We start from the raw sequence: 45,000 nt of genomic DNA, 5'->3' as shown, positions 1-45,000 counted from the left end.
GATTACTAGCGATTCCAACTTCATGGGCTCGAGTTGCAGAGCCCAATCCGAACTGAGACGGCTTTTTGAGATTTGCGAAGGGTTGCCCCTTAGCTTCCCACTGTCACCGCCATTGTAGCACGTGTGTAGCCCAGCCCGTAAGGGCCATGAGGACTTGACGTCATCCCCACCTTCCTCGCGGCTTATCACCGGCAGTCTCCTTAGAGTGCTCAACTAAATGGTAGCAACTAAGGACGGGGGTTGCGCTCGTTGCGGGACTTAACCCAACATCTCACGACACGAGCTGACGACAGCCATGCAGCACCTGTGTTTCGGGCTCCGAAGAGAAGGTCACATCTCTGCGACCGGTCCCAAACATGTCAAGGGCTGGTAAGGTTCTGCGCGTTGCGTCGAATTAAACCACATGCTCCACCGCTTGTGCGGGCCCCCGTCAATTCCTTTGAGTTTTAATCTTGCGACCGTACTCCCCAGGCGGAATGCTTAAAGCGTTAGCTGCGCCACTGGTGAGTAAACCCACCAACGGCTGGCATTCATCGTTTACGGCGTGGACTACCAGGGTATCTAATCCTGTTTGCTCCCCACGCTTTCGTGCCTCAGCGTCAGTATCGGGCCAGTGAGCCGCCTTCGCCACTGGTGTTCTTGCGAATATCTACGAATTTCACCTCTACACTCGCAGTTCCACTCACCTCTCCCGAACTCAAGATCTTCAGTATCAAAGGCAGTTCTGGAGTTGAGCTCCAGGATTTCACCCCTGACTTAAAGACCCGCCTACGCACCCTTTACGCCCAGTGATTCCGAGCAACGCTAGCCCCCTTCGTATTACCGCGGCTGCTGGCACGAAGTTAGCCGGGGCTTATTCTTGCGGTACCGTCATTATCTTCCCGCACAAAAGAGCTTTACAACCCTAGGGCCTTCATCACTCACGCGGCATGGCTGGATCAGGGTTGCCCCCATTGTCCAATATTCCCCACTGCTGCCTCCCGTAGGAGTTTGGGCCGTGTCTCAGTCCCAATGTGGCTGATCATCCTCTCAGACCAGCTACTGATCGTCGCCTTGGTGGGCCATTACCCCACCAACTAGCTAATCAGACGCGGGCCGATCTTTCGGCGATAAATCTTTCCCCGTAAGGGCTTATCCGGTATTAGCACAAGTTTCCCTGTGTTGTTCCGAACCAAAAGGTACGTTCCCACGCGTTACTCACCCGTCTGCCGCTGACGTATTGCTACGCCCGCTCGACTTGCATGTGTTAAGCCTGCCGCCAGCGTTCGCTCTGAGCCAGGATCAAACTCTCAAGTTGAACTTGAAGCTTTGAACCGGCTGATCACAACGTTTGACGAGGTCCCACCAATCGATCTCCACGCTTCACAGCGCGAAAACCATGGTGTTACCTTTGAAACATTGTCCGCCGAAGTCTTCTCGTCCGATCCCAGAACCAAAAGCCGAAGCCCTCAATCCCGAGACCCGCAAGGACTCCGCCGTCCACGTTTCTCTTTCTTCATCTTCACTTGTCAAACAGCCCGGGACCTCAGTCCCACCCTCGGATGGAGGGGTCGCCCAACCTTTTCCGACGTCGATGAGCAACCGGGTTCTACCGGTTGTGCATCGCTCAGCAGAAGTGAGGAGCAATATTGGCGCGAATGCTCGCCTCGGTGTGTCCCGAAGCGGCGCCGCGCTCAGTGACCGTGCTTATAGGGGGGTCCGATCGGGGTGTCAACGCCCAATGTCAACAAATCGTCGCATCGAATCATTTTTTCCGGGACGGCCAGAGAACCCAGACTTCTTGCGGACTTCGTGCCCCACTTGGGCCACAATCCTGCGACGATTTGTTAAGCATCGACCTGGGTTGATTTGGGTCCAGCGGGGACCGCCATCGATTCAAGGATGATCCAGATCAAGGAAGTGGCGAGCCCTTCGCCTGACTCATACGGCCGAGACGACATCGAGAGATCCTGAAGAACAATAGCGGTTCGCGGATTCCGGCTTTCGGGCCAGAGAGTCTCGAACCGTCAGAAGCGCGCCATCATTCCGAGCCGTTTGTCTTGGACGTTAAGCCGACCGGCAGCTGAGTGATTTCGGCGCTGACTTTGAACTTGGGGGACGAAGGTTGAACCATCGGACGTCACGCGGAGGGTATGGACGCGAGGTCGGCATGATCGATCTCGGTCATGAGCCGCCGCTATCGGTCGATGGCTCCGAGGCCGCGGTGATCGATCGCCGCCGCGTCTCCGTGCAATGGTTCTCCGGTACGATTCTGACTGGTCTATGCGGCGCAGCCCTGATCGGCGGCGCCGTTTTTGCGTCGCTCGACGGCGAAATGACCTTCGCTCGCATGCCGGAGCGGATGGAGAGCGCGCTGCGCGGCGCCTTCGGCGCCAATGACCGCGTTGCCACCCTGCGCAAGAGCGATCGCCTGCCGCCGCCGAGCGAAGCGGCGGCCGCGCGCAATGTGGTGCGCATCTCGACCGTGACCCGCGCCGGATCGCGCGAGCTGATCCGGGTCCGTCCCTATGTCCGGATCTCGGGCAACCTGTCGATGACGACGAGCGATCTTTCCGCCAAGATCCCGCCGTTCAACGCCCAGCGCCTGCTGAGCGACACCGACAACGACAAGACCGGGTCCGGCGAGGATCCGAACAATCCGGAGGCCGTCGAGCCCGACGCCGAAGTCTCGTTCGTGACCAAGGATCTCGCCGCGGTGCTCCCCAAGGCGAAGATCGCGACCTCGGTGGCGCTCGACGAAATCGTCATGCGGGTTCGCGATGCGGCGAACTGGCGCGGCAACAATGGCGGCGTCCGCTACGCCTCGCTCGCCAATGCCGCCGCTGACGCGGCCGGTGCACAGGCCGTCCAAGGCGGCGACCTGAAACTGTCCTACGCCAATGACGGCACCTCGCCAGATCCTTACGCCGGCTTCGAGACCCGGGTGGTGCCGGAAAATGTCACCTTGCTCCCCAAGACCAAGGACCAGATCACCGGCGGCAATCCGCTCGGCGAGCGTGTCCACCTGGTCAAGAAGGGCGATACCGTCACCTCGATCCTGCGCGACCAGGGCGCGACGCCCGACGAGGCCAGGGCGATTGCCGCCCAGCTCGGCCCACGCGGCCGTGACGGCGGGCTGAAGGAAGGTGAGAAGCTCCGTATCCTGATGGCGCCGTCCGGCCCTGCCCCCGGCGCCCGGCTGCAGCCGTTCCGGGTCATCATCGCCAACGACACCATGATCGAGGCGGTGGCCGCGCTGTCGGACCTCGGACGATACGTCGCCGTGGACGCGCAGAGCATGAACACGGTCACCGAGACCGCCGACAACACCAATGACGAGGAGGATGACGGCACCGGTGTCCGCCTCTATCAGAGCATCTACGAGACGGCGATGCGCAACAAGGTGCCCACGCCGGTCATCGAGGACATGGTCCGGATCTATTCCTACGACGTCGACTTCCAGCGCAAGGTGCAGCCGGGCGATTCGTTCGACGTCTTCTATGCCGGCGACGATGACGACAAGCCCGGCAACAACGACAAGACCGAGGTGCTGTTCGCTGCGCTGACGGTCGGCGGCGAGACCAAGAAATACTACCGGTTCCAGACCCCCGACGACAGCGTCGTCGACTATTACGACGAGACCGGGAAGAGCGCGAAGAAGTTCCTGGTGCGCAAGCCGGTCAACAACGCGATCATGCGCTCCGGCTTCGGCGGCCGCCGCCATCCGATCCTCGGCTATGTGAAGATGCACACCGGCGTCGACTGGGCCACCGCCTACGGCACCCCGATCTTCGCCTCCGGCAACGGCGTCCTGGAAAAGGTCGGCACCGAAGGCGGCTACGGCAAGTACATCCGCATCAAGCACAACAACGGCTACGAGACGGCCTATGGCCACTTGTCGGCGTTTGCCAAGGGCATGGAGCCCGGCAAGCGCGTGCGCCAGGGCCAGGTCGTCGGTTTCGTCGGCTCGACCGGCATGTCGACCGGCCCGCACGTCCACTATGAGATCCTGGTCAACGGCCGCTTCGTCGACCCGATGCGCGTGAAGCTGCCGCGCGGCCGGTCGCTCGAAGGCCAGATCATGGCCAGCTTCGAGAAGGAGCGCGATCGCGTCGACCAGATGATGACCAGCCGCGGCGCCGGTGCCTCGCGCATCTCCGACGCCGGCCCGATCCAGGTCAGCCGCTAAAAGCCCGGCCTCGCCGGGCTGGCCCGTTCAACCCAAGGAAGTCTTTTTGCCGACGCAAGCGGCCCGCGCTGATCGCTCAGCGCGGGCCGCTTCCGTTTCAGTTCGGCGAAACGCCGCTCAGTTCAGCTTGCGCTTCGGGATCGGCGCCTCGAACGTCGCGATCTCGGCGGTGCGATGCGCCTTGCCGTTGAAGGTCAGCACATTGCCTTCCGAGGAGATGGCGACCTTGTCGCCGTCCTTGATGTCGCCGGCGAGGATCATCTCGGCGAGCGGATCCTGCACGCTACGCTGGATCACCCGCTTCAACGGCCGTGCGCCATAAGCCGGATCCCAGCCCTTGGCGGCGAGCCAGTCGCGCGCATCGCCATCCAGGGACAAGGTGATCTTGCGCTCCTCCAGCAGCTTCTGGAGCCGTGTGAACTGGATCTCGACGATCCGCCCCATCTCGCTCTTCTGCAAGCGGTGGAACAGGATGATCTCGTCGACGCGGTTGAGGAACTCGGGCCGGAAATGCCCGCGCACCGTGCCCATCACCAGCTCGCGCACCTCCGACGTATCCTCGCCCTCCGGCTGATTGACCAGGAACTCGGAGCCGAGATTGCTGGTCATGATGATCAGCGTGTTGCGGAAGTCGACGGTACGGCCCTGCCCGTCGGTCAGGCGGCCGTCGTCGAGCACCTGCAGCAGCACGTTGAAGACATCCGGATGCGCCTTCTCGATCTCGTCGAACAAGACGACCTGGTACGGCCGGCGCCGGACGGCCTCTGTCAGCGCTCCGCCCTCGTCATAGCCGACATAGCCGGGAGGCGCGCCGATCAGCCGCGACACCGAGTGCTTCTCCATGTACTCGGACATGTCGAGCCGGACCATCGCGGTCTCGTCGTTGAACAGATACTCGGCGAGCGCCTTGGTCAGCTCGGTCTTGCCGACACCGGTGGGGCCCAAGAACATGAACGAGCCCATCGGTCGGTTCGGGTCCTGCAGGCCGGCGCGCGAGCGCCGCACGGCGGTCGCGACCGCATGCACGGCCTCGAACTGGCCGACGACGCGCTTGCCGAGAGAATCCTCCATGCGCAGGAGCTTGTCCTTCTCGCCCTCGAGCATCTTGTCCACCGGCACGCCGGTCCAGCGCGAGACCACCTGCGCGATGTGGTTGGCGGTGACCGCCTCCTCCATCATCTCGCCGGCATTCTCCTTGGCCTCGATGTCGGCCAGCTGCTTCTCCAGCTCCGGGATGCGGCCATAGGCCAGCTCGCCCGCTTTTTGATACTCGCCGCGGCGCTGCGCGTTGGCGAGCTCGATGCGCAGGCCGTCCAGCTCGCTCTTGAGCTTCTGCGCGTTCGACAGCTTGTCCTTCTCCGCGCTCCAGCGTGCAGTCAGGCCAGCCGACTTCTCCGAGAGGTCGGCGAGCTCCTTTTCCAAGGTCAGCAGCCGGCTCTTGGACCCCGGATCGGTCTCCTTCTTCAGCGCTTCCTGCTCGATCTTGAGCCGGATGATCTCGCGATCCATCGAATCCAGCTCTTCCGGCTTGGAATCGACCTGCATCTTCAGCCGCGCGCCCGCCTCGTCCATCAGGTCGATGGCCTTGTCAGGCAGGAAGCGGTCGGTGATGTAGCGGTTCGACAGCGTCGCCGAGGCCACCAGCGCGGAATCGGTGATGCGCACGCCGTGATGCTGCTCGTATTTGTCCTTCAGGCCGCGCAGGATCGAAATGGTGTCCTCGACCGTCGGCTCGGTGACGTAGACCGGCTGGAAGCGCCGCGCCAGCGCGGCGTCCTTCTCGACGTGCTTCTGATACTCGTCGAGCGTGGTCGCGCCGATGCAGTGCAGCTCGCCGCGCGCCAGCGCGGGCTTCAACAGGTTCGACGCATCCATCGCGCCGTCGGCCTTGCCGGCGCCGATCAGGGTATGCATCTCGTCGATGAACAGCACGAAGGTGCCTTCGGCTGACGTGACCTCCTGCAGCACGGCCTTCAGCCGCTCCTCGAACTCGCCGCGATATTTCGCGCCCGCGATCAGGGAGCCGAGATCGAGCGACAACAGCCGCTTGTCCTTCAGGCTCTCCGGCACGTCGCCATTGACGATGCGCAGCGCGAGGCCCTCGACGATCGCGGTCTTGCCGACGCCGGGCTCGCCGATCAGTACGGGATTGTTCTTGGTGCGCCGGGACAGAACTTGAATCGTACGGCGGATCTCCTCGTCGCGGCCGATCACCGGATCGAGCTTGCCGTCGCGCGCCGCCTGGGTCAGGTCGCGGGCATATTTCTTCAGCGCATCATACGCATTCTCGGCGGTCGCCGAGTCGGCGGTGCGGCCCTTGCGCAGGGATTCGATCGCCGCGTTGAGGTTCTGCGCGGTGACGCCGCCCTTGGCGAGGATGCCGCCTGCTTCGCTGTTCTTCTCCAGCGTCAGCCCGAGCAGCAGCCGCTCGACCGTGACAAAACTATCGCCGGCCTTCTCGGCCGCCTTCTCCGCCGCGTCGAAGGCGCGCGCCAGCTCGGGCGACAGATAGACCTGTCCGGCGCCGCTGCCCGACACCTTCGGCAGCTTGCCCAGCGCATCCTCGGTCGCTTTCAGGATCGCGCGCGAATTGCCGCCGGCGCGGTCGATGAGACCGCCCGCAAGTCCCTCGCCGTCGTCGAGCAGGACTTTCAGCAGATGCAGCGGCGAGAATTGCTGATGGCCGTCGCGCACGGCCAGCGATTGCGCCGATTGGATGAAGCCCCGGGCGCGCTCGGTATATTTTTCGATATTCATGATATTTCCCTCAGCCTGCTGTGACGCCCCGAAGGCACGATTTCAGCATCTTCATTGGGTTTCGGACCGCGCACGTTGACGTCCATCAACGCCGCACCCCTGACGTCGCCGGCTTGCGCCCGGCTTGAGCTGAAATGTGGGAAGGCGGGCCAAAAACGGAAGAGGCCGTTTCACAAATTCGTGTGCCCTGGCCGCGGCCATGGGAATCTCCTATGAGGCGGCATGAGCCAGACCCGTCCCGCGCGCATCGCCGGCCTGTACCGCTATCCGGTCAAGGGCCTTACCCCGGAACCATTGCAGACGGCACCTTTGCGGATCGGCCAGACCTTGCCGGCCGACCGCCGCTACGCCTTGGAGAACGGCCCCAGCGGGTTCGATCCGGACGCTCCGGTCTGGCGGCCGAAGACGGCGTATCTCATGCTGATGCGCAACGAGCGCCTCGCCGGCTTCAAGACCGTGTTCGACGACGCGACGAATATCCTCACCATCCGCAAGGACGACGCCGTCGTCGTGCAAGGCGATCTCGAGAGCCCCGAAGGCCGCGCGGCGATCGAGCGCTTCTTCGCAGGCGAGTTCGCCGACGAGCTGCGCGGGCCACCAAAGCTGCTGTCGGGCGGCGGCTACAGTTTCACGGACCTGGCGCGCAAGGTGGTCTCGATCATCAACCTCGCCTCCATCGCGGAGATCGAGACTTTGGTCGGCGCTCCCGTGCACCCGCTGCGCTTCCGCGCCAACGTCTACGTCACCGGCTGGCAGGCCTGGCACGAGACCTCGCTCATGGGCGAGACGCTGCGCATCGGCTCGGCGCGGCTCAAGGTCGTGAAGACCACCACCCGCTGCGCCGCGGTCAACGTCGACCCGGACACGGCCGCCCGCGACCTCGACATCCCGCCCGCGCTGATGACCCGGCGCGGCAACAATGAATGCGGCATCTATGCCGAGGTGATCGAAGCCGGTGATATCGCCGTTGGCGACGAACTCGCCGTGGAGCAGCCGCGGCTGGTGTAGTTCGAGCGCTGGCCGCATCGGCGACGCGCCCCCTCTCCCGCGTGCGGGGGAGGGCCGGGGTGGGGGCGCCCCACCCGAAAATCTTCGTGTGGAGAGACTTCCCCCACCCGCATCGCATCTTCGATGCGATGCGACCTCCCCCGCAAGCGGGGGAGGCGCACACCGAGCGAGCCTCGACGGCTCGATTCATCAGTTCGAGATTGGTCAGTTCGGCATCACATACGCATACACCCGGCCGCGCGACACCGCGGTCTCGCGCACGCGGTTGCCGTTGTTGCCGGAGATGACGATCGGGTTGCCCTGGGCATCGACGCCCGAGACCACGCCGACATGTCCGCCGCCACGGCGGCTCATGACCGCGATCGCGCCGACCTGCGGGCCGGAGACGCGCTGGCCATAGCTCGCGAACGAGCGCGCCATGTCGGAGCCGGTGCCGCGATGGCCGGTCCGCTCCAGCACCATGTTCATGAAACGGGCGCACCACAGGCTGCGCCGGCCGGTCGGGTTGCCGCTGCCGATGAAGCTGCGCGCCGCGGAGACGACGCTGCTGCCGCCGCCGAAGCCGCCGGACGACGCCATGCCGTCGGACGCCGTGCCCGGCATCATGACGCTGGCCTGCGCGTCGGCAATGCCGCTCACCTCCACCCGCGCCACGCCGCGCTCCCAGCGCGACAGCCGGGCGACGGAGCGCCGGTGGTGATGATGCCTTGCGTAGTGATGGCCGCCGTGGCTGCGGTGGGCATGATGCCCGGAGCCGTGATGCGGACGGGCCGAAGCCGGTGTTGCGGTGACGGCGACGACTGCCGAGCACATGGTCAGCGCAACGATGTGAAGCGACCGGCGAAGGGTAGACACAACCATACTCAATCCTTCTGTTACTTCCCCCAGTACCTGACTTGGCACCCCCTGGTCCCTCAGCGCGGCCCCTCTGCAAGCCGCCAGCGGCGGTCCGTAAAATGTTGCGGTGTGACGAAACCATGACCATCGACGGCGAAAGGCTGGCGACGGGAGGGTGATTCCGAGTCTATGTCGCGGCGAAAACAAGGCGCTGGCCCGACCATTGTCGCGTGTCGCGCGACTCGTCATCATGCAGCACGTGACACGGGAGGAGCTGACGATGCCCCACGCAACGGCGAAAGACGGCGTTCGCCTCTATTTCGAAGAGGTCGGCGCCGGCACGCCGCTCATCTTCCTGCACGAGTTCGCCGCCGACCACACCAATTGGGAGCCACAGCTGCGCTACTTCGCGCGGCGCCACCGCTGCATCGCCTACGCCGCGCGCGGCTACACGCCCTCGGACGTGCCGGCCGCGCCCGACGTCTACAGCTACGTGCACTTCTACACCGACGCGCTGGCGGTGCTGGACCATCTCGGCATCGCCAGCGCCCACTTCGTCGGCCTGTCGATGGGCTCCTATTCCTCGCTGCAGGTGGCGCTGAACGCGCCGGGGCGCATCCGCTCGATGGTGCTGGCCGGGGTCGGCTCAGGCTCCAGCCTTGAGCAACTCGACGCCTTCCGCGCCCAGTGCCGCGCGACCGCCGAGCAGTTCGAGACCCTGGGCTCAGCCGAGACCGCCAGGGTGACGCGCGAGGCGCCCGGCCGCATTCCCTTCCTGGTCAAGGACCCGCGCGGCCACGCCGACTTCTACGCCGCCCTCGCCCGCCACGACGCAACAGGCTCGGCCAACACCATGCGCGGTTTCCAGGGTGGCCGGCCCTCGATCTTTACAATGACCGACGCCATCCGCGGCGTGCCGACGCCGGCCCTCATCATCTGCGGCGACGAGGACGACGCCTGCATCGCGCCGAGCCTGTTCCTCAAGCAGCACCTGCCGGCATCGGGGCTGACGTTCTTCCCGAAGTCCGGCCATGTGTTGAATCTGGAGGAGCCGGCGCTGTTCAACGCGTCGGTCGAGCGCTTCATCGCGCTGGTCGAGGCCGGGCGATGGGGGCCGCGGGATCCGCGGTCGAAGGCGGGATAGTTGCGCAGCCGAAGCGTTGCCGCTTTGCTCGACACGCGCAGCGGACCAGGCTGCTTCGAGCCGGCTTTGCCCATTCCAGCGACGATCACTTCCAACATGCATCGGACTCTGCCAGCCTGCGCCGGCATGACAGCTGAGGCTATTGCCACCTCCTCCGTCATCGCGAGCGCCAGCGAAGCGATCCAGGGCTACGCAGACAAGCTACCGTCGTGGCCCTGGATTGCTTCGTCGCTTGCGCTCCTCGCAATGACGGCCTGTTCGAGCAAGCCCTGCCAATGTCGCGACGGACTCGCCTACTCGCCGATGATCTTGATCAGCACGCGCTTGCGCCGACCGCCGTCGAACTCGCCGTAGAAGATCTGTTCCCACGGACCGAAGTCCAGCCTGCCTTGCGTGATCGCGACCACGACCTCGCGGCCCATGATCTGGCGCTTCATGTGGGCGTCGGCATTGTCCTCGCCGGTCCGGTTGTGGCGATAGCCCGCCACCGGCTCGTGCGGCGCCAGCTTCTCCAGCCATTGCTCGTAGTCGAAATGCAGCCCGCTCTCGTCGTCATTGATGAAGACCGACGCGGTGATATGCATGGCGTTGACCAGCACGAGTCCCTCGCGCACCCCGCTCTCCTTCAGCGCCGCCTCGACATCATCCGTGATGTTGATGAAGGCGCGACGGCCCGGTGTCTGGAACCAAAGTTCCTTGCGGAACGATCTCATCGGAACAATCCCGTGCTTCATCACCATGACCAGAGGATACCGCAACGCGCGTGTCCGTCCTCGAGTGTGCCGTAGCTCACAGCGTGCGGTTCCGGCTGCGCGCAGACTGGACCCGATGGAGTGCATACTGCAAGCCCAGCCGGCCCGGTGTCGCTTCGTCATACAATCCAAGATTGAACCGAACGTTGCTCGGACAGACTTAACTGCATTGCCGATCTCATTTCGACGATGACAACGACAGCGTGGCGGCTCGCCCTTCGGCGACGACTGTGCAGACCTGATCCGGCTGCAGCCGCTCATTCTCATCGCACGAGAAGCTCGACTTCTGCAGGCTGACGCCGATCGCAGCGAGTCGCCATTCAGAGGAGAGAGACAATGAGTCTGCTGCGTATCAATCTCTTTGGCGGTCTTGAAATCAAACGCGTCTCCGGCGAGCAGGTCGTCATCCCAAGCCGCAAGGCTGCAACACTCCTGGGCTATCTCGCCCTTACCTCTCCGCACGGCATTTCACGCAGCAAGCTTGCCGCACTCCTGTGGGAAGGCCGCTTCGGCGACAACGCGCGCGCAAACCTTCGCCAGGCCCTGTTGACGCTGCGCCGGGTGCTGCCGCAATGCGCCGACGTCATTTCGGCGGAACGGGACGACATCCGCATCCATCCGAACGCCGTTAGCACCGACGTGCAGGAGTTCGAGCTGCTGCTGCAGCTCGGCGATCTGGAAACCATGGCGCGCGCCGCCGCGCTATTCCGGGGCGAGTTGCTCGACGGCATCAGCTCGACGTCCTGCGCGTTCGAGGCATGGCTCTCCGCCGAGCGTCAACGACTGAAGACGCGAGCGATACGGGCCATCGCGGGCCTGCTGGACGTCGGCGGCCCCGAACATGTGGAGATCGCCAAGACATTCTCGCTGCGCGTGCTGGCCGCCGATCCGCTGCAGGAGGACGTCCACCGCACCCTGATGCGCTGCTACGCACAGCAGGGTCGCCGTGCCGACGCCCTGCGTCAATATGACTTCTGCCGCACCGTGCTGCGCAAGCAGGTCGGTGCCACGCCGGAGAGCGAAACCGAAACCCTGCAGCGCGAAATCAGGCGCATGCTTCGCGTCTGACGATCCGCGCGACCCTTGCTCCATGCGTGCCTCACATGATCGATTTTGACGGCACTTTCACGCCCCGCTTGACACTTGCATCACGGCCACACGCGCAACATCGCCCTCGATCGACGTCGCGCAGCAACTACTCCTGATGAGGTCAAGCGGCGCGTCGCTCAGAGGTCAGATAACGAGCGAGGAGGCTCAACATGAGTGGCATGCAGCAATCGACTGAGGACTTTGGTCAACTGAATCCCGAAGGGATCTTCGGCTCCGTTCTCGGCAGGTTCGCCGGACAAGCGATCGGACGCCTGATCGGCGGCAAGACCGGCCGGGACTTCGGCGGCGCCATCGGCGGAATCGCGGGCGGGTTCGCGCCGTTCTCCGTCGGCCCCGGCACCGAGCAGCCGTCGGAGATGGAGTTGCAGGGCTTCTGGAGCGTGCTCAAGAAGATCGGACAGGGCGCCCAGACCGGCCTCAACGTCGGCCACAACCTCGGCATCTTCAGCGTCGGTCCGCAAGCCGCCACCGCCGCGGCGCAGCCGACCGACATGGAGCTGCAGGGCTTCTGGAGCGTGCTCAAGAAGATCGGTCAGGGCGTCCAGACCGGCATCAATGTCGGCCACAACCTCGGCATCTTCAGCACCGGTCCGCAAGCCGCCACCGCCGCGGCGCAGCCGACCGACATGGAACTGCAGGGCTTCTGGAGCGTGCTCAAGAAGATCGGTCAGGGCGTCCAGACCGGCCTCGATGTCGGCCACAACCTCGGCATCTTCAGCACCGGTCCGCAAGCCGCGACGGCGGCGCAGCCCACCGACATGGAGCTGCAGAGCTTCTGGAGCGTGCTCAAGAAGATCGGCCAGGGCGTCCAGACCGGCCTCGACGTCGGCCACAATCTCGGCATCTTCAGCGCCGGCCAGCCGGGCCAGCAGGCGGCGGCCGCGCAGCCGACCGACATGGAGCTGCAGAGCTTCTGGAGCGTGCTCAAGAAGATCGGCCAGGGCGTCCAGACCGGCCTCGACGTCGGCCACAATCTCGGCATCTTCAGCGCCGGCCAGCCGGGCCAGCAGGCGGCGGCCGCGCAGCCGACCGACATGGAGCTGCAGAGCTTCTGGAGCGTGCTCAAGAAGATCGGCCAGGGCGTCCAGACCGGCCTCGACGTCGGCCACAATCTCGGCATCTTCAGCGCCGGCCAGCCGGGCCAGCAGGCCGCGGCGCAGCCGACCGACATGGAGCTGCAGGGCTTCTGGAGCGTGCTCAAGAAGATCGGACAGGGCGCGCAGACCGGCCTCAACATCGGGCACACGCTCGGCATCTTCAGCACCGGCCAGCCCGCCGGCACGATGCACTAGGACGACCGATTGGAAGCAACGACCCGCGACATCGCAACGCGGGTCCAAGAGAGTGAAGCGGTGGGCGCACGAAAAGTCCGCCCACCGCCGACCTGACATGGAGGGAACGACGCATGGCGGATCCGAACTCAGAACAGGAATTCATCGTGCAAGGCGAGCCGGTCAAGTCCGGCCAGCTCGCTGATCACTTGAGCCGCGAGCCCAGCGTGAAACGCGTCGGTCAGGTCGCACCTGACGTCGTCATCCTGTCGATGACGAAGAGCCAGGCCGATCGCCTCCGATCGACTTTCAGCACGATCGTGGTGGAGCCGAACGCTCCGCTGAAACCCTTTGGCGCCGGCTGACTTCAGCGGCGCCTCCCGACGATGTCACGAGCGAGGATGAAGGAGCCCGCAAATGGCCGCACGAAGCAAGCCTGAAATCTCGGATCAGAAGGATGCGGCCGGCTCGGCCGTCAACGGCACCGGAGCACAACCCGGAGCGGCGCAGCCGTCAGCCGAGGCCGCGGCCGCACCGCAGGCCGCAGCACGGGTGACCGCCGCATCAGCCCCAGCCGCACAAGGGACCAGCCGCAGCGACGGCGGCACGGCGGCGCCAGCGACGGGTCAACCCGGCGCAACGATCTCGCAACGGCGGGCGCAGTACATTCTGGCACCGCGCCAGCAGATGGGGCTTGGGACCTTCAGCGCCGACTTCATCGTCCAGCAACTGACAAACAGCCCCGACATCGACGTGGTGAAGACAATTCAGCCGCCGCGCCTGCTCGGATTTCAGAGCGCCGACCCAGGACAAGCACCGCTCGGCCCGATGGTGCTGGCCCGAATGGCGCCCGACAAGGCCGAATTGCTGAAGGCCCAGGCCGGAGCACGGCTCGCGGTCGAGCGCGATGCGCCGCTTACCTACATGCTCGATCCGACCGTCCCCCAGGTGCCGGCGCCGCACCAGCTTCCCAATCCCGGCGTTCTCATTCCCTTGGCCGACGGGTTCTCGACGACGATCGAAGTGGTCGGCGAGAGCGGCCCGCTGCCGGAGGTGGAAGTGTACGTGTTCGGCAGCGTGTGGCCGGTTCAGGGCGTCACCGACGCCAGCGGCCGCGTCACGCTCAAGATTCAGGGCGAGACGCCCGACACCATCCGCTCGATCCTGATCAAGCCGCGGGTCGATTACTGGACCTTCTGGCTCGATCGTCCGCAACTGACCCCCGACAGCGTGAACCGCATCGCCGCGAAGACGCTCGGCGCCTATCTGCGCGGATTTCCCGGCCAGCAATTGCTGGGTTGGGGCCAGCGCGCGATGGGCCTCGATCGCCTGCCCCTCGCCTATAACGGCGCGGGAGTGAAGATTGCGGTGATCGATTCCGGCGCCGCGCCGACGCATCGCAATCTGCACAGCGTCACGATCGGCAAGAGCATCGTCGGCAATGATCCCGCGAGTTGGACCGTCGATACCATCGGTCACGGCTCGCATTGCGCCGGGATCATCGCCGGCGGACCGATCGGCTCCGGCGGAGGCATTCGCGGCTTCGCTCCGGCGGCCGAAATCCATGTCTGCCGGATCTTCCCGGGCGGCCGGTTCAGCGATCTCGTCTCGGCGCTCGACTACTGCATGGAGAATGGCATCGACGTCGCCAACATGAGTCTGGGCGGCGGCGAGCCGTCGCAGATCATCGAGGAGCGGATCTTGCGGGCCAAGCAGATGGGCCTCGCCTGTATCGTCGCCGCGGGAAACTCGTCGGGGCCGGTCCAGTTTCCGGGCTCGACGCCGCATTGCCTGGCGGTCGCCGCGATGGGCAAATGGGGCGAGTTTCCCGAGGACAGCTTCCACGCCCAGCAGGGGTTGGACGGCTTCCGGAGCGCCGACGGATATTTTCCGGCGAAGTTCAGTTGCTTCGGGCCGGAGATCGACGTCTGCGCGCCGGGCGTCGGCATCGTGTCCTCGCTGCCGGCGGATGGCTTCGGGGCCTGGGACGGCACCTCGATGGCGACGCCGCACGTCACCGGTCTCGCCGCGCTCGTGCTGGCGCATCATCCCGACTTCAAGGGCCAGTTCGCGACACGCGACGCGCGGCGTGTCGAGCGGCTGTTCCAGATCCTGAAGGAGACATCGACGCCGCTGCAGTTCGGCGATCCCAACCGTTCGGGAGCCGGACTGCCGAACGCGATGCGCGCACTCGGCCTGGAAGCGGGCGTGGCCTCCGCGCCCACGGCCGATCCCTCGCTCGACGTTCTCCGTCGCCTGCTGGGACTGGCGCGCGGCGAGGCGCAGAGCGGCGCGACGTCTCCGACGCTGGTGCCGCAGGCGCCCAATGGCAAGCTCAACGGAGCCGGTTCGGTTGCCAGGGGCCCGGCAACGACGACCAGCGAGTGGTCCAGCCCGGCGGTCGGTGATCCCAGTCCGGCGCAGATCCGCGACATCATGCACAAGGTCGGCTTGCTGTAGATCACGGGGCAAGCCGCAGGAACGGCATCAGACGTTGCACGACGGGCAGTTTGCGCATGAGCCTCATGCACGGACTGCCCGTCGTGTTAGTTTGTCGCACGATCGCGGCTTGCGTCGTCGGCCAAATCAAGCGTAGATTTCCGCCCGTCCCGCCTCACTGCAAGAGGGGCGTATCGCGGTCGTCACAAACGCTGAGGTGGGATGCGGTGGGCGTGTCGGATTGCGCGTGGGGCTTCCTCGCGCGGACGAGCAATTCCGGCACGCACGGTCAAGTCGCGCGGTCCTGATACCCCGATGCTGGTATCCAGCGCGATGCGCGCAAGCGCATTGCGCGACACGGTGGCCAAAAAGCCCGGCGCACCGAGGAGAATGCGAAGCAGCCGTTCAACCATCGCGCAGGGAAGGCCGGGTGTTCCGGCTCGTACCTGTGGTTCCTGCCGCCTGCATTTTTTCCGCAGGCGGGCCATGGGTGCGGCCAGCATCCGGCCTTCCCTGCGCCTCTTCGCTATCGGAGGCGATGCATGACGCATAGCTCGGGCGCAGATGCGCCGCGGGGATGCGCAGCCTTGTCTCAACCGCCATCGGCTCTTTGAAAAGTGAAATCCCGCCACCCTAAGCTCGTCATGGCCGGGCTTGTCCCGGCCATCCACGTCCGTCCTCGTGCGCGCCTCAAGCTGTGATCCTATCGTAGAGATCATCCCAGCTGGGATTGCTCGCAAGGATCAGTCCAACCTTCCAGGCGCGCGACCAATGCTTGATGTTGTGCTCCCGTTGGATCGCGCTCTGAATGTCGTCGAAGACTTTAAAGTACACCAATCGCTTCAAGCGATACCGCCTGGTGAAGCCATCAACCAAGCCGGATCGATGCTGAAAGACACGGCGCACGAGATCGCTGGTCACGCCGACATAGAGCGCACCGTTGGGACGATTAGTCATGAAGTACACGTAGCCGCCCGCCATCTCGCCATACTGCAAGACGTGGATGGCCGGGACAAGCCCGGCCATGACGGCGGAGAGAGCGGGCCGCAAACTTCAACGAGGCCCCGGGGCTGCGGTCGCCCCCCGTCCCCCTACCGCCCCTTCTCCGCCCTGCTCAGAAGAAACACCCCCTGCTCGCCGAACATGTTCCAGAACCACCAGGGCATGGCGACACGCAAGGGGCGGCCGTAACTATCAAGTGCGACGGCGCGCTCCATCTTGACGCCGATCTCGTCGCAGAGCTGCACGAAGTCCTTGATGGTGCAGAAATGGATGTTCGGCGTGTCGTACCAGGTGAAAGGCAGATTGTCGGTGCGCGGCATGTGGCCGCCGACCAGCAGCTGCAGCCGCAGCCGCCAGAAGCCGAAATTCGGGAAGGTGACGATGGCACGGCGGCCGATGCGCAGGAGATTTTCCAGCACCGTCTTGGGCCGCCGCGTCGCTTGCAGGGTCTGCGACAGGACCACGTAGTCGAACGCATCGTCGGGATAATCGACGAGATCGGTGTCAGCATCGCCCTGCACCACCGCGAGGCCCTTGGCGACACAATGGTTGACGCCCTCGCGCGACAGCTCGATGCCGCGGCCGTCGATGCCGCGGCTCTCGAGCAGCTGCAGCAGGTCACCGTCGCCGCAGCCGATGTCGAGCACCTTGGAGCCGCTCTCGACCATGCCGGCGATCAGGAGATGATCGGGCCGATAGGCCAGCACCTCGCCGCCGGAGAATCCATTCAGCGGCAGCACACCCTGCATGCTCATGTCTCAGCCTCCCGTCGCGACCTTGAGGCCGCGCGCCTTGCCGGCGGAATCGAGAAAAGCGCTGGCGATCTCGAAGAACTCGGGGACGTCGAGCAGGAACGCGTCGTGCCCCCTGTCGGTCTCGATCTCGGCGAACGACACCCGCGCGCTGGACGCGTTGAGCGCATGAACCAGCGCCCGCGATTCCGAAGTCGGAAACAGCCAGTCGCTGGTGAAGGACACCACGCAGAAGCGCGTCTTGATGCCGCGGAACGCCGCCGCCAGCACGCCATCGTGGTCGCCGGCGATGTCGAAATAGTCCATCGCGCGCGTCAAATAGAGATAGGAGTTGGCATCGAAGCGCTCGACGAAGGACGAGCCCTGATAGCGCAGATAGCTCTCGACCTGGAAATCGGCGTCGAACGAGAACGTCGGCAACTCGCGGTCCTGCATGCGGCGGCCGAACTTGCGATGCAGCGCCGCGTCCGACAGATAGGTGATATGCGCGGCCATCCGTGCCACCGCGAGGCCGCGATGCGGATGAACGCCCTTGTCGCCGTAGCGGCCGTGGTCCCAGTCGGGATCGGCCATGACGGCCTGGCGGCCGAGCTCGTGGAAGGCGATGTTCTGCGCCGAATGCCGCGTCGCGCAGGCGATCGCGAGCGTGGCGAACACGCGCTGCGGATAGGCCACCGTCCATTGCAGCGCCTGCATGCCGCCCATCGAGCCGCCGACCACGGCGAACAGCGTGTCGATGCCGAGATGGTCGATCAGCATCGCCTGGGCGCGCACCATGTCGGGGATGGTGATGATCGGGAAATCGAGCCCCCAGACCTTGCCGGTCGCAGGGTTCAGCGAGGCCGGTCCGGTCGAGCCCATGCAGCCGCCAATCACGTTGGAGCAGATGATGAAATAGCGGCTCGGGTCGAGCGGGCGGCCGGGGCCGACCAGCGTCTCCCACCAGCCCGGCTTGCCGGTGACCGGATGACGGTTGGCGACGTGCTGGTCGCCGGTCAGCGCGTGGCAGACCAGGACCGCGTTCGATCTGTCGGCGTTGAGCTCGCCATAGGTCTGGTAGGCGATCTGGAACGGCGACAGGTCGACGCCGCAATCGAGCCTGAGCGGCTTGTCGGCACCGAACTGCGCGACCAGCGAGCTCGGATGATCGACCTCGTGCGAGCGCTCTTCGGGCGCAATCGTGCGCAGCGCGGAGGTGGGTTTCGGCGTCAGGCCTGTCATGTCTCTCACCCCGGCCATCCGGCAAGGGCTCCCGAACCACGTGACACATCAGGCCATGAAAAACCCGGCCTGAACTGGGGTTCGGCCGGGATCGATAACGTCCCCGGCCTGTTTAGCGAGTTTTTTAACGTGGCTGCAAGCCGGCCGGCTCAAATGACCACGGAACAGGCAGAAACTAGTCCCGCGGGCGCTCCTCGTCAAGGCAAGCTCGGGTTGACCGCCGATCGGGCGCCCCATGGCTGCAGGTCAGCCAAGCCTAGGCAGCACGAGGTAAACTTGCTGTTGCGCACGTCCCCCGCATCGGAGAGAACGGCATCCGTTCCAGTCCGCCGCGCGTTGACCCGCGGCCTGCGAAGAGTGACCCTGCCCATGTCGACCCCGCCGCCAGCCCCTCCCTCGCTCGCCGATTTGCGCAAGGAGATCGACGCGATCGACGAGCAGGTCCATCAGCTGCTGATGAACAGGGCCGACATCATCGACCGGCTGATCAAGGTCAAGAAGACCCAGGAGGTCGGCTCGGCGTTCCGCCCGGCGCGAGAGGCCGACATGATGCGGCGCCTGGTGCAGCGCCATCGCGGCATCCTGCCGCTCGACACCGTCGAGGGCATCTGGCGCGTGATCGTCTCGACGTTCACTTACGTGCAGGCGCCGTTCTCGGTTCACGCCGACGTGTCGGTCGGCGAATCCGCGATGCGCGATTCCGCCAGGTTCCATTTCGGCTTCGTGGTGCCTTATGTCGCCCATTTCAGCGCCCAGGCCGCCGTCGAAGCCGTGGCGCGCTCGAAGGGCGATCTCGCGCTGGTGTCGACGACCTCGGGGCATACGCCGTGGTGGATCACGCTGGAGCCCGCGGGCGCGCCGAAGATCATCGCGCGGATGCCGTTCATCGAGCGCGCCGACCATCCAGCGGCGCTGCCGGTGTTCGCGATCTCGCGCGTCGCGGACGACGCGCTGGTGCTGGAGGTCGAGACCTGGAGCATCCGCGTCTCCGGCTGGAATGCGCAGGTGTCCCGCGCGCTGTCGCCGCTCGCCGACGTCATCGCGGTGCCCGATACCGCCTTCGACGGCGCCGCGCTGTTGGTGTCGATCGAGTCGCCGTCGAACCTCGACAAGATCAAGGCTGCCCTGATCGCGGCGGGCGCCTCGGTCCGCTCGACGGCCCTCGTCGGCGGCCATGCGAAACGCTATACGGTTCCCAGCTGAGACGCCCCGCGCCAGTGATGATTTTCCGGAGTTGACGATGAACCGCCCCGTGCCGAATCCCGGCATCCTCGACATTGCGCCCTACACGCCGGGCAAGAGCCCGAAGCCCGAGCCGGGCCGCAAGGTGTTCAAGCTGTCGGCGAACGAGACTCCGTTCGGTCCTTCACCCAAGGCGATCGACGCCTTCAAGAGCGCGGCCACGCATCTGGAGGATTATCCGGAAGGCACCTCGCGGGTGCTGCGCGAGGCGATCGGCCGCACCTATGGCCTCGATCCCGGCCGCATCGTCTGCGGCGCCGGCTCCGACGAGATCCTGAATCTGCTGGCACACACCTTTCTCGGGCAAGGCGACGAGGCGATCTCCACCGCGCACGGCTTCCTGGTCTATCCGATCGCGACCATGGCCTGCGGCGCCAGGAACGTGGTTGCCGCGGAGACCGAGTATCGCACCGACGTCGACGCGATCCTGGCCGCGGTGACGCCGCGCACCAAGCTCGTGTGGCTCGCCAATCCGAACAACCCGACCGGCACCTACATCCCGTTCGACGAGGTCAAGCGGCTGCGCGCCGGCCTTCCCTCGCATGTCGTGCTGGTGCTCGACGCCGCCTATGCCGACTACGTCTCGCGCAACGATTATGAGTTCGGGATCGAGCTGGTCGCCACGACCGAGAACACCGTCGTCACCCACACCTTTTCCAAGATCCACGGCCTCGCAGCGCTCCGCGTCGGCTGGATGCTCGGCCCGGCGCACATCGTCGATGCCATCAACCGCATCCGCGGGCCGTTCAACGTCTCCTCGCCCGCGATGCTCGCTGCGGTCGCCGCGATCGAGGACACCGCGCATCAGCAGATGTCGAAGGCACACACCGAGACCTGGCGCAACTGGCTCACTGAGGAGATCGGCAGGCTCGGGCTGAAGGTGACGCCGAGCGTCACCAACTTCATCCTGATCCACTTCCCGACCGAGAAGGGCCGCACCGCGGTCGAGGCCGACGAATTCCTGACACGGCGCGGCCTCGTGCTGCGCGCGCTCGCCAACTACAAGTTGCCGAATGCGCTGCGCATGACGATCGGCACCGAGGAGGCCAATCGTCTGGTCGTCGAGGCTCTCAGCGAATTCATGAGGACGAAGTGAGCGTCGCGGGACGGTTCGAACGCATCGCGCTGATCGGCTTCGGCCTGATCGGCGGCTCGATCGCGCGCGCGGCGCGGCTGCAAGGCATGGCCGGCGAAATCGTCACCACGGCGCGTTCGGACAAGACCCGCGCCCGCGTGACCGAGCTCGGCATCGTCGACCGCGTCGTTGCGAGCAATGCCGAGGCGGTCAAGGATGCCGACCTCGTCATCCTCTGCATTCCCGTCGGCGCGTGCGGTCCCGTGGCCGAAGAGATCGCGCCGCATCTGAAGCCCGGCGCCATCGTCTCCGACGTCGGCTCCGTGAAGGGCGCCATCGTTCGCGACATGGCGCCGCACCTGCCGGCGCATGTTCATTTCGTACCGGCGCATCCGGTCGCCGGCACCGAGAATTCGGGACCGGACTCCGGCTTCGCCGAGCTGTTCATCAACCGCTGGTGCATCCTGACGCCGCCCGACGGTGTAGATGCCAACGCGATCGATCGTCTGCGCGCGTTCTGGGCCGCGCTTGGCGCCAAGGTCGAGATCATGACGCCGGATCATCATGACCGTGTGCTCGCGATCACCAGCCACCTGCCGCATCTGATCGCATACACCATCGTCGGCACCGCCGACGAGCTGGCGCAGGTGACCGAGTCCGAGGTGATCAAGTTCTCCGCCGGCGGCTTTCGCGATTTCACCCGCATCGCCGCCTCCGACCCGACGATGTGGCGCGACATCTTCCTGAGCAACAAGGATGCCGTGCTCGACATGCTCGGCACCTTCACCGAGGACCTCTCCAAGCTGACGCGGGCGATCCGCCGCGGCGACGGCGATGCGCTGTTCGATCACTTCACCCGCACCCGCGCGATCCGCCGCGGCATCGTCGATATCGGCCAGGATTCGGCGGCGCCGGACTTCGGCCGGCCGCTGCCGCAGTTGAAGAAGCCCTGAAGGCTTCAGAACAGCGGCGGGACGCGGGCGACCTTGAACGGACCGAGCACGACGACGCCATCGGAGAAGCGCAACGGGAAGGTCCGCGCCTTGCGCCCTTCGAGGGTGGCCTCCTTGCCGAGCGCATTGATACCGAGCGCGACGCCGACATTGGCGTTCTGCTTGACAACCTTGCCGAGGCCGGGAATCGCGCGGTCGAGCGCACCGAGCAGGTTGTTGACGTCCTGCGACTTCACACCGGGCGCCACGCGATCGAGCGTCCCCTGCGGCACGCCGTTTTCGAGCATCTTGTCGAGACCGAGCGCCGGGATGACCTTTTCGATCCCCGCGACCGTCATCTGCACTTCGCCATCGATCCCGCCATTGGCGGTCAAGCTCAGCGTGCCCGCGGCGACCGCGAGCAATTCGCCCTGCTGGATGCGCGACTGGACGATCTCGACATGACCGCCCGCCGCCTGGATCTCGCGAAACCGCTCCGGCCAGGGTTTGGGCCTGAAGTCCTTGAGACCCGTGACGCGGGCCTGGACGTCGGTATTGAACGGTTCGGCAAGCAGAGGATGGCTGCCTTGGATGCTGCCGTTCGCGATCTGCAACGCAGTCTCCAGCACCGGATGGTCGGACGGCGAGCCCTCGGCAACACGGCCGTGCAATTCGGCATGATCGGCGCGCGCGGCGGGCACGGCAGTGTTGCCCTCGATGCGGTCGATGGTCGGTTGTTCGAACACGAGGTCGGCGCGCTGCGGCGGCCCTGGCAGACCGCGGACACTGGCCTCACCGACGCGCCAGTTCACGGAGAACGAGGCCGGTCCGCGACCGTCGGCGATCATAGCAGGTCCCTTGAACTCCGCGATGACCCGCTTCGGGTCCCACACCTGTGCGACGACGAGAATCTCGTCGAGCTTGGCGTTCATCAAGGGCGTGCCGGCGGCCTGCGAAAACAGGGCTACGTTCGGATCCGTACAGCGGACCTCGAGCCGGAACGGAAAGCCGGCGACCGAGCGGTTCGCGCAATCGAAGACGCGGCCGGACTTCGCTTCGCGCGCACGCCAGGCGTCGGCCTGGACATCCACTTGCGAAGCGGCGAAGAACCAGAATGCGCTCCACGCGACGGCGGCGATCAGGAGCAGGACGGGAGCTATGAAAAGCCCCCAGCGAGAGCGCCTGCGCGGCGGTTGCGGCAAACGAGACATGCAGGACACCCTTTGGGCAGCAATTTTGGCAATTCGGCGATCACGGATTGTGTATCTAGATTAACAATTCGCGAGCACCACACTTAGGGCTCCGCATTGATGTCCGCAATGACCCTCTCCGAACGCGACCTTCCCCACGGCGACCTCTGGGTCTTCGGCTACGGCTCGCTGATGTGGCGACCCGGATTCGCCTTTCTCGAGCAGGTGCCGGCGCGGTTGATCGGCGAGCATCGCGCGCTCTGTGTGTATTCGTTCGTCCACCGCGGAACGCCGGAGAAGCCCGGTCTCGTGCTCGGTCTCGATCGCGGCGGCGCGTGTCGCGGCATTGCGTTTCGGGTGGCAGCAGACAAGCGCGACGAGACCATCGCCTATTTGCGGGCGCGTGAGCAGGTGACCTCGGTGTATCGCGAAGTGACGCGCTCGGTATGGCTGGAGAACGACGCCCGCGAGCGGGTGAGCGCGCTGGTCTACGTGGTCGATCGCGGCCATGTGCAATATGCCGGCCGGTTGTCGCCGCAGGAACAGTTGCGCCATGTGCGTCAGGGTCACGGCCAGTCCGGCGCCAATCGCGACTACGTGATCTCGACTGTGAAGGCGATCGAGGCGCAGGGCCTTCGCGACACGCAGTTGCATCGGCTCGCAACGATGCTGCGCGATGACGGCTACTCGCTGCATCCTGCGCCGGAAGGTGCGCCGCCATAGCACGCGTCAAGCTTTCACCGCCGCCGCTATGCGGCCGAACAGCCGGGCCTGCTCGGCCTGCCCTGCGGCGACCAGCCGATTGGTGGCCTCCTCGATCACGCTTTGGATCCGCTGCATGAATTCATCGCGTGGCAGGCCCGGCGGCAGCGGATCAAGAAACTCCACCACAAGCGTGCCCGGATAGCGCAGGAATGTGCGACGCGGCCAGAACAGCCCTGAGTTCAGCGCCACCGGCAGGCACGGCACGCCGCAATCCGTATAGATCAAGCCGACCCCGCCCTTGTAGTCCGGCGGTGCGCCCGCCGGGCGCCGCGTGCCTTCCGGAAAAATCACAAACTGACGGCCGTGCTTCACCTCCTCCGCCGCCCGCCGCATCACCTGCTTCAACGCGCGGGCGCCGGAGCTGCGGTCGATCGCGATCATGTCCGCCTTGACCAGATATTGTCCGAACAAGGGAATCCGCAGCAGCTCGCGTTTGAGAACGAAGAACGGCGCATCGAAGAAATGCAGCAGCGAGATCGTCTCCCACATCGACTGATGCTTGGCGGCGACGATAAGCGGCCCCTTCGGGATCTTTTCGACGCCGCGATATTCGACGCGAATGTTGCAGACGACGCGCATCAACACGATGTTGCTCTGCGCCCACCAATTGGCGACGCGCAGCAGCGCCTTGCGGGGCATCGCCAGGGTCGGCAACGCAATCAGCGCCCAGAGCACGAAGTTCGGGTAGAATAGGATGTTGAACAGCAGCGAACGCAGGAAGATCGAGACCATCAGAAACCCAGTTCAATTGGCTTGCGCCGTCGTCGGTCGGCGCGCCACCGAGCCGGTTGGCGGATCGACCTCGGGCGCGAGATCGAGGCCGAGATCGGCCAGCCGCAGCCGCATCTCGGCGGCGACAAATTTGGCATATTCGGACAGCAGAAGTCGCAGCGTCGGCGCGCTGGTCCACCACGGCTCGTCACGCCATTTCTCGCCGACGACGGCGTACGGAATGAGATCCATGCTCGGCATCGCATGCGACAGTTCGACGATGGCCCGCGGCATGTGATAGTTCGACGTCACCACGATCAGCGACTTGAAGCCGCGCTCGCTGGCCCACCGCCGCGTCTGCGCGGCGTTGCTGCGGGTGTTGATCGCCGAATAATCCAGATCGACGCAGCAGTTGATGAATGATCGCGCCTCGGGCAGCGACCTGGTGATGTTGCTGGCCTCGTTGGTCGGGTGCACGCCGGAGATCAGCAGCCGCCGGCCATAGCCTCCCGCCAGGAGTTCCACCGCGTCCGACACGCGCGACGAGCCGCCGGTCAGGACCACGATTCCGTCCGCCTTGCGCTCGGGCTGGATCTCGGCACCGCGCAATTGCGAGAGGAAGCCGACGAAACCGACCGCCGCGACGAAGAAGCCGAGCCCGAGCGTCGCCACGGCACCCGCGAGCGTCCGCCACACCGCCACGGTGAACGGCAGCTTTCGCCTGCTATGGTCGGTCTCCGGCTCCATGCAACGCCTGGCTTGTCCTTGCCTGCCTGCGCGCGGCGCCATGCCGTCGCGCGATCCCGTCGTTCAAGTCCGGGAACGCAGGCAGGTTTCGCCGGCCTCCCGATCACGTTCGCTCGCCGCCGATCCTGGCGCGCGACCTCCGCCGTGTTCGTGACCCAGCTCACCCCGTCCTGCCTCACCCCGGCGCAGACGATTTTAGGCGGTTTTCGGGCCAAGTGAAATCCGCAACGAGATGGCTGGGGATAGAAGCCGCCATCAGTCGATGCTCGCCAGCGTCGTGAACAGGGTCCGGCGTGCGGCCCAGCCGGTCACCGCGGCGATCACGATGGCCTGCAGCGCGATCGCGACATAGCCGAGCGGGCGCAGCGAGAACGTCCCGAGCAATGCCGCAAACTGATCGCCGACGGGGGTGCCGGAGAACCAGTTGGCGATCGACTCCGAGAACCCGAATCCGAGCATCGCAAGGCCGCCGCCGATCACGCCCCCCTCCAGTCCGAGCTGCAAAAAGTGCCGCAGGAAGTGATTGGCGATGTAGCGGTCACCGGCGCCGACGAAATGCAGCACCTCGACGATCGGCCGGTTCGCGGCCATCGCGCCGCGGGTCGCGAACGACACCGAGATGATGGTGGCCGCGATCACCAGCACGAGAATGCCGAAGCCTGCAAACAGGGTAGCACCGGTCATCGAGCGCATGCGCTCGATCCAGGCGCGGTGGTCATCCACGCTGGCGGTCGGCGCAACCTGGGTCACGCGGGCGCGCAGGGCGTTGAGATCGAAGCTGGTGCCGGGCTGGACGCGTGCGATGATGACGCGGGGCACCGGAAGCTCATCGAACGACAAGCCGCTGCCGAGCCACGGCTCCAGCAGCTTGCTCGATTCCTCCTTCGTGAATGGCCGGACCTCCACGATTCCGGACTGCGCCCGCATCGCCTCCGTCACCAGGGCAATGTCGCGCTCGAGATCCCGGCCGGTCTTGGGGCGAACCTGAACCGTGATCTCGCTCGCCACCTCCGACTGCCATTCGGCCGCGGACTCGCTGACCAGCAGCACGCCGCCGGTCGTGATCGAGGCCAGGAAGGTCATGATCGCCACCACGGCGACCAGCGCACGGCCCGCGATCGAGGCGCGCGGCACGATCGGCGACACGATGCGGGCCTGCGCCGGCAGTTGCGGGCGGTCGTCGCCGAGATCGACCAGGAGGCCGCGATCGTCTACGCTACTCATAGATGTGCAATCGTCCCTGATGCAGCACCAGCCGGCGGGCCTCGTATTGGTCCATCAGCGTGATGTCATGGGTTGCGATGATCACCGCCGTGCCCGAGCGGTTCAGTTCGATGAACAGCCGCAGCAGGCGGCGGCCGAGCGTCGGATCGACGTTGCCGGTCGGCTCGTCCGCGAGCAGCAGCTGCGGCCGCGAGATCACGGCGCGCGCGATCGCCGCGCGCTGCTTCTCACCACCCGACAGGATCGGCGGCAGCGCATCCATGCGCTCGCCGAGGCCGACCCATTTCAGGAGGTCGATGACCTCCTTGCGATAGCTTGACTCGTCGCGACCCATGACGCGAAACGGCAACGCCACGTTCTCATAGGTCGTCATGTGGTCGAGCAGCCGGAAGTCCTGCAGCACGATGCCGATGCGCTTGCGCAGATCGGCGATCTCTTCCTTGCTGAGCAGCGAGATGTCGTAGCCGAACAGATTGACCAGACCGCGGGTCGGCCGCAGCGACAGGAACAGCAGCTTCAGCAGCGAGGTCTTGCCGGCGCCCGACGGGCCGGTGAGAAACTGGAAGGAATGGGCAGGAATCTGGAAACTGAGGTCGCGGAGAATCTCCGGCCCCAATCCATAGCGCAGCCCAACATTTTCGAACCGAACCAAAGCGTCAGCTCCGTTCGACCGCGTGCGCGGCAGACCCGCACGCTCCAAGCTCAGCGGTACGATGGCCCGATTGAGCGCCCGTTATGGTTTCCGGTTCGTTAACGGTCGCCGTGTACCATTGGCGCGATTGAGTTCCGAAGTTCGTCGACATGGCGGTCCTTGTAGCACGAACTGTCGGAAACAAAGCGGCAATGGCCGTTGGAGAACAGGCGCGATGTTCATCGTTTGCCCTCATTGTACGACATCTTATGCCATCGACCTGGCAACCCTGGGTATGGCTGGCCGCAGCGTACGCTGTTCCCGTTGCAAGGAGGTCTGGCTGGCACGACCGGAGGATGCGGTCGAGGCGCCCGCCCCCATGCCTGCCATGGCGGAGGCCGGCGCGTCGGCCGCGCCCCGTGACGCCGCCGACGAGTGGGAAGCCCTCGCGCGCCAGGAAGACGACGACGAACGGACGCCCGATGTGGAAAGTCCGCCGCTGGCTGCCGGCTGGCCCGAGGATGCCCTCGCCGAGCCCGACGACACAGCCGATGCCGAGCAGCCGGCGCAGGGCGGGGCTTCGCGCCTCGCCGGTCTCCGCAAGCTCATCAGGCGCCCGACGTTGCCGGATTTCCCAGGCAATAAGCTGTTGAACCTGCCGGTGCTGACGGCTGCCATGGCGGCGCTCACGATTGCGCTGGTGGTGTGGCGCGCCGACGTCGTCAGGCTGCTGCCGCAGACGGCGTCGTTCTACAAGCTGGTCGGGCTCGAGGTGAACCTGCGCGGCCTGAACTTCAAGGACCTGAAGGTGGCGACCGAAACCGTCGACGGCAAGCCGGTGCTGGTGATCGAGGGAACGATCGTCAGCCTGACGAAGAAATCGGTCGATCTGCCGCGGTTGCGTTTCAGCGTCCGTGACGCGCAGGGCACCGAGATCTACGCCTGGAACACGCTGCTCGATCAGACCGCGCTCAAGCCCGGCGAGCGCACGACGTTCAAGTCGCGGCTCGCCTCGCCCCCTCCCGAAGGCCGCAATATCGATATACGGTTCTTCAACCGGCGCGACCTCGCCGCCGGCAGTGCATGATGGTTCCGGTCTCGCGGCTCTCTCGCGGGGCCAACGAGACGGAGACGAAACGACATGTCGCGCGTGCTGATCGCCGACGACGAAGATTCGATGCGGACCTTGGTCGCGCGCGCCATTGCCATGGATGGACATGAGATCGTGACGGCGCAGGACGGTGCCGAGGCGCTCGACATCCTGACGCGCGAGGCCGGCGCCTTCGACCTGCTGCTGACCGACATCCAGATGCCCATCATGGACGGCATCGCGCTGGCGCTGTCGGCAGCACGCGATTTTCCCGATTTGACCATCCTGCTGATGACGGGCTTTGCCCATCAGCGCGAGCGCGCGTCGAATCTCAGCGCGATCGCTCACGACGTCATCACCAAGCCGTTCTCGGTCGCCGATATCAGAACCGCGGTCGCCGACGCGCTGGCGTCGAAGGCGGGCAAGGCGTAGCGCGCCAACGATAATCCTCGACGTTGCTGCAGTCCGCGCTGTCATCCCTGCGAACGCAGGGATCCATAGCCACCGCCGCCGTTGAGGGACAAGACTGGTCCCACATCTCGCGCCATCACATCTCCCTGGGGGTATGGGTCCCGGGTCGGCACCACGCCGTCGCTTCGCGCCATCGCGGTTTGCCCGGGACGACAGCGATGGGTGCGATGGAGCGCGGACATGCCTGATGGGCTCGCGCCTGCGTAAAGGTCGCTGAAGGAACTGATCCTCTCTCCTCCGTCATTGCGAGCGCAGCGAAGCAATCCAGAATCCCTCTGCGGAGACCGTCTGGATTGCTTCGCTGCGCTCGCAATGACGCTGGGGCGGCCGTCGGACGCCCCGCTCAGCTTCACGCGCTGAGCGCGCGCATCTCGGCATAGAGATCGGATTTGCCCTCGAAGCCGATGCCGGGGAGGTCCAGCATCGTGATGTGGCCATCGATCACCTTCACGCCGTCGGGGAAGCCACCATAGGGCTGGAACAGGTCGGGATAGCTCTCATTGCCGCCGAGGCCGAGGCCGGCGGCGATGTTGAGCGACATCTGGTGGCCGCCATGCGGGATGCAGCGTGACGGCGACCAGCCGTAGGTCCTGAGGACGTCGAGCGTGCGCAGATATTCGCACAGGCCGTAGGACAGCGCGCAGTCGAATTGCAGCCAGTCGCGATCGGGACGCATGCCGCCATAGCGAATGAGGTTGCGCGCGTCCTGGTGGCTGAACAGGTTCTCGCCGGTGGCCATCGGGCCGGGATAGAAGTCAGCCAGCGTCGCCTGCAGGTGATAGTCGAGCGGATCGCCAGCCTCCTCGTACCAGAACAGCGGATAGTCGCGCAGCATCTTGGCGTAGGCGATGGCGGTCTCCAGGTCGAAGCGGCCATTGGCATCGACGGCGAGCTGATGGCCGGAGCCGATCTCATCGAGCACGGCCTCGATGCGCTCACGGTCCTCATCGATCGGGGCGCCGCCGATCTTCATCTTCACGACATTGTAGCCACGCTCGAGATAGCCGCGCATCTCGCGGCGGAGCGCCGAGAGATCCTTGCCGGGATAGTAGTAGCCGCCGGCAGCGTAGACGAAGACGCGCGGTTCGGCCTTGCGGCCGTGCCGCTCCGCGAGCAGACGGAACAGCGGCTTGTCGGCGATCTTGGCGACCGCATCCCAGATCGCCATGTCCAACGTGCCGACCGCGACCGAGCGCTCGCCGTGGCCGCCGGGCTTCTCGTTGATCATCATCGCCGCCCAGGCCTTGTCCGGATCGATGTTGTCCTTGCTGGCATCGAGCAACGATGTCGGGTCAGCTTCCAGGAGGCGCGCGCGAAAGCGCTCGCGGATCAAGCCGCCCTGGCCGTAGCGGCCGTTGGAATTGAAGCCGTAGCCGACGACGGGCCGTCCGTTGCGCTCGACATTGGTAATGACGGCGACGAGACTGGAGGTCATCTTGGTGAAGTCGATATAGGCATTGCGGATCGGCGATGAGATCGGCTTCGTCACCTCGCGGACGTCGACGATACGGACGGTCATGGTCATTCTCCTGGTCGGGGCCGCACGCGCCGCTCTACAGCGAGGCGCCTGCACAGATGGTGATGGTCTGTCCGGTGATGGCGCCCGCGTCCGGCGACAGCAGGAAGGCGGTGAGCGCGGCCACCTCCGCTGGATCGACGTAGCGCCCCATCGGCGGCAGCACCGGCGCGGTGCCCGCGCGGCTGGGATCGCGCAGGAACGGCGTGTCGGTCGCGGCCGGAGCGACGACGTTGACGGTGATCAGGCGCGGCGCCAGCTCGATTGCCCAGGAGCGCGCGAGGCCGGTGAGTGCCGCCTTGGTCGCGGCGTATTGGCTGCGGCCGGCCGCGCCATTGGCGGTGCGGCTGCCGATCAGGACGATGCGCCCGCCCTCCGTCATGTGCGGCGCCAGCGCATTGGCGAGCACCTCCGCCGCGCCGACATGGACGCGCCACATGCCTTCGCCATTCTCACGCGTGAGTTCGCCGAGCCTTCCGACGCGCATGTAGCCGGCAGCATGAACGAGCGCAGTGACGACGCCGATGCCTGCGAGTTGCGCGACCAGCGCGTGCGGCTCGGCGAGATCAGCTTGCAGACTTCGAAAGCCCTCATGTGAGAACGCCGACGGCGCGCGGTCGATGCCCGTCACGCGCCAGCCGGCCGCCAGCAGGCGCTCGGCGATGGCGCGGCCGATGCCGGAGCTGGCTCCGGTCACCACCGCGTGGCGAAAACCGGAACTGCTGTCGTGATCCACTGTCATCCCTTGTACGCAGCCGCCTCGGCCTTGACCTTCACTGCATCGAAATTGTTGATCTTGTCGATCAGCTCATTGGTGTAGAGCGCATTGTAGTCCTTGATGTCGAGCCCGTTCATCGCGGCTTCGGTGCGGAACTCCTGCTCGTTGATCGCGCCCATCTTCGTATCAGCATAGGGCGGCGCGTAGAGCTTGATGCGGCGGCTGATCGACTGCAGCACGGCCTTCACGGCTTCGTCCTCGCTGGCGCCGCGCGGCGCCGTCTCCGGATAGAGCTTCAGGAACGCCCTGGCGCCGGCGGCGGGATTGGCGAGCAGGAACTGCGAGGCCTTGCAGACCGAGCGGCCGAAGCCGATCAGCAGATCCTTGTCCTTCTCGAACGTCTGGGGCATCGCCATCAGGAACTGGCCGCCGACCATCGGGATCGAGGTCGGACGCGGCAGGTAGCTCAGCTCGATGCCGGCCGCTTCGATCTGGCCAAAACCGGTGTCGAAATAGGCCAGCGCATCGACCACGCCGCGCTGCAGGGCGACGCCGGCCGGCGTGCCGTTGCCGACCGCGACCCAGCTCACGTCCTTGTCCGGATCGAGGCCGAGCGCCTTCAGCACATTCTTGGTCACCGGATATTCGGTGGCGCCAAAGTCCGAGACGCCGATCTTCTTGCCCTTGAGATCGGTGTAGCTCTTGAGCGCAGAGCCGGGCGGGACGGCGATGTCCCATTTGTAGGGGTAGGTGTACTGATAGAACATTTTCGCGCCGCCCCATTCATTTTTGGCGAGCAGCGGCAGCGCCGTCGAGGGCACGCCGACGCCGATCGCCACCGAGCCGCGATCGGTCGCGACCTGGACGTTGGCGTTGGTGCCGAGCGCCTGGACGTCGAGCGAAAAACCCTCCAGCGCATTGTAGCCGAGCGCCTCGCCGATCACGCAATTGATGACGGTGGCGTTGAGCGCCTTGAGGCCAACGCCGAAACGGATCTTTCTGACGTCGGCGGCCATCAGCCCGGCCGGAGCGCCGCTCATCAGCAACGCCGCTCCGGCGCTGCCCTTCAGGAATGACCTGCGCGAAACCATTCTTCGTTCCTCCCTGCTTTATTTTTTGCGGTTGGCGCCCCAGTGCACGACCTTGGCCTCGCACCAGCGCACGATCCCGTGCAGCACAATGCCGAGCACGCCGAGAATGATCAGCGCCGCGAACACGCCGGCGACATCGGAGACCGCCTGCGCCTGGGTGATGACGACGCCCATGCCGCGCTGCGCGCCGAGGAACTCGGCGACGATGGCGCCGAGCAGCGCATAGACCACGGCCATGTCGAGGCCGGCGAAGATGAAGGGCGCGGCGTTCGGCAGCTTGACGATGCGATAGGTCTCGAAGCGCGACGCCGACAGCGAGCGCATCAGGTCGATGCGCTCCGGCTCGACCGCGCGCAGGCCGGTGAAGCTGTTGATCAGCACCGGGAAGAACGACAGCAGCGCCGAGATCGCGATCTTGGAGCCGTCGCCGAAGCCGAACCAGATCACGATCAGCGGCGCGATCGCCACCTTGGGCAGGCTCTGCAGCGCGAACGCATAGGGCATCACGAGGCGCTCGATCGCTTCCACTTCCGCCATCAGCGAACCGATGACCAGGCCGAGCCCGACACCGATGGCGCAGCCGACCGCGGCATTGCTGAGCGTGCTCCACAATGGCAGGTAATAGCCGAGCGGGCTGGCCGGGCTGACCGCGAGCCCGGACCACAGCGCGCGGACGACGGCTTCGGGCTTCGGCAGGATGTAGGACGGAATGTTCAGCAGGTTGACCGCGGCAATCCAGCTCAGGATCAGCACCGCGAGGCCGATCCAGGCGATCGGCGATCCCAGGCGGATGCGGCGGCGCGGACTTGCGGGCTTCTGGGACACGGCTGAAACGGCGACGTTGGCGAGATCAGTCATGGCCGTGCTCCTGCGCATTGAGCAGTCCGCGGACTTCCCTGGCAAGCCGCGCATAGTCCGGATGCAACACGATGTCGTCGAACGTGCGCGGCCGCGGAATGGGCACGTGGAGATCAGCGAGGATGCGGCCGGGGCGGGCCGACATCACGATGACCCGGTCGGCGAGAAAGATCGCCTCGGAGATCGAGTGCGTGATCAGCAGGATGGTCTTGCGGTTCTCCTGCCAGATCCGTTGCAGCTCGAGGTTCAGGCGCTCGCGCGTCAGCGCATCGAGCGCGCCGAAGGGCTCGTCCATCAACAGGATCTCGGGATCGCGCGCCAGCGCGCGGCAGATGCCGGCGCGCTGCTGCATGCCGCCGGACAGCTCATAGGGATATTTGTCGCCGAAATCGGCAAGGCCGGTCACGGCGAGCAGACGATCGATGCGGTCGCCGGCCGGCGCATGCTGGCCGCCGACGCGCAGCGGCAGCCCGACATTGTCGCGCACCGTCATCCACGGCAGCAGATTGGCCGCCTGGAACACGACGCCGACCTTGCGCGAGGGACCGGCGACGTGCTCGCCATCGAGCAGCAGCCGGCCGTCGCTGTAACTATCAAGCCCCGCGAGCAGACGCAGCAAGGTGCTCTTGCCGCAGCCGGAGGGGCCGACGACGCAGACGAACTCGCCCGGCTTGATGTCGAGCGAGATCCGGCTCAGCGCATGGACGGCCGCGCCCGAGGCCGAGACGTAGGTCTTCGACAGCTGCTCGATCGCAATCAGCACATCGTCCGGCGCGGCGGCACGCCGTGGCGCATTGTCGACATCCATCATCAGCATGAGCGTCCACCCGGAATGTTATTCGTTGTCGTCTGGAGTGACGGCCGGGCCACACCCGACCGTCGCTTGTCGATCAATCAGGCCGCAGCCTGCACCGTCAGACCGGCAGCCGCGACCGCGGCGCGGATCGCGGCCATCTCCTCCGCGCTGGGCGTATGGGTCGGCGGGCGCACCGTGGCGTCGCGGATGACGCCGGCGACCTGCATCGCCGCCTTCATGCGGCCATGCGCCTCGCCGGTCGGCTCGCCGCCGCCATAGACGGCGTCCTTCAGCGGATCGATCATGCCCTGCAGCTTCATCGCAAGCTTGAGGTCGCCGGCGGTGACGGCCGCGAACAGATCGTAGATCAGATCTGGAATCAGCGAGGCGAAGCCGACCAGCGCGCCATCGACGCCCTGCACCATCGACGCCAGCAGATATTCGTCGTGGCAGGTCAGGAGCGCCTTGTGCGGCGCCGCCGCACGGATCGCCTTGAGGTCGCGGGCATATTTGTTCATCTCGCGGGTGCCGATCTTGAAGGCCTGGACATGATCGAGACGGGCGAGCTCGGCGAGCAGCTCGGACGAGAACGAGGCGCGCGTCCAGGCGGGATAGACGTGCACGATCAGCGGCAGCCTGGTCGCCTCGCCGATCGCGCTGAAATAATCCAGGCAGTGCTCGCGCTTGAAGCCGAAGCGCAGCCAGTGATGCGGCGGCATGATGTCGAGCGCGGTGGCGCCGGCTTCCTTGGCCATCAGCGCATGCTCGATGCCGTCCTTGATGCCCTCGCAAACCACCGACGAGATGGTCGGGCAGATGCCGGTAAGCGCCTTGGCGACGATGCGCGTCACCTCGGCGCGCTCCTTCGCGGTGAGGCTGAACACCTCGCCGGTGTGGCCGTTGGTCATGATGCCGACGATGCCGCGGCGCTTGCCGAGCCAGGCGGCGTAGCGCGACAGCTCGGCCTCGTCGATCGAATGGTCGGCGTTGAAGGGGACGGCGATCGCCGGGATGATCCCCTTGAAGTTGGTCATGACGCTCATGCTTGCTCCTGTTTCGTCACATCGATGTTCATCATTTCGAGACCGTCGCGCTCGCCCCGCCCATCGCCTCCAGAGCCCGCGACAGCTGAGCGGCCGCTCTGAGCAGCGGCGCCACGCCGAGCCGCTCGAAGTCGTCCGCCGTGATGCGCATGGTGGGCGCAGCGATGCTGATCGCCGCGAGCGGAATGCCGTCGCGATCGATGACCGGTGCCGCGAGCACGCACAGCCCGGGCGCATTTTCCTGATTTGACAACGCGTAGCCGGCCGCCTTCACCTGACGCAGACGCTGCAGCAGCGCGTCGAGCTCGGTGATCGTGGTCTCGGTGCGCTTGATGCGCGGCTGCGCCTCCAGCACCTGGATCTGCGTCTCGACCGGCAGCAGCGCGAGAATGGCCTGGCCGACCGCGGTCGAATAGACCGGCGCCCGGCTGCCGATCCGCACGTCGACGCCGAGCCGGACCAGGCCGGCCTGGATGCGCTCGACATAGACGATGTCGCTGCCGTCGAGCACGGCGAGCGAGGCGGCCTCGTTCATCTCGCCGACCAGGCTGCGCAGGATCGGGCGCGCCTGGGTGCGCAGCTCCGAGCGCGCGATCGCGTTGAAGCCGAGGTCGAGACATTTGAGCGTGAGGCGAAAGCGCCTGGTGTCGCCGACCTTCTCGACATAGCCGAGCATCACGAGCGTGTTGAGCAGGCGGAACGTGGTGCCCTTGTCGAGGGCGGCGCGGCGCGCGACGTCGGCGAGCACCAGCTCGGGCTCCTCGCTGGTGAAGGCGTTCAGCACCTGAAAGCCCTTGGCCAGCGACTGCACGACGCTTTTGCCAGCCTTGCTGTCCTCGTCCACTTGGAGGCTCCGACGTTTCCTGACTGACGCCGGCCTTGACGACCGGCATTTTGATTTGTATGGTTCGGATTGCGAACTATAGTTCGTATATTAGAATGCGCGTAGCCGCTTCTGTCAAGCGCGCTCGCACGCCGCATGCGCGCACGGCTTGAAATCTGCGCAGCCGGCATGATCTCTCCCTGAGGGCCGCGACATCTCGCGGCCTTTTTCAGGAGTCCGGCGTGAGCGTCGCATTCACCAAGGAAGAGAGCGCCGAAACGGCCGCCGAAACGCAGCTGCCCGACCGGCCGGTCTCGCCGCATCCGAACCTCGTCACCGAGGCGGGACTCAAGGCGCTCGAGAGGCAGTTGCGCGAGGCGCAGGCGGCCCATGAAGCGGCGCAGGAAATCGAGGACGTCAACGAGCGGCGACGGGAGTCGGCGCTGCCGCTGCGCGACGCGCGCTACTTTGCAGCGCGTGTCCGGACCGCGCAGGTGATGCCGGCGCCGACATCGACGGAGCAGATCGCGTTCGGCAGCACGGTGACGTTCAAGCGCGGCGACGGCCGCGTGCAGACCTACACGATCGTCGGCGAGGATGAGGCTGATCCGAAGCGCGGCATGATCTCGCACGTCTCGCCGGTGGCTCGCCTGCTGATGGGCAAGTCGGCCGGCGACGTCGTCGAGGTTACCGGACAAGAGCTGGAGATTCTCACGATCGCCTGAGGCGGTACCCATCACGCCGGCAGGAAACGATGCTCAAAGTTGGAATCATCTCCGACACGCATGGGCTGCTGCGGCCGGAGGCAGTGCGATGTCTGTCGGGCGTCCATCACATCATCCACGCCGGCGATATCGGCCGGCACGAGATCGTTGACCGGCTTCGCCTGATCGCATCGGTGACTGCGATCCGCGGCAACATCGACACGGCAGACTGGGCGAATGCATATCCCGCCACCGAAACCATCAGGCTCGGCACGCGTGCCGTCCATGTCGTGCACGACGTCCACGACCTCGCGGTCGATCCTGCAACGTCGGGCATCGACATCGTCGTGTCTGGTCACTCGCATCGCGCGGGCATCGAGAGGCGCGACGGCGTGCTCTACCTGAATCCAGGCAGCGCAGGGCCGCGTCGCTTCAAGCTGCCGATCACGCTGGCGACGCTGAACATCTCCGCAGGCCAACTGTCACCCGCGATCCACGATCTCGGCAGCGCCTGAAGCAAAGCGAAAGGGCGCCCATGGGCGCCCTCCCCGAACCTCGTATGAGATGCATCGATCAGAAGCGGTCGGCCAGCGCCATGCCGGGATCGCTGAACGAGGGACGGCCGGTCTCGACGTGGCCGGCGACGCGGCGATAGAAGCTGTCGTCGGTGTCGCTGGTGACGACGAAGTCGTACCAATGGCCGGACTTGCGCAGTTGCCAGTACAGCTCGCCGTGGCGTCCGGGCGCGGACACCTTGACCGTCCACGACGTGGACGGACCGCCATGGCCCGGTCCGGGGAAGAAGGTTGGCGCGCCGAAGCCGAAGCCCGGAGCATCGAAGTCGGGAGCCGAGCGGAAACCCGGCACCGCGCCAAAACCCACCGCATGGAAGCCGGGCAGCGGACCGAAGCCGGGACATCGGGGCTCCAGCGCGGCCGAGACCGAGGCGGTGACGGCCTGCAACGGCCCATAGATCTCGTTGGACTTCACCGTGAAGCTCGCGCGAGCATGACCGTCGTTGCGCAGCTGCATGTGCAGGCCGCCCTCGAAGACGTTGTAGCCGACGAAGATCTCGGGGCTGGCTGCATTCGACGGCCTGACCTTGTCGAGGTCGCCCTTGAAATGACGATGGAAGCCGTTCGGGCCGAGCACCCAGAGATCATACAGGCCGTCGCTGCCGACGCTCCATTCATCGTCGATCATCTTGCCGGCCTCGACGGTGTAGCGGCGCGGAATGAGATCGAGATGCTGCTTGTCGTAGACGTGGAACACGGCACCGGCGAAGCCGGTGTTGGCGAACAACAGCTTCACCTTGCCCGCGGCGGCGTCGACCTTCGCGGTGGCGTGCAGGATGTAGGGCAGCGGACGTGAATAGCGCGCGCCGCTCTCCTGGAACAGCGGCTGCGGTGTCGCGGGCGCAACCGGCGCCGGCAAGGTCTTCTGGTGCGCGTCCGACGCCTGCCAGTTGCTCTGGTCAGGCAGCTCCGGGAAGCGCGGATCGTTCGGGCTGGCGAAATCGAACGCCGAGGTGAGATCGCCGGAGACGGCGCGGTGCCAGGGGCTGATGGCGTCGACCTTGATGCCGAAGCGCTTCTCGAGGAATCGCCCGATCGAGGTGTGGTCGAACACCTGCGAGTTGACCCAGCCGCCCTTGCTCCACGGCGACACCACATACATCGGCACGCGCGCAGAGAGCCCCCACGGGCGGATGTTGCCGCTGACCGTGTCGGTCGCAGTCAGCACGTTGCCGACGGTGTTGGAGAAATACTCGCCGTCGAGCCGCAAGGTCGCCTTGCCCATCAGCTTGCCGCTGGCGTCGTAGGACGGCACCGCCGGTGCCGGCAGATGATCGAAGAAGCCGTCATTCTCGTCGAAGGTCAGCAGGAAGACGGTCTGGCTCCAGACCTCGGGATTGGCCGTCAGCGCTTCCAGCACCTGGTCGGTGAAATTGCCGGCGCGGGTCGGGCTGCCGCCGCCGGGATGCTCGGAGTTGGCCTGGGTCGGCAGGATCCACGACACCTCCGACAGCGTGCCGGCCATCACGTCGGCCTTCAGCCGGTCGAGATAATCCGGACCGCCGGTCAGGCCGTGCACGTAGTTCGCATCGCCGGGCTGGGCATGACGGAAGCTGGAGAACGCCAGGCAGCCGTGCATCGCGCCGGTCCAGTTGTCGTTCATGTCCTGATAGATGTGCCAGCTCACGCCGGCCTTGTTCAGGAGATCGGGCAGCGTATCCCAATTGAAGTCGCTGCCGACATATTTGTAGGTCGCTTGCGGCTGCGGCTGGCCGGCCACCCAATTGTGCGGATTGGGCCAGCAACGCAGGTTGTTGGGCTCGGAGTCGTTGGTCGTGCTGTTGATGCCCTGCGCGCGCAGCGCCGGATTGAAGTTGGAGCCGGACCAGAACACGATGCGGTTCGGATCGGTGCCGGTGGTGATGGAGGCATGGTAGGCGTCGCACAGCGTGAAGGCCTCGGCGAGCGCGAACTGGAACGGGATGTCGTCGCGGCCGAAATAGCCCATCGCATAGGGCGTCTTGTACTTCGCCCAATAGCCCATCTTGCCCTGATTCCACGCCGCCTGGCTGTCGCCGAACGAATGCGGCGTGCCGTAGCCGACCAGCGCGTTGGAGGTCGCCGAGTCGCGGTGATAGGGCGGGATCTCGCGGGAGCCGTCGGACTGGAACCAGACCGGCTTGCCGCTCTCCAGCGGGATCGGGAAGCGGTCGCCGAAGCCGCGCACGCCGCGCAGCGTGCCGAAGTAGTGATCGAAGGAGCGGTTCTCCTGCATCAGGATGACGATGTGCTTGACGTCCTGAATGGTGCCGGTCCGGCGCCGTGCCGGAATGGCCAGCGCCTGGCGGATGCTGGCGAAGGCAGCCGCCGCCGTGGCGCCTGCCAGAAAATCGCGACGTGTTGTCATGCTGATACGACCTTTTGAAATCTTGAAGAACGTATTCAGGGTTGGCGGGGCGAGCCCGACCTGCTCCTGCGAACGTCGCTGGCGTATCAGCGCGACTTGACAGCGCTGTGAAATTTTTATTTACGAAATGAATCTGAATGAGATTTTCTCAGTATCGGGGGCGCAGCGTGATGGGATCGACCTTTCGTTCTGGGCCGGGCGCGAACGGCATCTTGTTTCGTATTCGTGAGTTGCAGAACGAGCTGCCGCCGAAGGCGCGGCAGATCGCGGAGCTGGTCATCGCCCGGCCGGAGCCGTTCATCCACATGTCGATCACCGAGGTCGCGGAAGCCTGCGGCGTCAGCGAGGGAACGATCGTGTCGTTCTGCCGGCGGGTCGGGGTGCGGGGCTTTCAGGAGCTCAAGATCATGCTGGCGCGCGACCTGATCGAGCCGGTCCGGCTGATCCAGGAGGACCTGCATCGCGGCGATGATCCGGCGACGGTCACCGACCACATCTTCGCGGCGCATGCCGCCTCGCTGCAGGAGACGCGGCGGCTGCTGTCGATGGACGCGCTGGCGCAGGCGGCGAAGCTGCTGCGGCAGGCGCGGCGCGTCGAGATCTACGGCATCGGGAGTTCGGCGCCGATCGCGCAGGACCTGTCGTACCGGCTGCTGCAGCTCGGGCTGGCGGCCAATGCGATCGTGGATTCGCATGTCCAGGCGGTCAGCGCCGGGATGACCGGGCCCGACGTCGCGACCGTCACGGTGTCGCATTCGGGCAGCACGGTCGAGACCGTGCTGGCGACGCGGCTGGCGCAGGCGGCGGGCGCGCGGACCATCGGCATCACCCGGCTCGGCAAGTCGCCGCTGGCGGCGCATTGCGAGGTGCTGCTCTACACCGTCGCCAACGAGACGCGCTATCGCCCGGAGGCGATGAGCAGCCGCGTGGCGCAGCTCGCCATCATCGATACGCTGGTCAGCTGCTGCGCCCTCACCGACACCGAACGCTCCGTCGACAGGCTGCAGCACGCGGCGCGCATCCTGTCCGAGAAACGCTACTGACCGACGCGGCCTCCGGTCAAAACGGTGAGCCACGGGCATGACCTCCCGTGGCCGACCCATCCTCAATAGTCCTTCAGCAGCCGCTCGATGTAGTCGAGCTCGAGCTGCGGCCGCGACTGATCGCCGAGACGGCGGCGCAGCTCCTCGAGGATGCGGCGGACGCGCTGCACGTCGATCTCGCCCGGGATCTTCTGGGAGAAATCGTCGATGTCGCGGCCGGGATGCATCGGGCGTCCGAGCGGATCGGTCTGCTGCGCGCCCTGCTGGCGGCCGGCGCGCTGGCCGGGGCCGTCGCCGGGCTGGTCGCCGTCGCCCTGCTGCATCGCCTCGGCGAGGCTCTTTGCGCCCTTGCGCAGCGCGTCCAGCGCCTTGCCCTGCGATTCCACCGCGCCGTCGGCATTGTTGTCGCCGAGCTGACTGCCGGCATCGCCCATCGCGCTGTCGGCGTCGTCGAGCCCGTCGCCGGAATCGCCCTGGTCGCCTTGATCACCGGGATCGCCCTGCTGACCCTGTTGCCCCTTCTGGCCTTTCTGACCCTTCTGTCCTTTTTCGCCCTTCTGGCCCATGCCGCGCTTGGCGAGCTGGTCCTGAAGCTGCTTGAGACGGTCGCGCAGCGCCTGCTGGTCCTGCTGCAGGTCGCCCATGCTCTGGTCCTGGTCGCCCTGCTGCTTGTTGCGGTTGCGGCGCGAATCCTGGCCCTGCTTGAAGGTCTTGTCGCGGAGCTGCTGCTGCTTGCGGATCATGTCGCCGAGCTCGTTGAGCGCCTGCTCCATGTCGTTGTCGCCGCCCTGGTTGGGCTGCGCCATCTGCAGGTTCTCCAGCATCTGCTGCAGCTGCTCGAGCAGCTCGCGCGCGCCCTCCTTGTCGCCCTGGCGCGACAGCCGCTCCATGCGGTCGATCATGTTCTGCAGGTCCTGCTGGCGCAGGATCTTGGTGTTCTGGTCGAGCGGCCGCTGCGCCATCTGCGGGTTGTTGCGCAATTGCTCGGCGAGCTGGCGCATGTAGTTGTCCATCGCCTTGCGCAGGTCCTCGGCGAGCTTCTTGATCTCCTCGTCGCTGGCGCCGCGCTCCAGCGCCTGCTTCAGCGCGTCCTGGGCCGCGCGCAGCGCCTTGTCGACGTCGGAGATGTTGCCGTCCTCGATGGTGACGGCCAGCGCCCACAGGCTCGCCACCACCTCGCGCAGCGCATCGTCGGTGCGCGCCGCTTCGAGCTGCCGCGTCACCGAGCGCAGGCCGAGATACTGGCCGGGCTCGGGCGTGAACAGCTCCGGCGCGATCGCCAGCGCGTCGAGCGCGGTGAACACGTCGCCGTTGCGGTTGCCGTCGAGCGCGAGGATCCGCCGCTGCTCGATCAGCGCCCGCGCCAGTGGCTTGGTGAACAGCCGCTCCGGCAGCCTGGTCTCGAACGGCTCGCTGGTGCCCTCGTTGCCGGCCTCGTCCTTGGCTGTCAGCGTGAGCGTGACGTCGGCGCCGGCGTAGGGGTCCTCGCTGAGATCCTTCACCGTCTGGCCGACGCCGTTGCGGGTGCGCGCGTTCGGCAGCACCAGCGGAAACTCCGGCGGCTGGAACAGCGGCCGCGCGGCGGGCGCGTCGGCCGTCTTGCTCTCGGCAGCCTTGCCTTCGACAGGCCGCGCGGTGACCCGGGCGCGGGCTTCGGTGACGCCGTAATCGTCCTCGAGCTTGTAGGACAGCTTCAGCGAGCCGCGCGCCTGCCGCTCGGGGTCCTTGGCCATGCTGATGACCGGCGGCTTGTCCGGCGTCGCCGCGAACACCCATTGCGGCTGCCCCGAGGGCGCGCGGACGTGAACGGTGCCGTCGGCCTTGATCGTGTAGTGCTTCTCGGTGGTGCCCTTCGGCGCCGCCTCGCCGGCCGCGCCCTCGCCGGGCGCCGCCTCGGCGACGCCGCCACCGGTGATGACATCGAGATTGCCGCCGCTGGAACGCACGATCAGCGTCGAGCCCTGGGGCACCACGATCGGGCCGCTCGCCGGCACCGCGCCTTCCTTGTTGGCGGCGGACAGGATGATCGGCGGCTTCGCCGTGTAGAGCGGCGGCTTGACCCAGGCATCGACGCGGATCGTGACCGGCGTCAGCACGCCGTTCCAGTCGAACGCCGAGGCCACCCGCAGCGCCCGCTCGTCACCGGCCGCGATAGAGGTCGCAACCAGCAGCACGACGACCAGCGCGCGCACGGCCCAGGGATCGTGCAGCGACAGCCGCGGCCGCGGCGTCCCGGCGCGGATGCGCTTGATCGAGGCCAAAGTGCGCTCGCGCTGCGCCTGCCACAGCGCGCGGGCCAGCGGATCCTGAGTGGTGAGCGTGTCGGTGAGTGCGGTGGCGGGGCGATGGGCGATGCCCGAGCCGCGGTCGAGCCGCGCCAGGCCCTCGTCGCGGCCGGGCCAGCGAAAGCGCAGCATCGGCACGGCGGCGCCGAGCAACAGCAGCAGGAACAGGCCGATCCCGATCATGCGCGCCGCAAACGGCAGGCTGAGCCAGAGGCCGGCCCAGGACACGATCAAGAACAGACCGACCACCGTGAGCAGCCGGGCGACGTGCGGCCAGCCGCGCTCCCAGGCGATGGCGAGACGCGCCCGCTTCAGCGCCTGCGCCAGCTTCAGCCGCGCCAAGCCATCATGCGTCAGGCCATCGGGCGTGCTGCTTGCCGGCCCAGCCGGCTCGGGGGTGACACCGCTCAACAATCCCTCCAGGTTGCCCGGATGTTCAACCTAGCACAAAGGCAGCCGTGAGGCACCCGCTCTGCGGGGACTTTCCCGGCGCCGGCCGCGGTTCACACGGGAGTGTGACCGCCGGGTTCCCGGAAAGCTACGGGGTGGCCCGATGACGGCGGGCCGTCCCGATAACATCGACATCCGAGTGTGACGCCCGCCGCCCACCCCAAACTCCGTCATTGCGAGCGCAGCGAAGCAATCCAGGGCTCCGGGCGGGACTCTGGATTGCTTCGTCGCTGCGCTCCTCGCAATGACGTCGTGGCGAACGTTACGATGCACATGATCAAACACCCCCGCGGAGGAATCATCAGCGAGACGAGCACCATTGCTCTCGCGACGCATTCGGCGCCCGAGGGATGCCTGACATCTCACCCTCTCGAGAAGCGAGGGCGCAGGGAAGGCCGGGCGCCGGCCGGCGCCCATGGTCCGCGTGCAACAAAAAGCACGCGGTAGAACCACAGGCTCAGCCGAGATCACCCGGCCTTCCCTGCGCGATGGTGTTACGACTTATACGCGATCTTCCCGGGGAACGGCTGTCTTGCCCCCGTCACAGTCGACTCGTCATCGGCCTGCTTGGCATCAGCACCGCGATGCCAGAACCACGCGACTTCATCGTCGCACCGGGGTCGTTCGTCCGCGCGAGCAAGCCCGCGCTGCGCCCCAATGCGCCCACCGCATCCCGCACCCGACGTCCGTGACGATCGCGAAGCGCCCCCTCAGCGGGACGGGATGCGGGGGAGTAGAGCACGATTTCGGATAAAGCGCAACACGTATCTTTTGTAGAGCAGCCGAACCGAGCGACGCCCGTGAACAGGGTGACGCCCGCTGAAAGTGTTCGTGAGGCTTGTTGTTCGACGCAGCAGGCGGCAGACGCGTTGGGCACCGCGAGCCGAATCGTCGATCGAAACCGAAAAGCTCGTCCGCCCACCAAGCCAAACCGCTAATTGCAGCTTCATCGTAATCCTAGACGAGATATCCCGGTCGATTGTGCGCCCGTAGAACACAAGATGCGTCTTACATGAAGAGATCAGGGGCGCTATCTTTGTTCCCCCGACCGAATCAAAAGGGAGCGGTCCTTGGATACAATCCGAGCCAGCATCGATATTTCGACTCGCGAATACCTCGATTCCCGGCGGGCCGCATTGAACCGCCTTGAGGGTGCTTCAAATCCTACTCCTCGAATGAAGCAGCAGATAGATCTGCTTCGTGAGAACATTGCAGCTACTCAAAGACACCGGACGGCATGTGGACTTGATGCCGTCTAAGCGTACCCCCCCCATCGCTATCAGCAACATGAACAGCAAGCGCGGCAAGAGAAATTCGCGAATGAGCGACCAAGCGCAAAAAGGCGCGAATACTGAGTCGTCTTCTGGTAGCGCATCGTGGCGGTCTGGAGCGGACGTGGCACCGCCGGCTAAGCATCTGCTTGACTACCTAATGACATTCTTCGCGTTCGTTGCAGCGATAGGAGGAGTCGCGGCAGCGGCCTTCACCGGCTGGCAGGCCTGGATCGCTAGCGACAACGAAGAACGTTATTTGAGAGCCTACATTCACGTAACCCACGGTCGAAGCTTCTTTTTGGAAAAGCCTGATGGCAGTTGGGATGTAAGCGAAACACCTGCTTACAAAGTGTACGGACAAACTCCCGCCGGGAGCGTTGCCGTCAAATGGCGCATGCGAACTGAAACGTTTCCTATGAACGCCAAGACGTTTTACCTAGATCACATGGCGACCTTGCCATCGCAAACTACAACGGTGGACGCTCCAAACGAAGAACGGTATGCCGACACACTGACTATGACCCTGCTGAAGGATGACATCTCAAAAATTCAAGGAGGGACGCACCGCTTCTACGTTTACGGCACAATTCTCTACGTCGACGTCTTCCAAAGATCACGATACACGAACTTCTGTTACTATTTCGACATTGAAGGGCTCCGGAAAGGCTACGCCACCAATTGTCCACTGCACAATAATGCCGATTGGTTTGGGCCAAACGATAAATCTACGGCGGTCAACGCAGTGATGTAGGTTGCGCTCGCACTTCAAATATCTCAACCGCGATGCTCAGAAGAACGACAGCCAGACAATCCGTCCAGGGAATTACGGTGACGCTGCAGAAAACTTGCGACTACCGCTACCTAGAGCATGCTGTATTTATACGGAAACATATCCTGAGTTTCTGAGATAGTTGGCGCACTCCTTTTCCGAGAAGAGA

General features: G+C 65.5%; 37 protein-coding genes, 1 rRNA gene and 1 riboswitch (1 of these 39 only partly in view). Of the genes, 17 read left to right on the top strand and 21 right to left on the bottom strand.

What is annotated here, in order from left to right; all coding sequences use genetic code 11:
• Window positions 1–1,297: ribosomal RNA gene (locus QX051_RS27675) — 16S ribosomal RNA — on the bottom strand (it extends 192 nt beyond the left edge of the window).
• Between the two features lie 807 nt (window positions 1,298–2,104).
• Between QX051_RS27675 and QX051_RS27670 the strand changes: the two genes are divergently transcribed.
• Window positions 2,105–4,168 (top strand): M23 family metallopeptidase, encoded by a 2,064-nt coding sequence (locus QX051_RS27670; RefSeq protein ID WP_315736252.1) that lies wholly within the window; start codon window positions 2,105–2,107, stop codon window positions 4,166–4,168.
• Between the two features lie 117 nt (window positions 4,169–4,285).
• Here QX051_RS27670 and clpB read toward each other — a convergent pair whose 3' ends face one another.
• On the bottom strand, window positions 4,286–6,925 hold the full coding sequence (gene clpB / locus QX051_RS27665; RefSeq protein WP_315778308.1) for an ATP-dependent chaperone ClpB: 2,640 nt from the start codon (window positions 6,923–6,925) through the stop codon (window positions 4,286–4,288).
• 222 nt (window positions 6,926–7,147) lie between these two features.
• Here clpB and QX051_RS27660 point away from each other — a divergent pair, with 222 nt between their 5' ends.
• Window positions 7,148–7,933 (top strand): MOSC domain-containing protein, encoded by a 786-nt coding sequence (locus QX051_RS27660; protein ID WP_315778307.1) that lies wholly within the window; start codon window positions 7,148–7,150, stop codon window positions 7,931–7,933.
• 204 nt (window positions 7,934–8,137) lie between these two features.
• Here QX051_RS27660 and QX051_RS27655 read toward each other — a convergent pair whose 3' ends face one another.
• Window positions 8,138–8,794, bottom strand: coding sequence for a TIGR02594 family protein (locus QX051_RS27655; RefSeq protein WP_315778306.1), 657 nt, complete (start codon window positions 8,792–8,794; stop codon window positions 8,138–8,140).
• A 256-nt stretch (window positions 8,795–9,050) separates the two neighbouring features.
• On the opposite strand from QX051_RS27655, the gene QX051_RS27650 reads away from it, so the two are divergent.
• Window positions 9,051–9,914, top strand: coding sequence for an alpha/beta hydrolase (locus QX051_RS27650; protein WP_315778305.1), 864 nt, complete (start codon window positions 9,051–9,053; stop codon window positions 9,912–9,914).
• A gap of 293 nt (window positions 9,915–10,207) precedes the next feature.
• Here the strand turns inward: QX051_RS27650 and QX051_RS27645 are convergent, their stop codons facing one another.
• Window positions 10,208–10,627 carry a secondary thiamine-phosphate synthase enzyme YjbQ gene (locus tag QX051_RS27645; RefSeq protein ID WP_315755973.1) on the bottom strand — a complete coding sequence of 140 codons (420 nt, stop codon included), beginning with the start codon at window positions 10,625–10,627 and terminating at the stop codon, window positions 10,208–10,210.
• A 375-nt stretch (window positions 10,628–11,002) separates the two neighbouring features.
• Here QX051_RS27645 and QX051_RS27640 point away from each other — a divergent pair, with 375 nt between their 5' ends.
• The 4 genes from QX051_RS27640 to QX051_RS27625 all read left to right on the top strand — a co-directional run bounded on the left by QX051_RS27640 (window position 11,003) and on the right by QX051_RS27625 (window position 15,507).
• A complete protein-coding gene (locus QX051_RS27640; RefSeq protein ID WP_315755972.1) occupies window positions 11,003–11,734 on the top strand; it encodes a BTAD domain-containing putative transcriptional regulator in 732 nt (243 codons plus the stop codon).
• A 191-nt stretch (window positions 11,735–11,925) separates the two neighbouring features.
• The gene (locus QX051_RS27635; protein WP_315778304.1) at window positions 11,926–13,068 is read left to right on the top strand and encodes a hypothetical protein; all 1,143 of its coding nucleotides are present in this window, start codon (window positions 11,926–11,928) and stop codon (window positions 13,066–13,068) included.
• A 113-nt stretch (window positions 13,069–13,181) separates the two neighbouring features.
• Window positions 13,182–13,412: a hypothetical protein gene (locus QX051_RS27630; RefSeq protein WP_315736244.1), complete on the top strand. Its 231-nt coding sequence runs from the start codon at window positions 13,182–13,184 to the stop codon at window positions 13,410–13,412.
• A gap of 52 nt (window positions 13,413–13,464) precedes the next feature.
• Window positions 13,465–15,507 (top strand): S8 family serine peptidase, encoded by a 2,043-nt coding sequence (locus QX051_RS27625; protein ID WP_315778303.1) that lies wholly within the window; start codon window positions 13,465–13,467, stop codon window positions 15,505–15,507.
• Window positions 15,508–16,176: 669 nt separating this feature from the next.
• Here QX051_RS27625 and QX051_RS27620 read toward each other — a convergent pair.
• From QX051_RS27620 to QX051_RS27610, 3 genes are all read right to left on the bottom strand, one after another.
• Window positions 16,177–16,512, bottom strand: a complete 336-nt coding sequence (locus QX051_RS27620) for a GIY-YIG nuclease family protein (protein ID WP_315778302.1) — start codon at window positions 16,510–16,512, stop codon at window positions 16,177–16,179.
• Between the two features lie 65 nt (window positions 16,513–16,577).
• Window positions 16,578–17,243, bottom strand: coding sequence for a methionine biosynthesis protein MetW (gene metW, locus QX051_RS27615; protein ID WP_315736241.1), 666 nt, complete (start codon window positions 17,241–17,243; stop codon window positions 16,578–16,580).
• Window positions 17,244–17,246: 3 nt separating this feature from the next.
• Window positions 17,247–18,461: a homoserine O-acetyltransferase gene (locus QX051_RS27610; protein WP_315778301.1), complete on the bottom strand. Its 1,215-nt coding sequence runs from the start codon at window positions 18,459–18,461 to the stop codon at window positions 17,247–17,249.
• Between the two features lie 91 nt (window positions 18,462–18,552).
• Window positions 18,553–18,632: riboswitch (SAM riboswitch) on the bottom strand.
• A 198-nt stretch (window positions 18,633–18,830) separates the two neighbouring features.
• Here QX051_RS27610 and QX051_RS27605 point away from each other — a divergent pair.
• Genes QX051_RS27605 through QX051_RS27595 form a run of 3 tightly spaced genes read left to right on the top strand, consistent with a single transcriptional unit; the run spans window position 18,831 to window position 21,731 of the window.
• Window positions 18,831–19,664 (top strand): chorismate mutase, encoded by an 834-nt coding sequence (locus QX051_RS27605; protein WP_315736239.1) that lies wholly within the window; start codon window positions 18,831–18,833, stop codon window positions 19,662–19,664.
• A gap of 37 nt (window positions 19,665–19,701) precedes the next feature.
• A complete protein-coding gene (gene hisC / locus QX051_RS27600) occupies window positions 19,702–20,799 on the top strand; it encodes a histidinol-phosphate transaminase (RefSeq protein ID WP_315778300.1) in 1,098 nt (365 codons plus the stop codon).
• A complete protein-coding gene (locus QX051_RS27595; RefSeq protein WP_315736237.1) occupies window positions 20,796–21,731 on the top strand; it encodes a prephenate/arogenate dehydrogenase family protein in 936 nt (311 codons plus the stop codon). Before hisC ends, QX051_RS27595 begins: the two co-directional genes overlap by 4 nt.
• Window positions 21,732–21,736: 5 nt before the next feature.
• Here QX051_RS27595 and QX051_RS27590 read toward each other — a convergent pair whose 3' ends face one another.
• A complete protein-coding gene (locus QX051_RS27590; RefSeq protein ID WP_315778299.1) occupies window positions 21,737–22,921 on the bottom strand; it encodes a DUF2125 domain-containing protein in 1,185 nt (394 codons plus the stop codon).
• Window positions 22,922–23,020: 99 nt separating this feature from the next.
• Here QX051_RS27590 and QX051_RS27585 point away from each other — a divergent pair, with 99 nt between their 5' ends.
• Window positions 23,021–23,623: a gamma-glutamylcyclotransferase gene (locus QX051_RS27585; protein ID WP_409998147.1), complete on the top strand. Its 603-nt coding sequence runs from the start codon at window positions 23,021–23,023 to the stop codon at window positions 23,621–23,623.
• Window positions 23,624–23,629: 6 nt separating this feature from the next.
• Here QX051_RS27585 and QX051_RS27580 read toward each other — a convergent pair whose 3' ends face one another.
• The 4 genes from QX051_RS27580 to ftsE all read right to left on the bottom strand — a co-directional run bounded on the left by QX051_RS27580 (window position 23,630) and on the right by ftsE (window position 26,999).
• The gene (locus QX051_RS27580; RefSeq protein WP_315755963.1) at window positions 23,630–24,397 is read right to left on the bottom strand and encodes a lysophospholipid acyltransferase family protein; all 768 of its coding nucleotides are present in this window, start codon (window positions 24,395–24,397) and stop codon (window positions 23,630–23,632) included.
• A gap of 12 nt (window positions 24,398–24,409) precedes the next feature.
• Window positions 24,410–25,123, bottom strand: coding sequence for a YdcF family protein (locus tag QX051_RS27575; protein WP_315778297.1), 714 nt, complete (start codon window positions 25,121–25,123; stop codon window positions 24,410–24,412).
• A 255-nt stretch (window positions 25,124–25,378) separates the two neighbouring features.
• On the bottom strand, window positions 25,379–26,347 hold the full coding sequence (locus QX051_RS27570) for an ABC transporter permease (RefSeq protein ID WP_315736232.1): 969 nt from the start codon (window positions 26,345–26,347) through the stop codon (window positions 25,379–25,381).
• Window positions 26,340–26,999 (bottom strand): cell division ATP-binding protein FtsE, encoded by a 660-nt coding sequence (gene ftsE, locus QX051_RS27565; protein ID WP_006615648.1) that lies wholly within the window; start codon window positions 26,997–26,999, stop codon window positions 26,340–26,342. Before ftsE ends, QX051_RS27570 begins: the two co-directional genes overlap by 8 nt.
• A gap of 214 nt (window positions 27,000–27,213) precedes the next feature.
• Between ftsE and QX051_RS27560 the strand changes: the two genes are divergently transcribed.
• Complete coding sequence (locus QX051_RS27560) at window positions 27,214–28,065, top strand: MJ0042-type zinc finger domain-containing protein (protein WP_315756098.1); 852 nt, start codon at window positions 27,214–27,216, stop codon at window positions 28,063–28,065.
• A 54-nt stretch (window positions 28,066–28,119) separates the two neighbouring features.
• Entirely contained in the window at window positions 28,120–28,500 is a 381-nt protein-coding gene (locus QX051_RS27555) for a response regulator (RefSeq protein WP_315736231.1), read from the top strand.
• A gap of 388 nt (window positions 28,501–28,888) precedes the next feature.
• Here QX051_RS27555 and QX051_RS27550 read toward each other — a convergent pair whose 3' ends face one another.
• The 7 genes from QX051_RS27550 to QX051_RS27520 all read right to left on the bottom strand — a co-directional run bounded on the left by QX051_RS27550 (window position 28,889) and on the right by QX051_RS27520 (window position 35,405).
• Entirely contained in the window at window positions 28,889–30,058 is a 1,170-nt protein-coding gene (locus QX051_RS27550; protein WP_315778296.1) for a mandelate racemase/muconate lactonizing enzyme family protein, read from the bottom strand.
• Between the two features lie 34 nt (window positions 30,059–30,092).
• Window positions 30,093–30,797 carry an SDR family oxidoreductase gene (locus QX051_RS27545; protein WP_315778295.1) on the bottom strand — a complete coding sequence of 235 codons (705 nt, stop codon included), beginning with the start codon at window positions 30,795–30,797 and terminating at the stop codon, window positions 30,093–30,095.
• Entirely contained in the window at window positions 30,794–31,864 is a 1,071-nt protein-coding gene (locus QX051_RS27540; protein ID WP_315778293.1) for an ABC transporter substrate-binding protein, read from the bottom strand. Before QX051_RS27540 ends, QX051_RS27545 begins: the two co-directional genes overlap by 4 nt.
• Window positions 31,865–31,882: 18 nt before the next feature.
• Window positions 31,883–32,722, bottom strand: a complete 840-nt coding sequence (locus tag QX051_RS27535) for an ABC transporter permease (RefSeq protein ID WP_315778292.1) — start codon at window positions 32,720–32,722, stop codon at window positions 31,883–31,885.
• A complete protein-coding gene (locus QX051_RS27530; protein ID WP_315778291.1) occupies window positions 32,715–33,539 on the bottom strand; it encodes an ABC transporter ATP-binding protein in 825 nt (274 codons plus the stop codon). The genes QX051_RS27535 and QX051_RS27530 overlap by 8 nt, the downstream gene beginning before the upstream one ends.
• Before the next feature lie 77 nt (window positions 33,540–33,616).
• Window positions 33,617–34,561, bottom strand: a complete 945-nt coding sequence (locus tag QX051_RS27525) for a dihydrodipicolinate synthase family protein (protein ID WP_315778290.1) — start codon at window positions 34,559–34,561, stop codon at window positions 33,617–33,619.
• Window positions 34,562–34,592: 31 nt separating this feature from the next.
• Window positions 34,593–35,405 (bottom strand): IclR family transcriptional regulator, encoded by an 813-nt coding sequence (locus QX051_RS27520; protein WP_315778289.1) that lies wholly within the window; start codon window positions 35,403–35,405, stop codon window positions 34,593–34,595.
• Window positions 35,406–35,626: 221 nt separating this feature from the next.
• On the opposite strand from QX051_RS27520, the gene greA reads away from it, so the two are divergent.
• Complete coding sequence (gene greA, locus QX051_RS27515; protein WP_315778288.1) at window positions 35,627–36,109, top strand: transcription elongation factor GreA; 483 nt, start codon at window positions 35,627–35,629, stop codon at window positions 36,107–36,109.
• Window positions 36,110–36,138: 29 nt separating this feature from the next.
• On the top strand, window positions 36,139–36,603 hold the full coding sequence (locus tag QX051_RS27510; protein ID WP_315778287.1) for a metallophosphoesterase family protein: 465 nt from the start codon (window positions 36,139–36,141) through the stop codon (window positions 36,601–36,603).
• A 58-nt stretch (window positions 36,604–36,661) separates the two neighbouring features.
• Here the strand turns inward: QX051_RS27510 and QX051_RS27505 are convergent, their stop codons facing one another.
• Complete coding sequence (locus QX051_RS27505) at window positions 36,662–39,010, bottom strand: phosphocholine-specific phospholipase C (RefSeq protein WP_315778286.1); 2,349 nt, start codon at window positions 39,008–39,010, stop codon at window positions 36,662–36,664.
• 212 nt (window positions 39,011–39,222) lie between these two features.
• Between QX051_RS27505 and QX051_RS27500 the strand changes: the two genes are divergently transcribed.
• Window positions 39,223–40,053, top strand: a complete 831-nt coding sequence (locus QX051_RS27500; RefSeq protein ID WP_315736220.1) for a MurR/RpiR family transcriptional regulator — start codon at window positions 39,223–39,225, stop codon at window positions 40,051–40,053.
• Window positions 40,054–40,115: 62 nt separating this feature from the next.
• Here QX051_RS27500 and QX051_RS27495 read toward each other — a convergent pair whose 3' ends face one another.
• On the bottom strand, window positions 40,116–42,749 hold the full coding sequence (locus QX051_RS27495) for a TIGR02302 family protein (protein ID WP_315778285.1): 2,634 nt from the start codon (window positions 42,747–42,749) through the stop codon (window positions 40,116–40,118).
• Between the two features lie 1,359 nt (window positions 42,750–44,108).
• Here QX051_RS27495 and QX051_RS27490 point away from each other — a divergent pair.
• Window positions 44,109–44,813 carry a hypothetical protein gene (locus QX051_RS27490; RefSeq protein WP_315778284.1) on the top strand — a complete coding sequence of 235 codons (705 nt, stop codon included), beginning with the start codon at window positions 44,109–44,111 and terminating at the stop codon, window positions 44,811–44,813.
• Window positions 44,814–45,000: the final 187 nt, after the last annotated feature.

Origin of the sequence: Bradyrhizobium sp. SZCCHNR1053, from assembly GCF_032381235.1 — a bacterium.
Classification (GTDB): domain Bacteria; phylum Pseudomonadota; class Alphaproteobacteria; order Rhizobiales; family Xanthobacteraceae; genus Bradyrhizobium.
This window is presented reverse-complemented; position numbering and strand designations above follow the sequence as displayed.

Bases quoted from the DNA above. Each gene is read 5' to 3' on its own strand.
- clpB (WP_315778308.1), bottom strand. From the start codon at position 6,925: ATGAATATCGAAAAATATACCGAGCGCGCCCGGGGCTTCATCCAATCG.
- QX051_RS27660 (WP_315778307.1), top strand. From the start codon at position 7,148: ATGAGCCAGACCCGTCCCGCGCGCATCGCCGGCCTGTACCGCTATCCG.
- QX051_RS27655 (WP_315778306.1), bottom strand. From the start codon at position 8,794: ATGGTTGTGTCTACCCTTCGCCGGTCGCTTCACATCGTTGCGCTGACC.
- QX051_RS27650 (WP_315778305.1), top strand. From the start codon at position 9,051: ATGCCCCACGCAACGGCGAAAGACGGCGTTCGCCTCTATTTCGAAGAG.
- QX051_RS27645 (WP_315755973.1), bottom strand. From the start codon at position 10,627: ATGAGATCGTTCCGCAAGGAACTTTGGTTCCAGACACCGGGCCGTCGC.
- QX051_RS27640 (WP_315755972.1), top strand. From the start codon at position 11,003: ATGAGTCTGCTGCGTATCAATCTCTTTGGCGGTCTTGAAATCAAACGC.
- QX051_RS27635 (WP_315778304.1), top strand. From the start codon at position 11,926: ATGAGTGGCATGCAGCAATCGACTGAGGACTTTGGTCAACTGAATCCC.
- QX051_RS27630 (WP_315736244.1), top strand. From the start codon at position 13,182: ATGGCGGATCCGAACTCAGAACAGGAATTCATCGTGCAAGGCGAGCCG.
- QX051_RS27625 (WP_315778303.1), top strand. From the start codon at position 13,465: ATGGCCGCACGAAGCAAGCCTGAAATCTCGGATCAGAAGGATGCGGCC.
- QX051_RS27620 (WP_315778302.1), bottom strand. From the start codon at position 16,512: ATGGCCGGGCTTGTCCCGGCCATCCACGTCTTGCAGTATGGCGAGATG.
- metW (WP_315736241.1), bottom strand. From the start codon at position 17,243: ATGAGCATGCAGGGTGTGCTGCCGCTGAATGGATTCTCCGGCGGCGAG.
- QX051_RS27610 (WP_315778301.1), bottom strand. From the start codon at position 18,461: ATGACAGGCCTGACGCCGAAACCCACCTCCGCGCTGCGCACGATTGCG.
- QX051_RS27605 (WP_315736239.1), top strand. From the start codon at position 18,831: ATGTCGACCCCGCCGCCAGCCCCTCCCTCGCTCGCCGATTTGCGCAAG.
- hisC (WP_315778300.1), top strand. From the start codon at position 19,702: ATGAACCGCCCCGTGCCGAATCCCGGCATCCTCGACATTGCGCCCTAC.
- QX051_RS27590 (WP_315778299.1), bottom strand. From the start codon at position 22,921: ATGTCTCGTTTGCCGCAACCGCCGCGCAGGCGCTCTCGCTGGGGGCTT.
- QX051_RS27585 (WP_409998147.1), top strand. From the start codon at position 23,021: ATGTCCGCAATGACCCTCTCCGAACGCGACCTTCCCCACGGCGACCTC.
- QX051_RS27580 (WP_315755963.1), bottom strand. From the start codon at position 24,397: ATGGTCTCGATCTTCCTGCGTTCGCTGCTGTTCAACATCCTATTCTAC.
- QX051_RS27575 (WP_315778297.1), bottom strand. From the start codon at position 25,123: ATGGAGCCGGAGACCGACCATAGCAGGCGAAAGCTGCCGTTCACCGTG.
- QX051_RS27570 (WP_315736232.1), bottom strand. From the start codon at position 26,347: ATGAGTAGCGTAGACGATCGCGGCCTCCTGGTCGATCTCGGCGACGAC.
- QX051_RS27560 (WP_315756098.1), top strand. From the start codon at position 27,214: ATGTTCATCGTTTGCCCTCATTGTACGACATCTTATGCCATCGACCTG.
- QX051_RS27555 (WP_315736231.1), top strand. From the start codon at position 28,120: ATGTCGCGCGTGCTGATCGCCGACGACGAAGATTCGATGCGGACCTTG.
- QX051_RS27550 (WP_315778296.1), bottom strand. From the start codon at position 30,058: ATGACCGTCCGTATCGTCGACGTCCGCGAGGTGACGAAGCCGATCTCA.
- QX051_RS27545 (WP_315778295.1), bottom strand. From the start codon at position 30,797: ATGACAGTGGATCACGACAGCAGTTCCGGTTTTCGCCACGCGGTGGTG.
- QX051_RS27540 (WP_315778293.1), bottom strand. From the start codon at position 31,864: ATGGTTTCGCGCAGGTCATTCCTGAAGGGCAGCGCCGGAGCGGCGTTG.
- QX051_RS27535 (WP_315778292.1), bottom strand. From the start codon at position 32,722: ATGACTGATCTCGCCAACGTCGCCGTTTCAGCCGTGTCCCAGAAGCCC.
- QX051_RS27530 (WP_315778291.1), bottom strand. From the start codon at position 33,539: ATGCTGATGATGGATGTCGACAATGCGCCACGGCGTGCCGCCGCGCCG.
- QX051_RS27525 (WP_315778290.1), bottom strand. From the start codon at position 34,561: ATGAGCGTCATGACCAACTTCAAGGGGATCATCCCGGCGATCGCCGTC.
- QX051_RS27510 (WP_315778287.1), top strand. From the start codon at position 36,139: ATGCTCAAAGTTGGAATCATCTCCGACACGCATGGGCTGCTGCGGCCG.
- QX051_RS27505 (WP_315778286.1), bottom strand. From the start codon at position 39,010: ATGACAACACGTCGCGATTTTCTGGCAGGCGCCACGGCGGCGGCTGCC.
- QX051_RS27490 (WP_315778284.1), top strand. From the start codon at position 44,109: ATGAGCGACCAAGCGCAAAAAGGCGCGAATACTGAGTCGTCTTCTGGT.